At 41.4% G+C, this 57,671-nt stretch carries 32 protein-coding genes (2 of these 32 cut by a window edge); 8 read left to right on the top strand and 24 right to left on the bottom strand.

All coding sequences use genetic code 11. The features are described from left to right. From B5Y40_RS05440 to B5Y40_RS05380, 12 genes are all read right to left on the bottom strand, one after another. Positions 1-984: the beginning of a hypothetical protein gene (locus B5Y40_RS05440; protein ID WP_143785620.1), read on the bottom strand. The gene continues 3,669 nt to the left of window position 1, outside the view; the window shows 984 of its 4,653 coding nt (coding positions 1-984); it begins with the start codon at positions 982-984; the stop codon falls past the left edge of the window. Positions 985-1,042: 58 nt separating this feature from the next. Next, complete coding sequence (locus B5Y40_RS05435; RefSeq protein WP_143785619.1) at positions 1,043-1,918, bottom strand: hypothetical protein; 876 nt, start codon at positions 1,916-1,918, stop codon at positions 1,043-1,045. A gap of 64 nt (positions 1,919-1,982) precedes the next feature. Further along, the gene (locus B5Y40_RS05430) at positions 1,983-2,675 is read right to left on the bottom strand and encodes a hypothetical protein (RefSeq protein ID WP_079685667.1); all 693 of its coding nucleotides are present in this window, start codon (positions 2,673-2,675) and stop codon (positions 1,983-1,985) included. Between the two features lie 3 nt (positions 2,676-2,678). After that, entirely contained in the window at positions 2,679-8,900 is a 6,222-nt protein-coding gene (locus B5Y40_RS05425; RefSeq protein WP_079685666.1) for a fibronectin type III domain-containing protein, read from the bottom strand. A gap of 63 nt (positions 8,901-8,963) precedes the next feature. Then, positions 8,964-10,685 (bottom strand): hypothetical protein, encoded by a 1,722-nt coding sequence (locus B5Y40_RS05420; protein WP_079685665.1) that lies wholly within the window; start codon positions 10,683-10,685, stop codon positions 8,964-8,966. A 312-nt stretch (positions 10,686-10,997) separates the two neighbouring features. Further along, positions 10,998-12,326 (bottom strand): vanadium-dependent haloperoxidase, encoded by a 1,329-nt coding sequence (locus B5Y40_RS05415; protein WP_245840477.1) that lies wholly within the window; start codon positions 12,324-12,326, stop codon positions 10,998-11,000. Further along, positions 12,323-15,646, bottom strand: a complete 3,324-nt coding sequence (locus B5Y40_RS05410) for a VCBS repeat-containing protein (protein WP_079685664.1) — start codon at positions 15,644-15,646, stop codon at positions 12,323-12,325. Before B5Y40_RS05410 ends, B5Y40_RS05415 begins: the two co-directional genes overlap by 4 nt. 85 nt (positions 15,647-15,731) lie before the next feature. Then, the gene (locus B5Y40_RS05405) at positions 15,732-17,342 is read right to left on the bottom strand and encodes a SusD/RagB family nutrient-binding outer membrane lipoprotein (protein WP_079685663.1); all 1,611 of its coding nucleotides are present in this window, start codon (positions 17,340-17,342) and stop codon (positions 15,732-15,734) included. Positions 17,343-17,451: 109 nt separating this feature from the next. Next, positions 17,452-20,559 (bottom strand): SusC/RagA family TonB-linked outer membrane protein, encoded by a 3,108-nt coding sequence (locus B5Y40_RS05400; RefSeq protein WP_079685662.1) that lies wholly within the window; start codon positions 20,557-20,559, stop codon positions 17,452-17,454. A gap of 535 nt (positions 20,560-21,094) precedes the next feature. Next, positions 21,095-22,696: a SusD/RagB family nutrient-binding outer membrane lipoprotein gene (locus B5Y40_RS05390; RefSeq protein ID WP_079685660.1), complete on the bottom strand. Its 1,602-nt coding sequence runs from the start codon at positions 22,694-22,696 to the stop codon at positions 21,095-21,097. 11 nt (positions 22,697-22,707) lie between these two features. After that, positions 22,708-26,361, bottom strand: a complete 3,654-nt coding sequence (locus B5Y40_RS05385; protein ID WP_159453612.1) for a SusC/RagA family TonB-linked outer membrane protein — start codon at positions 26,359-26,361, stop codon at positions 22,708-22,710. Between the two features lie 87 nt (positions 26,362-26,448). Beyond that, positions 26,449-27,456 (bottom strand): FecR family protein, encoded by a 1,008-nt coding sequence (locus B5Y40_RS05380; RefSeq protein WP_079685658.1) that lies wholly within the window; start codon positions 27,454-27,456, stop codon positions 26,449-26,451. Between the two features lie 245 nt (positions 27,457-27,701). Between B5Y40_RS05380 and B5Y40_RS05370 the strand changes: the two genes are divergently transcribed. Next, a complete protein-coding gene (locus tag B5Y40_RS05370; protein WP_079685656.1) occupies positions 27,702-29,867 on the top strand; it encodes a glycoside hydrolase family 3 N-terminal domain-containing protein in 2,166 nt (721 codons plus the stop codon). Between the two features lie 61 nt (positions 29,868-29,928). Here B5Y40_RS05370 and B5Y40_RS05365 read toward each other — a convergent pair whose 3' ends face one another. The 10 genes from B5Y40_RS05365 to B5Y40_RS05320 form a co-directional block, all read right to left on the bottom strand. Continuing rightward, positions 29,929-31,035 (bottom strand): bile acid:sodium symporter family protein, encoded by a 1,107-nt coding sequence (locus tag B5Y40_RS05365; protein ID WP_079685655.1) that lies wholly within the window; start codon positions 31,033-31,035, stop codon positions 29,929-29,931. 42 nt (positions 31,036-31,077) lie between these two features. Beyond that, the gene (locus tag B5Y40_RS05360; RefSeq protein ID WP_079685654.1) at positions 31,078-31,998 is read right to left on the bottom strand and encodes an RraA family protein; all 921 of its coding nucleotides are present in this window, start codon (positions 31,996-31,998) and stop codon (positions 31,078-31,080) included. A 57-nt stretch (positions 31,999-32,055) separates the two neighbouring features. Beyond that, on the bottom strand, positions 32,056-33,348 hold the full coding sequence (locus B5Y40_RS05355; protein WP_079685653.1) for an amidohydrolase/deacetylase family metallohydrolase: 1,293 nt from the start codon (positions 33,346-33,348) through the stop codon (positions 32,056-32,058). Further along, positions 33,348-34,580, bottom strand: a complete 1,233-nt coding sequence (locus B5Y40_RS05350) for an aminotransferase class V-fold PLP-dependent enzyme (RefSeq protein ID WP_079685652.1) — start codon at positions 34,578-34,580, stop codon at positions 33,348-33,350. Before B5Y40_RS05350 ends, B5Y40_RS05355 begins: the two co-directional genes overlap by 1 nt. 132 nt (positions 34,581-34,712) lie before the next feature. Further along, positions 34,713-35,165: a RidA family protein gene (locus B5Y40_RS05345; protein ID WP_079685651.1), complete on the bottom strand. Its 453-nt coding sequence runs from the start codon at positions 35,163-35,165 to the stop codon at positions 34,713-34,715. 23 nt (positions 35,166-35,188) lie between these two features. Continuing rightward, the gene (locus tag B5Y40_RS05340) at positions 35,189-36,736 is read right to left on the bottom strand and encodes a SusD/RagB family nutrient-binding outer membrane lipoprotein (RefSeq protein WP_079685650.1); all 1,548 of its coding nucleotides are present in this window, start codon (positions 36,734-36,736) and stop codon (positions 35,189-35,191) included. Between the two features lie 18 nt (positions 36,737-36,754). Beyond that, on the bottom strand, positions 36,755-40,279 hold the full coding sequence (locus tag B5Y40_RS05335) for a SusC/RagA family TonB-linked outer membrane protein (protein WP_079685649.1): 3,525 nt from the start codon (positions 40,277-40,279) through the stop codon (positions 36,755-36,757). 32 nt (positions 40,280-40,311) lie between these two features. Continuing rightward, complete coding sequence (locus B5Y40_RS05330) at positions 40,312-41,355, bottom strand: FecR family protein (RefSeq protein WP_079685648.1); 1,044 nt, start codon at positions 41,353-41,355, stop codon at positions 40,312-40,314. Positions 41,356-41,532: 177 nt separating this feature from the next. Then, positions 41,533-42,207: an RNA polymerase sigma factor gene (locus tag B5Y40_RS05325; protein ID WP_079685647.1), complete on the bottom strand. Its 675-nt coding sequence runs from the start codon at positions 42,205-42,207 to the stop codon at positions 41,533-41,535. 145 nt (positions 42,208-42,352) lie between these two features. After that, a complete protein-coding gene (locus B5Y40_RS05320) occupies positions 42,353-43,354 on the bottom strand; it encodes a LacI family DNA-binding transcriptional regulator (protein ID WP_079685646.1) in 1,002 nt (333 codons plus the stop codon). A gap of 164 nt (positions 43,355-43,518) precedes the next feature. Here B5Y40_RS05320 and B5Y40_RS05315 point away from each other — a divergent pair, with 164 nt between their 5' ends. The 6 genes from B5Y40_RS05315 (at position 43,519) to B5Y40_RS05290 (ending at position 51,636) form a co-directional block, all read left to right on the top strand. Then, on the top strand, positions 43,519-44,391 hold the full coding sequence (locus tag B5Y40_RS05315; protein WP_079685645.1) for an inositol oxygenase family protein: 873 nt from the start codon (positions 43,519-43,521) through the stop codon (positions 44,389-44,391). 65 nt (positions 44,392-44,456) lie between these two features. Beyond that, on the top strand, positions 44,457-45,047 hold the full coding sequence (locus B5Y40_RS05310) for an RNA polymerase sigma-70 factor (RefSeq protein WP_079685644.1): 591 nt from the start codon (positions 44,457-44,459) through the stop codon (positions 45,045-45,047). 106 nt (positions 45,048-45,153) lie between these two features. Beyond that, positions 45,154-46,170, top strand: coding sequence for a FecR family protein (locus B5Y40_RS05305; protein WP_079685643.1), 1,017 nt, complete (start codon positions 45,154-45,156; stop codon positions 46,168-46,170). A 35-nt stretch (positions 46,171-46,205) separates the two neighbouring features. Further along, positions 46,206-49,694, top strand: coding sequence for a TonB-dependent receptor (locus tag B5Y40_RS05300; protein WP_245840476.1), 3,489 nt, complete (start codon positions 46,206-46,208; stop codon positions 49,692-49,694). Between the two features lie 31 nt (positions 49,695-49,725). Beyond that, on the top strand, positions 49,726-51,168 hold the full coding sequence (locus tag B5Y40_RS05295) for a RagB/SusD family nutrient uptake outer membrane protein (protein ID WP_079687092.1): 1,443 nt from the start codon (positions 49,726-49,728) through the stop codon (positions 51,166-51,168). Between the two features lie 69 nt (positions 51,169-51,237). Further along, positions 51,238-51,636: a hypothetical protein gene (locus B5Y40_RS05290; protein ID WP_079685641.1), complete on the top strand. Its 399-nt coding sequence runs from the start codon at positions 51,238-51,240 to the stop codon at positions 51,634-51,636. Here B5Y40_RS05290 and B5Y40_RS05285 read toward each other — a convergent pair. Beyond that, complete coding sequence (locus tag B5Y40_RS05285) at positions 51,633-53,561, bottom strand: tetratricopeptide repeat-containing sensor histidine kinase (RefSeq protein WP_079685640.1); 1,929 nt, start codon at positions 53,559-53,561, stop codon at positions 51,633-51,635. The two genes, B5Y40_RS05290 and B5Y40_RS05285, sit on opposite strands and share 4 nt — an antisense overlap. 138 nt (positions 53,562-53,699) lie before the next feature. Next, the gene (locus B5Y40_RS05280) at positions 53,700-57,257 is read right to left on the bottom strand and encodes a VCBS repeat-containing protein (protein WP_245840475.1); all 3,558 of its coding nucleotides are present in this window, start codon (positions 57,255-57,257) and stop codon (positions 53,700-53,702) included. A gap of 314 nt (positions 57,258-57,571) precedes the next feature. Between B5Y40_RS05280 and B5Y40_RS05275 the strand changes: the two genes are divergently transcribed. Then, positions 57,572-57,671: the beginning of a sensor histidine kinase gene (locus tag B5Y40_RS05275; RefSeq protein WP_079685639.1), read on the top strand. The gene runs 1,250 nt beyond the window's last position; only the first 100 of its 1,350 coding nucleotides appear in the window; the start codon lies at positions 57,572-57,574; its stop codon lies beyond the right edge, outside the window.

The raw sequence follows: 57,671 nt of genomic DNA, 5'->3' as shown, positions 1-57,671 counted from the left end.
TTGTAACTCCGGTGGAAGACTAACCGTAAGCTGACGCAGATAAAATCCGCGCCATAAGTTCGGGTTGTCCGGTAAAAATTGAGTTGACTCATAACCAGTCGGAAAAACTACAGCCGGTGCGTTGCGCAGATCGCTGAAATCGAAAACAGCATCACGTACACTAAAGCCTACACCATTTAAGCCTGTTACCTGGAAAGGCGGAAGATCGATTTGTACTACAAGGTCATTCCATCCGCTCAATACAGTTTTGAAACTTGTCTGCACATTGCCAGCGCCTATACTTCCATTCGCATTCTCCGGACGAATAAGATCGCGTGAGAATTTTACTTCTGCATCCAATGACAACTCGCGGAAGCCGTCACAGTCCATCACAGCATATGTACCCTGTCCTGTGGATGTACCTTTGAGTATAAGTTGTACTTTGTCACCATTGAAATTTATAGCGTAGTCACCAAGCAATTCAAGTTTAGCATCACCTACAATACCAGCATTCTTTGAAAACTTAATGCCACGTGCCATGAATGTAAGCACCTGGTTATTCTGTGGCACTTCGAATTGCAGGAATACATCAAGCTCTGCGTAGGCTGGCTTTAGCCTGATTGCGTTGATGGCTATATCATAGTTTACGCCGCCTACACTTTTAGATATACCAACCGGCAACTCTACTTTACTTGCCTGATCGATGTTGGTTATGAAATTTTGCGTCTCGCGGATTTTTGCAAATAATGTACGCGCCAGATCTATATACCGTTGAATGGAGTCGTTCGAAGCAGCAGCAGGTGATATACCTTCTTCAAGTATATCTGCTGGCTCATCGAATAAGTAATTATCAGCCGTTACCGGTCGGATCACGAACACTGAATCCTTTTTACTGCGTAACAAGCTATCTGCCGGGCTAGTGGTTGCCCATACAGATGTACCTGCTATCAGAATAATCAGGAGAAAAAAATACTTCTTCAAACTCTTAACTTCCATTACGTACATATCGATACTATTTACCTAACTTCATTTGATCTTGATCAATCTTCACACTATCCGGTCCTCAGTAATTGCTCTTTAGGATTGTATATTCTTTGTTCTTTTTAAACCATTCGCGCACGGTTGTCAGTGCGGCCTTATAATCTTTAGTGTTTATGTCGCCACTGGCATCAAGTGTCAATGGATAATTCGCAACGGCTATAGCCAGCATTTCCATAACCCGATAAGCACATGGAATTTTAGCATCGTATTCAGCGTTGGCAGATTCACAATTCTTTGCATCATTGTTCAACGCTTCAATCAGTAAGTCATATACTGCACGCTGGCGTGTATATACCAGGTCGGGGAATATTTCGTATACCACCTCATCGTTCACGGGTAACTTCTTCACTCGTGTCATCACACTTTCAATCGCATATGAATCATCCATACGCGCCAATGCCAGCAATGCCGACCATCGATCTTTTTTGAGAGCAGTACTTTGCTGTGATAACACACGCAGATCATTCTGCGCTTGCTTTATTTCAAGGAAACCTATCAGACGAATCAGTTCATCGTAGTGAGGTGTTTTACGTCTCAACAACGCAAGCAATGTATCTTTTGTAACTGTAGTGAAATCTTCTTTTCTAAAGCCAGTGAGATAGCCTAACGCCTGACCTGCATTACCAGAGTCGCGGTCTTTTATACCTTCGACTAATTTAACAACAGCATCCTCGCGCAAATTATCCTGTCGCACCGTACCACCGGCCAATTGTACTATAGCATACGCTTTCGCCCGTACAACTGCAGCGCTATCTTTCAGATATGGCGACAGCAACGACAATGTAGTTTTAGCATTCTCCGGCTGAAATAAATTCTTGGGTATAGATTGATATTTACCTGCACGTACTTCGGTGAAGTAGGCGGTGAGTGTTTTTTTAGTGTCTTGACTCCTTACCAAAGGAGAAAACAATAAAAAAACTAAAGTAAATAGAGTATACTTATTAAAAACTATCATGCTTACTTCATTCAAGGGAATAAACAACATATTCATCCATTTTCACATAAGGCAAATCATTGTGCGGGGATATAATAACTAGCTTATTCCATAACTTCCAATCACCCTTTAGTATTCCCACATTTGTTAATTCGTGATGCTCAAGCATGGCCTTAATAAAATATTCCGGCAATGTCAGATTTATACTTCTTGGAATTTCGTCTTTGAATAAAAGAACATCGCAGTCTACATTGCCATCTGTAATTTTAAATGTAAAAAATCCACGATCCCAGGTACTCTCATATAAAGGATCTCCATCCTCGTCCCTTGCCGTTGGTCCATTGGGAAATTCCTGTTCGTAAATAAAAGACATCATTCGTTCGTTGACCCACTGAGGGAATACCCTAGCAGAATCTAACTTATCTTTTTTATATTGCTCATCTTCCCATGCATACTTAATTGACGGCTCCTCGTTTTTACGTATATACAGTTCGACTTTATTGAAGCGTTTTGATAAATTTCCCTTAACCTCATCGAAGTATGAATTTATCTTCTTTCTGACTTCACGTGGTAATGGCGCATTTTCCCGAATTCCTCTAGTAATAATATATCCTTGAGAAGAGGAGCTACCTGCTTCAGTATAGCTTATTGTAAACCCTGCCTCATCAATCTCAACTTTACCAAACTCACCTCTAAATAAGTCTAATATATCCTGTTCCATTCTCTATGGGTTTTTGATATCGAAGTCTTTATGAAATGTTCCATCTTTTGAAACAATAACCGTAAATTCCGTTGGTCGTTGTGTTCCTGCAAACGCGGGATAAATTTCGACCTTAATTTTAGAATTAGGATTATCCAATTTTAATTTGGTAATCTCTCCTTCCATCTTATACCACTCACCATAACTATTGCTAGCAGGATCCTGAGGAAAATAATTTATCTGTTCACTAGGGCCATTCCATTCTGATTTTGCCATATGCCCTCCTGCATCTGTAGCTTTTCCATCCTTTACATTCTTGGCATGAGCTTGTGCAGTTTCATTTCGAACTCGAGGGTTTATACTTACATCTTCTATGGTAATTAGACTTACTCGTCCCAGGTTATCAGTTTCATAAATAAAATTATTATCAACTATATATTTGAAATCTTTCAGCAGTGGGGGATTTATGTTTATCAGTTTATTCCACCCATTTCCAATACCGCCAACAGCCTCAATTCTGTCAGAAAATATTTTCGCCCAAACATTCCCATCCTTATCTATAAGCTCCAATGCACCACTTGCATTTCTTTTAATTGACATGGTAGACGGCAATCTATCAATGTGTTGGATAAATTCGTTGTACCTCGCAGGAGAAAACATTCTTAAAAGATCATCGTTAACTTCCCGTGTTAATCTGTTCGACAATTTTCTAGACTTTCCAAGAACAATTGATTTGTTGCTAGTCTTCAATAAAGGGTCGTGAGTTGGTATCAAAGGATATTCATCCAATAAACCATCAGGCTTTGCCTTATACCAGCTACCAGTCTCAATAAATCCATTGTCATACAACCTCATTTCTCCCACAGAGCCGACAACATCACGACCTAATATTTTTGATAACTCCAATGCGCTTTCAGCATCATTACAACTTAGAAGTCTGATGGTTTTCCTGGCATCAACACTTTCAAGTCGATTTGCTAATTCTGCAGCTGAAATCGTTATACTCTGACCACCTTCCATTAAAATAGAGAATGTGTTTCCACTGCTGGCGTGTATAATGACATCAAAAAAGCCATCATTACTATTCTTACCCAACCACGAAGCTGCGTTTGATAAATCTTCACCAAGAGTGAGTACATCGTCTAAAATATTACTGCTACTTAGAATTCCTTTTTTACTAACTACATCTCCAAGTACATTAACAGCATTTTTTATTTTTAGTCTTTGAGCTTCATCTAAATGTCCCATCTGCGAAAGAACCTGTTGGTCCTTGTCAAGCATTGTCCTTAACCCTTCAGCTTGCCTAAGAGTTAGCTCATATAGTTTCTCAGTGCCTTTTAAATTATTAATTTCATTAGCTAGATTGACTGAATTTGAAACAATTTGCTCCGTTGTATTATTTAGTAAGTTATCCGCCTTCTTTATAGTACCTACCTTACTTGCTTGTGTGATTTCTGCTAAACTCGCGACACCGGTTGCTATACTTGCAAGATTAAATACTTTTGCTAACTCCGGGTCCTCTACCTCAAAAGCAGTACCGGCCATACTTGCCACTGAACTAATCTTATCCGCATAGTATAGCACTTTTCCAAGCTTGCTTAACTGTGCTAATTGTGCACCAGGTATCAGTAAAGTACCTACATCTATACCGGTTTGAATTAACTGGCCAGCTGTCTGATTATCCCCAACCACACTAGCATAATGTAGTGTTAAGGCAGGAACTGGGATTGCTAGTAACTTTCCATCTTTATCCTTCTGTGAATAATCCCTTAATAGATCTTGATTTGATTTATTAGTAAATATGGTCAGATCAAAAGGTGAAAGAGTCTCAGAAGCAACTGTTGCTGAAGAAACTACTCCTTTTTGTATATCTTGATTAATCTTAATCGTAGATGGGCTTCCCTTTGTATCAACATTTTGAATAGTGGTATTAATGGTGACATAATAGTCGTCAGTATCTATTATAAATGGCGATGCTCCTTGTTTTATATCTGACCAAAGTCTTCTGAAAATGCCTTGATAATCATATTGAAATGCATACTGCCTTTTATCTATCTCATCAAGTTTAAATCCTTCCAAACTGGCCTTGTACTCAGTCATTTGAGATTGAAATTTCTTAGATCGATAGTATTGCTTTAGCAATGCTAGCATTAACACATTCCTGCTGTCCCCACTAAAAAGAAATTTGCTGTCGTCTACGCTTGTAAAGAGTACTTCCCAGAGGCAAATAGTTTCCTCATAAGTTAGTTTTGAAGAACCATACTCATCGCCACTGAAAGTTCTTACCCTAACTTCACACTCCGTTTCAAGAGCTGTTATAAACTTATCAGCATCAAATGTTGAAGGGGTATATTTTATCAGCTTTACTATTGCCTCTTCCGTTTTGCCGTCAACCCAGAAGTGACTCAATAGTGATTTAATTGCAAACAACCGGTCTGCATCAGATAGTATACCTGTCTGCTGCAATTCATCCTGACTCGCTCTAATTACACAATCATAAATTTCCTGATCGCTTTTATTACTCGATAGACTTTTCAGGCATTCTATGTTCTGTTTAGCAGCATCTGCTGTAGACCTCTGAAGACCAATTAAAAAATTTCTATAAAAGGAATATAAGACAGCATTATGCTCAGAAATATTCTTACTCCATTTATTATACTCGCTACCTTCATTCGCTACAGTTTGAGTTGTGATATTTTCAATTTCCCAAGTACCCCCTACGCCAAACGCATCAGATATTTTATCAACAGCTTCGTCTGGCAAAACCACCTTAGCACCTGCCGCCAATTTCTTCGTAATTGCCAAAACATCCCACATATCAAACCACGAAGCATATTCTTTAAAGAAAACTGAATACCTGTTTTGATACTCGGCAAGTTTGACTATCAAGAATATTTCTGGTTTCTCATCATGCGGAATATTGGTTAGTCCCTGAAGAAGAGTCGTAAAACCAAGAAATTGCTTAACGTCTATATACTTTCCTCGGATCATCTCCTGTTCAAAGAGCGAGATCTGTATTTGTTCGTCACCAACAAGACCAGCGCCATCTCTATAGTTGGTGGCTTTAGCATCAGGCTGATTTTTTCCAAAAAGGCCTAAGCTTTCAAATTCGCTGGATGTGATTGATAGAATTGGTGTTGCTTGGTTATTGAAATCTTTAGGTGAGGCAACCGTAAACTTATAGATGGCGAAATTGTTACCTTCCCGCACACTTGGTAAACCTATTACTATACTATTGTCATCTTGATCAACCGCTGGCTTTTGATAAGTATAGTTTTTATATCCATTAAAAGTACCGCCGCTAAAATCTGCCCAATGTTGCTCACCACTAAAAACAGGTTCGCCCACATTCGGAGAATCTTTAAATCCAATAAGTGTACCGGGGATTACTTCGTTATATGAATCATTGGCTATACCGTGAAAGAATATAGGGTATTTATCCTTTGGAAGAATGATACGCGAACCTGCCGGTGTCAGATAAGCAAAGTATTCACCTTTGCCGTTTATAGATAGATTACTACTCAACGTAGCAATTACACTCTTCCCCTCTTCATCCTCTTCAAACAACCCTACCACTATATCAGGATAACGCATCTTATCCCACTGGTATTTATATAGTTTGTTACCATTCGGATAATCCATCAGGTTATCCGTAGCACCTCTTGTAAGCGTGAAGTTTGGCTCCTTGAATGTATGATGCAGGCTGAAGGTTCCATGGCCGAGTTCGTGGGCCATCGTGCGTACGAGTGCTACTTTATCAGAACCGTGATGGTCTACAAAAATAAATCCGACCTGTTTTCCGCGTGGCATATAGCCCAAGCCATTGCTGCTCTGGGGATTGCTAACCAGGAATAAATAGAGTGTCTCGTCCTGCAGGTTGCCGAAGGCTTTGATCACCGACTTCATGTCGGATGTATAGTTGGAGAGCAGTTCGCTGTCACCATCGTCAAACGGATCACCTAATCCTGTTACTGTGATCGGTGCGGCGATGCTTACTTTCCAATCTACTACTGCTTGCTTATATATAGCATTGAGCGAATCTTCGATTATTTGTGCTGTGAGTCCGGAAGGGAGTGTTGTATTGTTTACGGGAACGATCACAACGGAGTTTGAAATCTTATTATAGGACACCACATTAAGCTTGCCCAGCACTTGTACTTTGCCTGTATCGGATGCGCTATATACTGCCAGCAAGCCTTCTTCCGTTCCATCACTTCCACCACGGACGGAAAGTGTCGTCTGATTATTGGCAAAGGGTTGTGCCTGTAACACTATACCACTTTGTTCAAATTTAATCTTGCTATTGTCTATACCAGTGCCACTCAGTAAGGCTGTTACCACATCTGTAACACCTCCTGATGCAACCGACTTCCAGGCAACAGAGTAGTTCTTCAGCTGTTCATAATCTTTACCAATTGCGTCATGCTTACGTTCATCAAATCCATATTGCATACGTCCATTGGCAGCAAACTTGAGCGTAAGATTATACTCACGGTTTCCTGCTTTTGCAGCGACATCAGCTGTAACCTTATGTACATTCCCCTTTTTATCTACCAGATATCCTTTGCCATTATCATCTTTTATAGCAGCAGATGTACCGACAGGCAAGCGTGTTTCAGTTCCTTTACTATCAACAATGACAACGGTTCCGTCATCGTCTTTATATACAGAGCTTATACCTTCTTTTACAGTAATCGCAGTATCGGCTACAAATGAATTTGGATCAAATTGTTCTGGCAAATTTTCTTCGATGGTATTGAGCGCGGAGTCTGCAGCGTTCAACACTTCAGTAAGATCATTCATGGCATCCAGTACTCCGGAAGGAATGATATCAACCGCTGCTCCGGTAACATTCATATAGCCATTCACCATCCGGAGTTCTTTACTTACCGTGATGTCTGCAAAGGATGTTTTTACTTTCGCTTTGTTGAAGTATGGAACTTCAATCACACCTTCGCCACTGAAAATACCATTGCTACCCGTAACTTTTGTAAGTTTCACATCGAAGTCGCCAGCCTGTATGATATCGCCCGCCTTTAGCGAGCCGGTAAGTTCTTTCGGATCAATGTTGAATGTACCTATAGGAGCTCCACAGGCATACTCTGCTTCAGGTAATGGATTGGTAGTAATTTTCGATACCGCAGAATATTGACCATCATAAAATCCGCAAGTAGCGGCTACCTGGTATTCATATACTGTGCCCGGCTTGAGCGAGTATATATCCGCATTGGTTGATGTTACACTGTTCTCATACCAATTGGTTGTACCGGTTTCACGGTAGCGGACTTTATATGCTGTGTGGTTGAATAAGCCATCCCACGTAAGGCTGAACTTTGACGTTCCGATCGAGCCCGCATTTATACCGGTGGGCAGATCACAAGCGTCACCATATACAAAACTGATAACTTCGCTATAACCGTTATTCTTGAAAAGATCAAGCTCATCTACTCCTGATATACTTCTGGCGCGAACGCGAAAGGCATAACGTCTGCCCGGCTCCAGCGGTGTTTCTGCAGGACCATATACAACGGTAGTGCTACTGGTGGTGGTCTCAAATATAGGAGGTGATGTGAGGATCGCATCATTTGGATTGCGGGTCGATGGCCATACCTCCACCATCGTAACATCATAGCTGGTTGTAAATGCTGAGTTTGGAGAACCAGTATGACGTGGTGTCCATTGCAGTAATACGTTTTGCGGAGTCTGTACTTTCAGTTTCTCATTCTGCCGTGGAAGGTTTACGATAGGAGGATCATTTAATATCATCCATGCCGTACCGCACGCTGTGTTGGAAATTTTTGCTCCGCGATTATATTCAAGCACTTCAAAACAGAACTGGTATACGCCTTCCGGTAACTTTCCACGCTGGTCATACTCCCTCCGTGAAATACCCTGAAAGTTGAGGTTGTTTGAATTAAAATAGTCTGCAAGATCGGTGCTGATCAGACGTTGCGAAACACCACCTTGTATACTGATTGGTGCAGGTCTGTACTCAGGCTTTGTCTCTATAGTAACACCCTGCCCCACGATGCGTAGTCTGAAGCGCACATCCAATTGAGGGCGCGCTATATCTGCCAGAAAAATATTTAATGCCAACCGCTCGGTCCCTGACTCAACATAGTCAGATAGGTATAGTGAGTATGGTGGCGTCAATTGGACTGTAGCCTGAACAGGATATACTTGAGCAAATGAAATCTTGCCTACAAACAGGAATAAAAAAAATAAAATCGATTTGAGTGATTTCAAGTTAACGTGTCGATTAAAGGTCCAATCAAATTCAAACAAAGTATTCAAACTATATATAAAAAATTACCGGAGTCCAAATGAATAACTATATCCCAGTGTCCCTGTAAATTCTGTGAATTCCTGAGCGCTTCCTTCTCTATTGCTACTCCTGTTTACAACCACCAGGCTCAGATTAAGATTATGTTTCTTTTGGACAGATATACTTCCATTTACACGTCCGTTCAAAACTGTACTTACACGTTCTGAATTTGTATAGGTATTGTTATAGGAAGACGATAATGTTGTTCTCAGCTTCTTCTCAAAAAAAGTTTTACTTACTGCAACGGTCGGCCCCAGTGTTTTCGAGCTTACATCAGCGCCCTTGTTTAGCGCTGCATTTAAAGAAACAGATACCATCATATTTTGAGGTACAATACTCAAAGCATAGGCGGTATTTACGTTATAGAATTGGGTGCCGGAGTTTTGTGTTACTTCTCCCTGTTTGTCAGCTGCATCCTGAAATGTAAGATTGCAGTTCAATGTCTGGCGTTTGTTTTCATTCTTGCCAAACATATACATAGCTGTTACGGTAGCGTTTTGTGAGATCTGTGTATAGTTCAGTGTATCGAGGTTATCGTAAGGTGTTAACTGATTTACATCTATAAATTGGGAACGGATGTTGGTATAGGTTTGGAAATTTGAATATGAAACACCAAGGTTTACTTTTTGTGTGGGAGTATATCCTATATTAATCGAACCAACCGCCCTGCGCATCGTGCTGATTTTAGTCTTATCAAGGTTATCACGCTGCGTACCTGCGCTTACGGCTACATTCATCTTTCCTTGCAAAATGGCGACTGCACCATTAGCCGTTATGCTTTCAAGGTCATTATTGAAATAATAAGAACCCAACGTGCGATACTGCGGATCAATGCGTTCATAGGCAACACCCAGCGCATAGCCGTCCTGTTGGTAATTAAGAGATGTTTTAAATGCCTTATAGTAGGAAGACGAAATTCGTGGTGTATATATAAACTTTGCTTTGGCAAGCGGATGGTCTTGGTCAGCCTCGGCCGCTCGTGTATCGCGTGAAAGCGCACTGGCGGAGATTTCCGCCTTTACAAGAAAGTGTTCAAACAACGATTTTCCTGCAGCTATACTCATCACGAGATTTTCCTCCGGAAGTATGCCTTGATCTTCCGGTACAAACTGGATGGAATTAACTTCGTCCTGTGCATGAAAGGTGATTACATCTACAAAATTACTCCCGTCACCGTAGCTGGCTTTAAACCCATAGCCCATCCGTTTGAATGCGGGGGTTGCTACATTTTGTAATGTTGTATCACTATTGGGTTCTACAGCCTTCAAAAAACGGCCGTATAGCGCACTAAATTTAAACTTGCCTTCTGGAGCGAGATCTATACCTCCACCCAGAAATATATGTCCATTAACAGTATATGGCGAAAACGTCATGCTGGTATATCCTGCATGAGCCGTAATCCATTTATAGGTTGGATGAAGACTATATTGATTGAAAGGTTGTTGAAAGGATGTATTTTGATTGGAGATTGAAAAGCTCAGAGGACAACTCCAGCCATACAAGGAGAAGTTAATGTTACCAGATGCATAGTAAGAATAGGGGTCACGCCGAGATTCTATACCACGTACTCCATATACTATTTGGTTTAGAGAGATACCACCAGTAATAGATAATGGTTTTTCCTTTCCGATCGATTCCAGGTTCTGGGCATTTAGGATCGAATAGGCTATAATGCAAAACACAGTCAACAGTAGAGATTTCACCAACAGGGCAGAATTAGGTATAACGTACTAACTACACGTAAATTAAAAGCATAGAAATAGAATATAATGAGCAATTAGTATGATATTCTTACACATCACAACAAACTACCGTGTGCGCACCACTGCCCTAAAAGATTGGTTATATCAACCCCTGCAAGTTCAATTTATTACATACTTCTATAAACCTTACGTGGCAATTACTCCGGTATATAGCTTGGTATAAATGGGGGTCTGTACAAGGCTATGTCATACCAGGAGGCATAACAGCCTTTTATCTTTCCGTAAAGATATATACTACCGTTGAATATCAGCGAGTTACTGACCCTTTGTGATGCCTGAGTCAAGGCGGATGATAATATACTTTCCTATAGCACGCCCTTGCTCCTGGCCTGCTTCAATAGCATCTCGGAAATGTATACCTCCGTATAGGCGGGAAATTGCCGCTTCACTCGCAGCCTGACGAAATGACACAAATGTACGTGCAGGCAATCCAAAATATTCCTCGGAAGTATCGGTAAACCCAAAATTGTCGCCGAAAAGATGCGTTAGCACTTCTGCACTTGCAGTGGATATAACACTGTGGCCACTGGTATATTCCGGAAATGGTGGCGTTTGTAGCAACGGGCGCCATGAAGGATCCATATATTTATTGATAGCGGCTTCAGGACGAATGCGATCACTGGTGTACTTCTCATTCCAACAACTAATAAATCCATCACACAACGTAAGGGCTACCAGTACATGAGCAAATACAGTTTTATCCAGCGGAGCTTTTGCCTTTCGGCACGCAATACCTGTAATACCAATCCAGTGTCCTCCTGGTGATATTTTTTTTATGCCCATAGCCATATGCCCGGAATAGGTAACAGCAAACGGATTACAGTCCCAAAATGCGGCTATAGATCTTTGCTCGGTTGTCAAGGTATTCGATGTCACATGCACTTCCTGCATAAGCTTATAAAAACCGGACTCTTTTCCCTTATCAAAGGGAACTGGTGGCCGTGGAGGGAATTGAGAAGCTGAATCTAAAAAGAAAGGGCGTATCGTTTTCCATTGCGGCTCTACTGCCGACATATACTCCGGAGGAGTCGGATACCAATGACCTTCTTCCCTGGTATTCGGATTATAGCGCTGCCAGGTGCTTAACTTTAGATAGCCATCCATTTTGGCGAAGGCGGTGACCTGATCCGCTACGTTCTTCGCGAACGCTATATTTTCTTCAATATCAGTTTCTGAAAGTTTATGCTTTTTCCTATAAAGTTTTACCAGTTCAAGTTCTCTTTCCTCAAGGCTATATCCCGAAGGAATCATCTGCCTGCCAACATCCAGCATCGCATATATAGCACAGAAACTCCTGGAGTAATGAGCAGGCAATACATTGAAACGAAATCCTGGATTTATCCTGAAATTTTTAGCAATGTCAACTTGCAAATTATCGGCGGCATAAATTGCTTCGTAGGCGCCCAACATCGCGTATGCGTAAAATCGACTGGCCGCTGGTGGATTCACGACATCATGTAACATCACCTCTGACAAGTAAAAAGTATATTGCGTAAACTCCTCAACATACTGTTTGTCCTGCGCTGCCGTAAACCCATTCATACACGTCAGCACTATAACTATAGCAAGTAGTCTTAACATCATTTGTTATTCACCTTATAGGCCGCTACACCAATATTATTCACTCCTGCCAGTAAGTAATCGTCATTTCCGATCTTTACTATTCGCAATGATTTCACATCACCAATAACAGAAAGCCCCGATACGTTTTGTGGTATATATTGAAAATTACCTTTACCATCACCTTTAAATAATTGTCCATAATTTGCATCCATCATTCCAAGGCGAACACGAATAGCACTTTGGTTCCCTGCCATTAACAAATCTGGATTTCCATCTTTATTATAATCCAATACCTGGATGTCGAAAATAGGAGCATATTGTGCTTCCGTGGGAAGTATCTGTTTTTGAAAACTGTCCCCTTTGTTCAAAAATAAAACGGTCCGCAATTCCGTAAGTCTAAGCGTCTGCGCTGCTTTCAACTCTGTTTCACTAAATATACCCGTGAGTGTGGCATCTGCATAGGACGCATAGTTTGTGAATTTCTTTCGCATCGGGTATATCTGATCCAATAATTCATCACGACTTGGAAAAGGGTAAGATTTATGCTGAATATAGTATGACATGATCGGATCTACAGATCCGTTCTTGTCGAAATCTCCATAGACCATTGTAACAGGTTCATCACGTGAAGCCTTGAGTTGAGAATTAAGACCAAAATTACCAACAATCAGATCAGGACGTCCGTCCTTGTTAACATCTGCTATAGAAAGCCGATTCCATAGTCCTTCTTCAGGGGTATAAAAATACGATGCGGTTGATTCCTTAAATTCTTTTCCTTGCTTATTTATAAAAATCCGAACGGGCATAAACTCTCCAATAACAATCAAATCCAGAAACGAATCATCATTTATATCGACCCAGGCTGCGTCTGTTACCATTCCCGCCTTTGCAATTGAAGGAATGATTCCCTCTGTGGCATCTGTAAATTTGCCTTTGCCATCATTTAATAATAGATAACTTCTCGGTGATACAGGATACAGACCGGGAACTATACGTCCGCCCAGGAAAATATCAAGATCGCCATCCTGATCTACATCAGCAACACGTGCGCACGATTTTGATGTTCGCAACACAGGAAGTGCATCCGTTGTACGGGTAAACTTACCATTACCATTATTAATATAGAATCGATCCTGCAGCACTTTATCATTCTCTGCATAATCCAGATATCCACCACTGACAATGTATAAATCCTGATCACCATCACGATCAGCATCAAAGTATATAGCATCCGCATCTGTGCATGAAAAATCTTCCTTGTAATTCCAGTCCAAAGATTCCTGAAAATCACCATGGCTCGTCTGGATAAATTGCTTTCCAGGGCTCTCCTTGGTTCCTCCTATAAATATATCTGTAAGGCCGTCACCGTTCACGTCTGCAGTTGCCATAACAGGACCGCATACAGACGGCATCGTATTCATCAAAGGTTGCCGTTTAAAATCATTCAATCCATATTCTGCATGACGATACTGTATTGGTGACGTTACCTCTGTAAAAAAAGGCGCTTCCTTTTTTTCACCTCTGGCAACGCGCTCTGCAGAAGCCTGACCTATCTCAATACGCTGATTTGCTTTCACATTGAAAAGCGTTGAAGTCGTTCCGTTCAGCCAATATACTTTGATTGAATCAATGGCTGCGTTATTTCCTAAGCCAAAATGCAAAACCGGACTTACAGAAGATTGATATCCGCGCGTTGGAATTTGCTCAACGTATTGAGCCTGTGCCCCCGCATATATATATACCTTACTTCCTATTGCCCTTGTATTTTTACCAATGCCGTTAAGCTTGATCGCGATATAATTTTTATCGGGGAATTGATCACGTACACCATTCCGGTATATTGAAGCATCTTCATTCTGATTATTAACAATTAAATCAAGATCACCGTCATTATCCAGGTCTGCATATGCCGCTCCGTTCGAAAATCCTTTTTTATCAAAACCCCAGGCAAGACTTTTGTCACTAAACGTTACGCCGTGGTCATTGCTGAATATATAGTTATGAAGCGGTGTAGAGGTCATTGAACTAACCAACTGAAGTGTGTCCGGTTTTTCACCGTCTATGGCTTTCTTAAAATAGTAATCACCTTTATACTTCAAAAAATCACGGTTCGTATAATCGCGAAAGTACCCATTGGTTACAAAAAGATCTTTCCAGCCGTCATTGTCGTAATCAGCAAACAGTGGAGCCCAGCTCCAGTCAGTATTAGATATACCGGCAAGCTGTCCCACTTCGCTAAACGTTCCATCGCCATTGTTAACATGCAACATGTTCCGCATATTTTGATGGTAGAAACCATTTAAAACCATCAGCGCGTATTGCTCATAGTTCTCCGGACCATATAATAATTTCTGTCTCTTGTTATCTTCCGGAAGCATGTCTGTTGTAAAAATATCCGGCCAGGTATCATTGTTGATATCATTTATATCACATCCCATTGAGAAATGAGATATATGCTGAATATACTGCTGCAGTCGATCTGTAAAGGTGCCATTTCCATTATTAATATATAGATAATCAGGTTCAACGTAGTCATTAGACACATAGATATCCTGCCAGCCGTCTTTATTCACATCTGCTACAGCAACGCCCAATCCAAAACCAAGGGCATTTGAAAGTATACCTGCTTCCGTGGTTACTTCGGTAAAATGGCCGTCATCATTTCTGAACAGCTTATCACCTGCATACGGATGTTTCACCGTACGAGCCTGTGCATATTCAAGTTCGCGAATTACCTTTACGTTAGTTGCCAACAAAAAAACGTCCAGGTCACCATCACGATCATAGTCAAAGAAAGTGGCTTGCGTTGAATACGAAGGGTCGTCCAAACCATACTCCTTCGCTTTATCCTCGAATGTGAGGTCACCTTTATTTATAAAAAATTGATTTCTTCTTTTTTCAACATCGGTTTTACCCGAATAACATACATATATATCAAGAAGATTATCTCCATTAATGTCTACCATCGATACTCCTGACTTCCACCCTTCACGGCCTTTTACACCTGCCAGTTTTGTTATTTCCTTAAACTTAAAATTACCAAGATTAAGATAGAGCTTATTATACTTCATATTTGAGACGAAGTATATATCCTCTAATCCATCGTTATTTATATCCCCCACTGCTACACCACCACCGTTATATAGATTCTCGTACGTAAGTGCATTGTTGCTTGCATCCTCGACAATAACATTTTTAAAATCCACTCCTGTCTGAGAAGAGGATATAACTTGAAACAACTTTTTATCCTGTGCAAAGCCATCTAAACATAGCCAGTACTGAATTACCAAGTATACAAAGCCTGTGCAAAGCCACGTTAATAACTTTTTACCTTTTTTCATTTGAGTCGGAATTTTGCGTTGTATCAAATGAAATAAGAGGCTGAGTTGCATACTCAGCCTCTTATCAAATTTATTTGCTAGAGATCTATTGATCCCACCATACTTTTGAACTCCATGTATCACCACCTGTCAACGCGCCAACTGCAATTTTATAGTTTACTCCGTTGAGAGTAGCTTCTGTTGTTGGATATGGTTGTCTGCGGGGAATCACACCGCCTGAAAAATTACTGGTATATACTACGGGGGTCAATACCGGGTAGCCAGATCTTTTCCAATTGTTCCACGCATCGGTGAAGTTCAATTGTGAACCAGCGGTAGCCCAATATTGCTCGTTAATCATTTTCAATGAATTATCAGTTGTAGATACATCCAATGGGCTTGCCGCAGCGAAAGCAGTAGCCGTTGCAGAACTAATTGTAGCATCTGCACCAAATGGTGCCAGCGATAACAAAGCTCCAGCCACTCCGTTGCTATAGTGTGTTGCAGCCGTAGCGCCAACGCTAAAGTCTCTTACAGCAGCTTCAGCAAGTAATAATTCTGTCTGTGCATACGTGAGGATAAATACAGGTCCATTCAGGTTTCCATAGATCGTTGTCTTCGGCCTTGAATATTTACCTATAGGAGTAAAATTATCGCCTGCGCCTGTACCTCCGGGATAACCTGGAGAAGTTGATATATCTGTACTACCGCCATTAAGATCATAACCGTTCGGCAAACCCAGTTGTATATCAGGATCTGAATCGCCTGCAAGGCCTACAGTTTGATTCGCAGTTAATCCAGCTTGCGACACCTCGGCTATAACACCCAGGCGAGGGTCTTCATTGACAGCTAAGTAATCAATGAATGTCTTGCTCCATCTTAACTGATAAAAATCAGCAGCTGTCGTGATATCACGCGCATAATCATTTCTATATCCATTGGCGTTATCGCAAATTATATAGGCATCATCGGCTGCACTTGCAAATGTACCACCAGCAGATGCTTTTTCTGCGTAGGTTTTAGCAGTTGCCAAGTCTGCCTTTGTAAGACGCATAGCCATACGAAGCATTAATGAATAACCAAACTTCTTCCACTTTGCGATATTACCAGCATATATAAGGTCAGCAGAAGGTATAGCTTTAGTCTCATCCAAGCTACTGATGGCAGCATCCAGATCAGTCAAAAGTGCTGTGTAAAGTTCCTGTTGAGTGTCATACACCGGAAGTGTTGTACCTGATTTCGCCAACAACGCTTCGGAGTAAGGACAATCGCCATACATATCTGTTATATACTGGATATTGAGCACGATCATTATTCTGCCAATAGCATTAACGTTTATCAAGTTTGCATCTTCATTGGTAAGATTTACCATTTCCTTCGCGAGACTTGCTGATCTATAGCAGCTATTCCAGCTTCTTCCCATATAGTCATTTGTACTACCCGATGATACATATTTGTCCATGTTCGTATAGTAATTAGCTCCACCGGAAGAAGTAGATGCCCAGATCTGAACCCATCCACTTTGAAAAAGTGTAGGCCCGTTGTACCCCATGGTACCATCGAGGTAATTCCACTCACTCGTTGACAAAAAGTAATTTGCATCAAAATTAGCGGGCGAAGATTTTGTAGGATCTGTATTCAGTTCGTCAAAATCTTTGGTACAACTCGCCAGGCTTATGACAAGTGTAAACCCTAAGTATATATAAAGTTTTTTCATCTGTTTATTTTTTTTACTCCGAGTTTCCTACGAATAGAAGCAAACATCAAAGTCTATTATTTAAATTATTTCATTGCAGGTAGCGAATATATACTCGCCTTTCTGTTGATTATTTAAACTTAAAATTCAGGTTTACACCATACGAACGAGTTGATGGTAAACTTGTACCCTCGATTCCATAATATTTAACGTTGGAACCAAAGCTAGCCTCTGGGTCAATGTTGTCTGCCTTTCTCATCAAGAAGGCAAGGTTACGCGCAACAAATGATACCTGAACGGAACGTAAAACAGGAACACGTTCAAATACAGATGCAGGAACTGTATAGCCAAGAGTAACCTGACGCAGCTTGATGAAATCACCATCTACAACACTGGAGGACGTGATCCGTTGAGCCACTGCTTTATAATAATCCTGAGGAGTTGCTGTTGTTGTATTTGCAGCTCCGCCTTCCAATACTCCGGTTGTTATACCTTCTTCTCTTCCGGTAAGGGTCATCTTATTTAGTCCTCTCAGGATAGAGTAATATTCAGTAGCAGAAAGAACTTTGTTACCAAAATTATAGTCAATCAGGAAAGAGAAACTTACAGATTTATAGCTGAACTCGTTGGTAACACCGCCATACACTTTTGGCAAAACGCTTCCCATCTTTACCAAATCTCCTTGTACGGGAAGTCCTGAAGCGTCAACAATAATATCACCGTTAGCACTTCGCTTATAATCATAAGCAAGTATCTGCGGACCTGCAAAACCTTTAATATAGGCAGTTACCGCATTACCAAGCGTTCCACGGTTGCTGCCCAAGGTTTGATTTTTACCTTCTGAATCTGTTTCAAGTATTGTGTTTTTTACAGTCGTAACGTTTGCTGTAATATTCCAGGTAAGTGAATTGGTTTTAATAGGCGTACCCGTCAATTGAATTTCGAGTCCGGTATTTTTTGTTGAACCTGTTCCCACAAAACCACTGGTATACCCTGAAGCCGAACTAAATGTAGCCGGCATGATTTCGTTCTTTGTTTGACGAGTATACCATGACACATCTAACCCTAACCTGTTTTGAAAGAACTTGATGTCCGTACCAAACTCGACTTCCGTTACTGTGAATGGTTTTAAAGAAACGTTAGGAAGATCTGTACTAAAAGAACCGGTAGGTATACCGTTGAATGCGCTTCCCAATGAATAATATACTGCTGTCTTATAAGCCTCTCCTAAATCACCGCTGGTTTTTGCCCACGATGCGCGCAGTTTTCCAAAACTAATGCTTGGTATATTAGCCAGTTCAGAGAAAATAAAGCCAGCAGAAACTGAAGGTGTAAATATTTCTCTATTATCTGTCGGCAACGTAGAGTATTTATCATATCTGCCAGTAGTGGTTAATGTAAGAAAGTTCTTATACTCCAGATCTGCTGAGTAGTATGCAGAGTGTACTTCTGTTTGCCAGAATTTATAATTATCTCCTGGGTTCGTGTTAACATTCAAAACATTGCTTAGCGTATATAAATACGGGAGCACAAAATTACTACCTGCTACACGTTCATATTCATACCTATTTTTACGAAGATTGGCTCCCACCAAAGCGTCTAACTTCAGATCGGTCGTCAGATTTTTTGAGACACCTAACAAACCATCAACGTTTAACTCGTAAGTTAACGCAGAAGACAACTCTTGTAAGTTACCATGCTGACTTGTAGTATATGCTGTTCCCCAAGGCTCTACTTTAAATACACGATCATTTTGTTGATCATATCCAACGCGACCTTGCGCATATAGCCAATCGGTAAAATCGTAACGTGTTGTTATCGAAGAGATCAAGCGCTTTCTTCCTACATTGTTTACATACTGATTTACTACAAACCATGGATTGGTCGCATATTCATCATCTCCATAACGAGTTTCAAATCCGGTAGTAGAATTATAGCCTGGTGCCAGTATTCTCTCATCTATATTGTTTGCAAGGAACAATCCATTATTAGCATTCATAGGGCCATCACTTAACTGAGGCCGGTTTTTAGATTGCTCATCTACATAGTTTGCTGTCAAGTTAACGCTCAGCTTATTTGTAATCTTTTGTTCCAAATTCAAATTTATAGTCTTTCTGTCGAGACCACTATTACGAACAATAGAACTGTTATCTAAATTAGAAAGTGACAAACGAAATGAACCGCTTTCACTTCCTTTTGACACTGACACCGTATTCGTAAAGGATGATCCTGTTCTATAAAAATTCTTGATGTTATTTTTAGAAGCAGAGTACGCATACTGATTACCATCGAACTGAATCACCTGACTCCCGTCTAACTTCGCTCCCCAACTCATACGAGATGTAGCCTGAGCTTCTGTGGCATTAGCAGGCTTAGCGCCGTTTAAGCCTTGTCCATATACATACTGGAAATCAGTATAGTCTATAGCTTTATCGGCCATGTAGTTCATGTTATACTCAACCGAGAAATCACCCTTCTTTCCTTTTTTTGTAGTTATGATAATAACACCATTTGAAGCTCTCGCACCATATAGCGCAGAAGCCGACTGACCTTTTAAAACCGTCATCGTCTCGATATCATCAGGGTTCAGGTTTCCTATACCATCGCCGTTGTCAGATCCGCCCCACTCACCTGCATTCCCTCTTTGAGTGTTATCCATTGGCACACCATTGATTACAAATAATGGAGAACCACCGCTGTTCATACTAGGCATACCACGAAGAAGTATCTTTGCAGTACCGCCTGGTCCACTGCTTGTGCCCTTAACATTTAAACCAGCCACGCGTCCTTCTAGTGATAGGGCTACGTTGGTTTCCCTGGCCTTGTTAAGTTGCTCACCATTTACTGTAGATATAGAGTATCCTACTTTGGCAGCTTCCTTTGTAATTCCAAGTGCCGTAACCACAATTTCCCCGAGCTGAGTAGCATCTTCAACGAGAACGACATCCACGGTAGTTTGATTACCGGTTGGTACTTCCTGGCTTGTATATCCGATGAACGAAAATATTACCACTGCATTTTCACCCGCATTAATAGTATACTTACCATCTGCATCGGTAGAAGTTCCAATGGATGTTCCCTTCACTATAACATTGACTCCCGGCAATGGAGAACCATCGCCTTTCGAAGTAACTGTACCACTTATCGTTCCACTCTGACTTCGCGCTGCATACGCAAAACAGAAACATAAGGCAAAAGCCAACACGGTCTTTACCCTTTTTCGTAGATGTTTCATCATAGATTATTGTATAGTTAAAAATTAAGGTTGTTTCTCAGGTAGTATATATTGTATAGCAATTGAAATGAGTTGCCTGATTGACCCGGTGCGACTTGATTGTGTGTTTTAAATTCAGAATTAACCCAAACCAAATCATTAAAAACGTTTTCATAAGCCTTATGAGCAGATAAGGCTAGTCGCACCAGGGCAATGGCTATAAAATCTTTTCTTTGAATACTGAGTGAGAGGAAATAGAGCGCAAAAAAAACACTGGCATGTCGGGTATACTCATATTGAGTACTCTCATGATGTTGCTCTGACCGGAAAAAAGTAAATGAATTATCGTAGCAATGATCCATTTTGGTGGTTTGCTACTAAACGCGGGCTTAACATGAATCTAATCCGGGTAACCAAAAAATATTTTTGATTTCACATCACAGACACATTATAAATAACACAACAACATATTTAACCCAAATAATATTTCAGATTAATCTTACTAACAAAAACCACCTAAATGGGTATTTATACTCTATTTTAAGGTATAGTTGAATGATTAATTTATATCCCAAAAGACAATACCATTCCGGGTATCTTTGGCAGCAACTGCCTGATAATTATTATTGAATGTCTTTTCATTTGTTGGGTAAGTAAGCCGGCTTGGTGGCAACTCATAGCCCGTTAACGGTGAAGAATAAAAATCTAGTTCAGGATAATTAGTCCTGCGAAGCTCCGACCAACTTTGAACGGACTGTAAAAATCCAAAGTGTACCCACTTCTGCGTCCAAATTTTAGCAAGCTTCTCTTCTTGCGTTCCTATATATTGGGCAGATATCTTGCTTGCTATAAAATTATCTTTTGCTTCTTGTGATGGCGGAGTGAGCGTTTTACCAGAGCTCTGATTTATAGTATTGAGGTAATAATAAAAATCTATAGACTTCCGTACTCCGGATGAATATGCTTCTTCGGCATTTCCACCACCCCACCGCTCATATGCCTCAGCTTTCAAAAAGTCTACTTCGGAAGAAGTCATTACCACGCCTGGAAGTTTAGCATTATATAAAAATGTGGCAGAGTCCAGGATTGCAAATTTATCCAGATTGAGTTGTTGCTCGGTGCGTGATAAGGCAACAGGCATCCCGCTATATTCAGTGTTAGCCATAAACTGACCATTTAACATTTGACCGTATTTATCAAACAATACAGGTATACGCAAATCCCCTACAGGCTTAAGCACTTCTTCCAACATATAGTATGGAGCTGGATAGTTTGTCCAATCTGTAAATGCTAAATGTAAATCATCAACATAGCTTGTGAGCGGCTGTAAAAGTACATCGTCTTCATCAGGCAAGTATTGCGCATCGGCATCACCGATTAATGGATAGGTAGCAGGATCGTTTAGCATCGTCTGCACTTCCTGCATCGAACGTGCTTCATCAACAAATGATATCCGCATGAGTAACCGCAGACGAAGTGCGTTAGCATATCGTTGCCATTGTCTCAGATCTCCACTCAAGAGTATATCTTGCTTGGCGAACAAAGCTTGCGTAACGTTCGACAACGATGCGGAAGAAAAATACATGGCTGCTTCTTCCAATCCTGCGAGCACAGTGTTATATATTTCAATGTCGCTATCAAATTTAGGGTAGACAACTTCACCGGTTTTATTGAGCATGCCGGCTTCACTGAACGGTATATCTCCCCACAGATCAACCATTTGAGCGGTTTGTTCATATAGCACTACTTTGGCAGCCTGAACAAATACCTCCATACTTTTCTGTTCATCTGAGGATAACGCTGCATACGCTTTTTCTATCTCCCGATACTGCGCCACTACACCGGCACCATTGGCACTGGGTCTGTAAAAGTCATTCCAACGATCCGTTATATAGGCTTCGTTCTGTTGATATACTGATTCACTGTTCAAGAAACCTACGGATTGGGTATATATACCAATATGCCAGTTTATGAACGTACTGACTTCCCAATACATAGGACGTACCCGATTATTGTTGAGCATCTCGGTAAAAAACTGATCAATGGAGGCGTCCGTTGTACGATCCGGATTTAAGTAACGATCATCCAATTCATCTTTACAGGAATTAAATAAACCAACTACAAAAAACACTACAAGCAATATGATCTTTCCTCTCTTCACGTTCCCTTGTTTTAAAAACTCATATTCACAGAAAAACCATAACTCCGTGTGGCTGCGTTGGACCCTTCATCTATACCCTGATTTAACCAGTTTGTACCTATGGTGGACTCCGGATCAAGATTCTCAAGCGTACGCCATATATAGAACAGATTTCTGCCCACCAATGATACTCGAATGTTTTGAAAATATAGTTTACTTACGAGGGATGTCGGAAGGTTATAGCTGATCACCGCCTCACGCATTTTTATATAGCTATTGTCATAGATTGCCCCCGCCTCATTCCAGCCATTGTTACCCCAATCATATGTACTCAGATAATAGCTTGGAGCATCAATTACGGTTTCATTTGGTACACCACTCTCCGTTACACCCTTCAACACTACACCATCCTGGTATACATCACTACCATTGGGCGCTGCAGCATCACTACTTGGCAAAAGTACTTTCGTACCACTATCATTTATATAATATGACAAACCACCTCTGGAAGCAGTCCTGTATTGCAAAGTATTCTCATACATACCTGAGCCCATTCCATACTTTAAAGGAGGAGAAATTATTTTTCCTCCCAAACTATAATCCATGGTCAGATCAAGGCTAAAATTTTTAAAACGAAATGTATTAACAAAACCGCCGGTTACTTTCGGTAGCATATTCCCAGCCTTCACGTAACGTGTTTTATCAATGATGTATGCGCCTTTATCGTTAATGATGAATTCGCCAGCATCATTCGTCTTTCGCGGATATACATATATATTTCCAATTGACTGTCCGGGCTCGGCCACTACCTGAATGGAACTGCCCTCCAAATCACGAAAAACAAGTTTACTGATACCTGACCCAAGTGAATGTACCTTTGAAGTATTCACGGCTACATTAAAGACAGAGCTCCATCCAAACAATTTTGAATCAAGAGATGCATTCAGTCCCATCTCCCATCCGTTGTTGCGTAGCTCCCCTATATTTGCCAATATCTTGCTGGCTCCTGTACTGGTGGGTAAATCTAATTTCAAGATCTGATTTTTAATTCTGCTCGCATAGTATGTGAGATCAATTCCGATTTTGTTACCCCAGAGTTTTGTTTCAAGACCAAACTCAGACTCATATTTATTTTCCGGCTTGATGCTATTATTACCATACAAATTACCCTGGGCGGTGGCCGCCACTACAGATCCATTCCTGGTCTGCAAAGAAGCTAAGTCGTATAGTATATTTGCCTCATATACAGGAGGCGCATTTCCGACGATACCATACGAAGCACGAAGCTTGGCATACGAAATAAGCTGAGGCAATCTTATAGCCTCAGAAAATACAAAGCCGCTATTCACCGAGGGATAGAAATAACGATTATTACCAGGCGCGAGTGTAGAAGAATATTCTTGTCTGGCCGTTGCCTCCAGAAACAAATAATCCTTATAGTTTACATTTACCAAGCCCAGAAAAGCATACTTCAAAATAAGCGACTGTGTTTCGGTTGCTATCTTCGCTCCATTATAGGAGTTGTTCAAACTAAACCAATTCTCTTCAGCCAACCCACCACTGGTCGCTGTTACCTGATCGCGATATTGTTCATCCCGTAATTGAAAACCTCCATTCGTTGAAAAAGATACATCAGGTGAGATCGCCTTTGTATAGGTCAATAATGCATCGGTATAAAATATAGAGTATCGACCGGCTGAAATGCTATACGACCCTGTGCTACTGTTAACATTGAAAGCTGTTGGATATTCGGTATACTCTTTTGACTTGATGGATACATTTGTAAAATCATTGCCAACCCTTCCTCTGAAATAAAAATTCCTGGCAATTTCGAAATTCAGTGTAAGACTTGAAATCAATCGGTTTTGATCTTCGTCTTCACTATTACGAAGCTGTCTCCAAAGAAAATTCATTACCTCGTATCCGCGGGGAGTTGTAAAATTCAAGGCTTCATCCGGATCACGCTGTGCCTGATCGTAAGGCACCCATTTATACCCTGCCGAAGTTTTATACTTTGAAAACAACAGTGACATATCTTCTGCGCGACTAAAAAAACCGTCCCAGCTTGAAGTGAGTCTGTTTATTTTCAAAGGACGATTGTGCACGCGGCTATTGGTATAATTCAACACAACATCTGCCGTAAGACGATCGCTGATCTTGATAAAATTATTCAGATTGAATGTATTTCGCTGAAGTTTACCGCCCACCTGTACACCTTCATAATCGTTGCGCGAATACGATAACCGATAAGCTGATCGCTCAAATTTATTGCTGATAGAGGCATTGAAGATTGAATTATACCCTTGCCTATAGAAATCTTTATAGTTATTGGGCTGAGGCGAATAGGTGCGCATTGTGCCATCCCACCACATCACTTTCTGCCCTTCCATCTTTGGCCCAAATTGCGCATACGATTCAAATAACGGTCGCTTTGTATCGGCTTCGCCATCATGGTTTAGATCTACCGGAACCCAACCCGATGCATCTGCTCCCAGCGATATATTCCTGTCGCGGTCGAATCCCGGTCCATATATATTTTGATACCGTGGCGTAAAAGCCACCTGCTCTATACTTGCCGTATAGCCTATATCTACACCTAGTCCGGTTTTCTTGTCGCCTTTTTTAGTCGTGATGACGATCACACCGTTGGCTGCATCTGATCCATACAGGGCTGTTGCACCTGCACCTTTCAATACAGAAACTGTTTCAATATCTGTAGGATTAATGTCCAGTATACCATTTCCGCGAATGCGACCATCCGTGAAGTAATCCGTGTTATTTATACCGAGCGCCCCTTTCTCGTTTCCGTCACGCATCAAGACGCCATCAATTATATATAAGGGTTGCGCATTGTAGTTGAGAGAATTCAATCCGCGCACCTGAATTGTAACGGCACTGGTCGCTCCTCCAGGTGCAGTCCTGATTCTTACACCCGGTGCTTTACCGTATAGCGCAGATACCATATTTGTATTACCTGCCTGTGTAATTTGTGAGGAGCCAATGGTGCTGACGGAATATCCTAATGATTTTTGATTCCTGCTGATGCCTAACGCAGTAACGATCACCTCTGAAAGTTGTGATAAGTTTTCTGCCAATATTACATCTATAGCTTTGCTGTCCTGATATGGAATTTCCTTTACATCATACCCTACGTGCGAGAACACCAATGTGCTTTGATCATTCTCAGCAAACTCGATGGTATAATTTCCATCGCTATCCGTTATCGTGCCTGTGCCGCTGTCTTTAAGAAATATATTCACACCGGTAATGCCTTCGCCAAACTGGTTTGTTACCTTTCCTGAAACACGGGTAACAACCAATTCTTTATTTTCGGCAGATACTTCCCGCTTAGGGTAGATTACATAGATTTTTTCATCTATACCTTCGACCCGCTTAAAGCTTAAATGATGTGGCGTTAATATTTCAGCGAGATATATTTCAAGATCTTTACTTTCGTTGGGAGTATAGAGAACGAATTTATTTTCGAGAAAATCTTTCTGATAGGCAAAGCTCACATGATCGCGCTCTTCCAGTATATGCAATACTTCTGTTAGAGGAAATGGTTTACCGATGGAACGATTGACATTGGATTTTTTTCTGCCGGGATTATTTCTGAACGCTGCATCTTGAGCAAAACTATAGCCAACCATGCAAAAGCATGCGACAAAAGCACAGCAGGCTTTCATCACGAATTGTGATTGGCAGCGCATTGGATGAGGTCTCAACTATAGGTTTGGCGGTTTGGATAGAGAAAACCTGTAAATCAAAGATAGTCAATCCTTGCGATAGGGACTTATGAAGATTTGGTTTTTATTTTGTTCAATCTGAATCTCCAAGGTCTGCGCAAGTACCTGCAAAAGAACGTTAACTTCTTTCCGGGAAACTTTCACGGTCACTCGTTTGTCATTCAAAGAAGAATCAGCGACAAGAACTTCCATCCCGAAGTTATCTTCAATATCTTCAACAATTTTAGAAAGAGGAGCATCGTTGTAAATGAAGAAATTATTCTTCCAGGCAAGTTCATTCTCAATTGTATTTTCAGCATCTGTAATGTTAATCTTCTGATGTACTCTATCAAATTCTGCAAAGTCACCAGGCTTTAATGTCATTGTTTGAGAAGCAGCGTTCAGTTCTATCTTACCGGATTGCAGATAAACAGAAAAACTATTGTTGCGCGTATTTATATTAAACTCTGTGCCCAGTACCTGAACTGCTATGTGTTCAGCGGTCTTCACTACAAATCCCTTGTCATCCTGCGTGTGAACAACGTCAAAAAAAGCTTCGCCCTCGAGTATAACTTCTCTCGCTTCGTCCCAGTCTCCTATACATGATAACTTTGAATTAGCGTTCAAGGTAACATGTGAACCATCGGCAAGTATAAATTCCTTTACCTCACCGTATGCCGTTTGATACTCTACATTTTGCTGAGGCGAAGATCTGAATAGATATACTGCAGCAAGCGCAACAGCAGCAAATGCAGCCGCCCATGCTATATACTTTCCTAGTGCTGGTTTAGATTGTTGTATTTGAACTTGCTCCTGCTCTGCATGATTCTTAACTTTCTCCCATACATCGAGAAAGGCAGCAGTAGCCTCGCGATCCGGAGACAAGCCTGCGAGCTTTACAAGTTCCCGTGCTTCGTTGATTTCTTTTATCTTATGCGGATTGTTCGCGATCCATTGATTCCAGAACTCATTCGTCTGTTCATCGGTATCCAATACCCATTTTTGAAATTCATCGTCCAATGCGAAATCCTCGGCAGAATAATTACTGTAACTCATCTACTTTCTAATCTATCGATCTATAATTTAACCAAGAAAAACGGTACGTCCATACGGCCTAACCTTCTGTCCGAAATCTGCTCTTTACCCCGGAACCTTTTAAACGACATAATGCAGGCAATCTACTCTTAAAAATCCATTTATAATCAGAGAAACATTTGAATAAAAAATTATTCCATTCGTATGACCAATTGAAATGATTTACTGCCAATATTTGAGCCTTGAAAATCATTAAACCAGTTTCCATGAGGACGCTTTATTTTATAAACACGCTTCTATTTATCTTTTTGATCCCCCTGACAGTTTCGGCTCAAACCAATACGAAACCTTATCAGGATGCCCGTCTCCCTACGGATGAACGCATAAATGATTTATTGAAACAACTTACGCTTGAAGAAAAAATTCAACTCCTCGGCTTCAATAGCAAAGGCGTTCCGCGCCTGGGTATACCAGTATATAACTGGTGGAATGAAGCATTGCACGGTGTAGCACGGGCGGGCGAAGCAACCGTTTTTCCTCAGGCTATAGCACTGGCGGCAACATTCAATGACGACTTGCAGCATAGTATAGCAGATGTGATTTCTACTGAGGCTCGTGCTAAATATAATCTTGCCGTTAAGCTCGATCGGAGAATTCAATATATGGGATTAACATTCTGGTCTCCGAACATAAATATATTCCGTGATCCACGCTGGGGCCGTGGTCAGGAAACTTACGGTGAAGATCCATATCTGACTGCAAGAATGGGAAAGGCTTTTGTAAGAGGATTACAAGGCAACGATCCACACTATCTTAAGACTTCTGCATGTGCTAAACATTTTGCTGCACACAGCGGGCCGGAAGCGAATCGTCATACATTTAATGCTGTTGTGGATGAAAAAGATCTTCGCGAAACATACCTATATGCTTTTCATGAACTGGTAAATATAGGGGTCGAGTCTGTTATGTGCGGGTATAACCGCTTGAATGATGAACCCTGCTGCACGGGCAATACATTGCTTCGCACGATACTTCGCGATGAATGGAAATTCAAAGGACATGTAGTAACAGATTGCTGGGCATTGGAAGATATATGGCTTCGCCACAAAGTAATGCCGGATGCTGTTCATGTAGCAGCTGCTGCAATAAAAGCAGGTGTGAATCTGGACTGCTCTAATATGCTACAGGATGATTTAATGGGAGCGATAAATCAAAAATTGATTACTGAGAAAGATATCGATAACGCATTGATCCCGTCTATGCGAACACAATTCAAACTTGGCTTCTATGACGATCAGAAACTAGTTCCCTATACTTCCCTTGGAAAAGAAAATATTCATAGTCAAAATAATATAGAACAAGCTCGTAAGGCAGCGCAACAAAGTATGGTGCTGCTTAAAAATGACAAGGGCATTCTCCCTCTGAAACCTGAGCTATATGGCAGCATTCTGGTAGCCGGTGCAAATGCCGCATCGCTCGATGCACTCTTGGGAAACTATCATGGTGTATCTTCAGATGTAGTCACTTTCGTGGAAGGCATTACAAAAGCTGCAGGCCCCGCTACGGTTGTACAGTATGACCTGGGTTGTAACGATGTGGACTCGGTACACTTTGGTGGTTTATGGGCTTCTGAAAACAGTGATGTTACAATCGCAGTGGTAGGCTTAACACCTGTATTGGAAGGTGAAGAAGGAGATGCATTTCTGGCTGCAAATGGTGGAGATAAAGTGGATCTAAATATACCCGCGAGTCACATTGCATATTTAAAAGCACTTCGTAAAAAACATAAGAAACCTATTATCGCTGTAGTCACTGCGGGAAGTGCTGTAAACATCGCGGCTATAGAGCCCTATGCAGATGCCATTGTATTAGCATGGTACCCGGGAGAGCAAGGCGGAAACGCACTGGCAGATATACTCTTCGGAAAAGTATCTCCTTCCGGAAGACTACCGGTAACGTTCTACAAATCGTTCAACGATCTCCCTTCGTATGACGACTATGCTACCAAAGGACGTACCTACCGATACTTTAATGGCAGCGTACAATACCCGTTTGGATTTGGATTGAGCTATACCCAATTTGCATATACATGGAAACAAAAACCTCTTCAATCCTATAAATCAAAAGATACTATAGATTTTACGATCGCTGTTAAAAATATAGGTGACGCTGATGGCGATGAAGTGGTACAGGCCTATATCCGCTATCCTTCCGGTGACCGGGTGCCTTTAAAAGAAATGAAGCAATTCAAAAGAGTACATGTCTTAAAAGGCGAACAGCAAGAGGTCACGCTTCATATACCGGTATCCGATCTTCAGAAGTGGAATCTCAAAAAGAGTGCATGGGAAATTGTACCTGGAAAATATACTGTATTTGCCGGGGGAAACTCACAGGATGAGAAAATAACCTATAGCTTCACTATTAAAAAATAAAGTAATAAATTTAGTATACAGATCACGCAACATACCGCGGCATTCGCGTGATCTGTATACATTAAACGTTGTCTTTATCTTGCGTTATTGCACGACCTCGCCACCATGTAGCCAACATTGATCCGGTGATATTCATCAACGGACCAAATATAGCAGGCGCCAGTCCTACGGTTGCGATCTTTCCCATCTCCTTTGCTATACCGGAAGCAAGCCCTCCATTTTGCATGCCTACTTCAATGGCAATCGTGCGACAATCCTGCTCTTCCATTCTGAATAATCGCGCTGACCAGTACCCTAAAAAATATCCACACGTATTGTGAATAGGGGATGCTGCTATCAATGCAAGTCCGATCTCAAGTAAACTATCGCGGCCAGCAGCGGTAATGATCAAAATAATAAATCCGATTCCAGCCATAGAGAGCAATGGCATGGCGTTATCAAGCCATTTCGCTTTACCCTTCAGTACGTGATTGAAAATCAATCCTGCTCCAACAGGAAGTATTACTATTTTCGTAATGTCCCAAACCATCTTCAAGACATTAATCTCAATGAATTGACCCGCGAGTAATTTCATTAACAACGGAGTCAGTACTGGCGCCAGAAATGTAGAGACCGTTGTGAGTGTGATAGAAAGCGCGAGGTTAGCCCGCGCCAGGTATGAGATAACATTAGAAGCCATGCCGCATGGCGAACACCCGATCAAAATTACACCCGCGGCAATCTCCGGAGGAAAATGAAATATATTTGCCAACGCGAATCCCAGCAATGGCATAATCGTAAAGTGATTTAGCGTACCCACGATTACACCTTTTGGCATTTTAATTACACCTACAAAATCGCTGGCACTCATGGCAGTACCCATCCCGAACATGATGATCTGCAGCAATGGAGTGATCAGCCGATCAAGCTTAAAACTACCTATGGTAATGAAGTACTGAGGAGAGTACATAGCAGCCATCACGGCAGCTATAATCATCATGGTATAGGTATAACCTCTCAATACAGCATAGCCCCGAAAACCGAGGGCAAGCATGACAATAGCAGCAACGAATAAGATACCTGAATCCTGATCCATGTCAACCAGCAGCATTACCGTTGCCAGTAGAAAACAAAGTATAGAGATTGCAAACAGGATTTTATACCTATATACCTTTAAGAGTGTCAGCATTCCACGAAAGTTTAATATTTACAACATAAAATATATAGCATCTTACCACGTTCTGTTTTTCATGAATTCATCAAGCTCTGTGCGCTTCATGGGAAGTGTACCTGGATTTTTATCAATCCATTGCAGAAATGATTCCTTGATTTTATCAGTCCATTGGTTATCAATTTCCCCGGGGGTAAAGCGTCCTTCCCGAAGCATCGCAAAGGCAAACTTGTCGCGTAAAGACAAAAACTCCGCAGTTATAATTACCTTCTGTGCCAGGTGTGCTGGAATAAAAATCACACCTTCTTCTTTTGCCAAAACGAGATCCCCCGGTAACACTACAGCTTTGCCTATACGGATCGGTGTATTTAGTCCAATCAATACTACATTTTCAAGATAGGAAGGATCCCATTCACGCACCCAGGCATTGAAACCTGTTATAGCAGATATACCTTCAAGGTCGCGTGCAGCACTATTGAATATAACTCCGTTTCCTGATTTCGCATAAATGGAACTTGCCAGATTATCACCAATGAGTGTACCGCCTTCTGTTTTTCCAAAACAATCTGCTACATATATATCGCCCTTAACCAACTTATCAATCGGCCATGCATTTGTGTTGCCAATGCGACCTTCTTTTTTACCACGTTCTTTTATATTCTTCTCTACATCCGGGCGACTGGGTATATACATAGCCGTCAATGCACGTCCTGCCATAACAGCTCCATGCCGAACAACTTTCCAGTCTCCTTCAAACTGGCAGTGATACCCTTCATTTCTCAGAACGAGCCATACTTCCTCAATCGTGATGTTCCTGGCTCGCTCTATAAGTTCGTCCGGAATCCTGGGTCTACCATCCGCGAAGCGTTCACCTTTCCATTCAGAAGTCAGGAACAACAGATCGTCCTTTGGCATAGTTTGCGCGGACAGATTGTTGAAGTACGATACGATTAGTGCAAGGAATAGAATTCCTTTTCTCATGATTATAGCTCTATACATGGGCAATGATTGAAGAGTGATTAATATAGCGGGCTACTATTAATTTTTAAATGCTGACTGTTGATCCGTTGCAGCTGGTCTTGAAATTCCATTTAAATCATAGACGATTTTTCCGTCACGTAATGTCAATTCACACTCAAGTTTCTTAGTGCCCGTCATTTTATTTCCACCGGAGTCTACAAAGCCAAATTTCCCTTCACGAATCGTAAATACGGCTATATCTGCTACAGCACCCACCGATAAATTACCCAGTTGTTCTTGTCGAATAGCCTGCGCAGGATTCCATGTGGTATTTTGAATAACCTGGTATATATTCATGCCCATCGTTAAAAACTTGGACATTACATTTAGCAGATCTTTCATTCCACCATTCATACTTCCGGTATGAATATCTGTGCTGATGGTATTCGGAAAGAAACCGTTCTTAATGGCCGGCACTGCTTGTGAAAAAAGAAAGCTACCGCCACCATGACCAACATCGAAAATGATTCCGCGTTGCTGCGCTTCTTTTACAAAGGGAAATACTTTATCCTGTGCATCTATAATTGGAATTCTTCCGGCTACACGTGCAAATGCGTGCGTAAAAATATCGCCTGGCCGCAGATGCTTCATTAAAAGTTCTTCCAGTGAAAGTGGTGGAATATGTCCTCCGAAATCTACCATCACGGGTATATGTGCTATTTTCCCTGCAGCTACTGCACGATCTATAGGCTCCCATTCATTACCGGAGTAATGCGCGACTTTGACGCCAACAATCTCTCGATGCTGCTGCGCCACCAGGGCCGTCATGCGTGCATCCATATCATTGATATTCTGTTCATACGGACCACCCCGCATTCCCTCACCGACAATGTTGATAAAGGAAAGCACGCGTGTCTTCGATTGTCGTATCGTCTGATTTTTAAAAACAGAAAAGTTCTTCCACCCTGCTCCTCCGGCATCTACTACCGTTGTTATACCACACCGGAATGTAAAACCATCGGGAGGAAGCGCCTCAAAGCCATCACTCAGATAATGATCGGGTTGTGTGCCATAAAAGTTATGGGAATGAAGATCAATTAATCCCGGAGTTATATACATGCCCGAAACGTCAATAACTTGCTTCGCGCGTGATCCATCCAGATTCTTTCCTATAGCTGCAATCGTATCACCCCGTATTGCTATATCTGCTTTCGCATTTATAGCATTCTTGGGATCAATTACATGGCCACCCTTCAGTATCACGCTATAGTCCTGCGCAAACAGAGTACTGGTAAAGATTGTCGTCAGGAGTAGCAAGAAGGTATAGTTAATCTTCACAGCAATTCTCCGCCATATATACTCAAAGTACATCAGACAGAAGCTTTTAACAACGCTTCACGAACACGTGACGCTACAATCCGTTCTTGCCCGGGTACCAACATCCAGGTGGTGATACTAACAGAATTTGCTCCACCGCCTGCGACTTCAATTGACGGATGTCCGTTACGGAGCTTTTCCTTTAGTTCATCTCCGGAAAGTTTTACCTGCTTGATATTCCAGGATACGTTTAATGTAGGTATATGATTTGCAATGGGGGGTACATCTATCTTTGTTTGCACACCTTGAACAGACTTTATCGCATCATTGATAAAACTAACCTGACCTTCCCATAACTTCCAGTCCTGATCATGATCTTTCGCAAGATATGATTCGAGGGCTATAAGCATACCGAGAATTTCTTCCTTACTAACTTTCATGCAACGCCCCACGGTGTTACCTCGTGGTGGTGCGCTCAGGCGTGCCGCTGCGATCATATCTTTTCGTCCTAACAGAAGACCTGCACTTTGTGGGCCACGTATACCTTTTCCTCCAGAGAAGCAAACCAAGTCAAATCCCATGCGGGTATATTTCCAAAGGTTTTCAACAGGAGGTACATCGGCAGCACAATCATTCAACGTTGGAATGCTATATTTCTTTGCAACCTCTACAAATTCCTCAGCCTTTATTTTTCCTTCCAGATTGTTTGCGTTTACAAAGAACAGGAGCGCTGTCTTTTCATTAATAGCCTTCTCCAGTTCAGCGCGTGTCTCGACAAAGATTACTTTCACACCACAATTTCGTAAGGCATGCGCATATACTATATCGTGCGCTTTTTGCATAATCACTTCACTCTTCATGCCACTGCCTTCAAGGTGTGGAATCATAGCCGCTTTCTTCTCGTCCATTCCGCTTAATATACCAGCCGTTGCAAGTGTAATAGCAGAGGCTGCTCCGGAAGTAATTGTGGCGGCTTCGCAATGTACCAATGCTGCAATACGTTCTCCTACCCTGTCTTGTAGTTCGTCCAATAGCACATATTCCTTGGATGCATATTGTATAGCTTCCACTACCTCTTCTGCCATTAATGATCCGGTCATAGAAGTATAGGTACCCGCTGCGTTAATGAAAGTTCGAATACCGAGCTCTTTGAAATAGTCCCTATATTTTAATGGATTCGACTTCATTGCTCCTGCCAATGATTGAATCGGAGATGCGCTCAAGGCAAGTCCACCCAGTAGCGGCAATGAAGAAAGCCGTTTAATTATATCTCTGCGTTTAGGCATGTATAGGTATCAGTTATAGTTATTCGTTAAAAGGCATGAGGCTTCCATGGCTCCTGCCCAAACCAAGCAAGAGCGCATGAAAAGCATCACAATAATTAAACACATTACTTTCCCGTGAGAGGAGAAAGATCTTTACACGATGGCAATGCAATCCATTTCTACCAGGGAATTTCCAGGTACACCACCGCCTACCCCAACCGTTGTACGGACCGGTGGCTTGCTACCGAATTTTCCCCGGTATACTTCATTCATTCCCTGGTAGTCCTTTATATCATTCAGGTATACATTTACCTTTACTACTTTTTCCATCGAAGAACCTGCGTTCTTCAATTCCTTCTCGAGTTCTTTCAAAACATGTTCGGTGTGTGCCTTTATATCACCTTCAAAATGCGCACCTTTTCCGGCAATGAATACAAAACCACCATGCTTCGTTGCTCCGGAGAATAAGGGTATCTCCTGATCATCGGTAACATTGAATACCGCCTTTTCTTCCTTCGTCTCCGCCTGTGTGGTATATCCCAATCCGAATATTCCGGCAAGCGATATCGTTAACTTTTTCAACATGCTTCTTCGTTGCTCTTTCATGTGTTTATTATTTGAATTCGATACTATTCTTTATCCCACCAGATCCGTGTTAAAAAATCGTCAGGACCTTGCTGACCAATAGCCTCACTATAGGAATCAGTATTTAATGTTGCTTCATTCACGGGATATAGGAATCTTCTGAAAATCTTACCGCCTGTTGCATTGCCCGGGTAATTGTTTGGTACAAGTGCAGGATACCCTGTGCGGCGATAGTTTGCGAAAACCTCCTGTGCATCTGGAAAGATGCTCATCCAGAATTGAGTATATATCTGAGCCATTTGTGCATCAACGGTCCCTCCTGTGTTCAGCGCGTGTGATGCTACATACGTGTCAATGTCACCGCTGGATATAGTGCCTGCAGTACCACTGATCAGGTCCCACTGTTGCATGGCAGCACGAATACCTTTTTCATATAGGGCACTTGCAGATTCTGCTGTATACCAATTCTTCAATGCAGCTTCGGAGAGTAAAAAATAAGTTTCTGCTGCTGTAAAAAGTAGCATTGGTGCCGCCAGACGCAATACTGTTTTTTGATTCGGCTCCGAATAGGTGACAAAATCTGCAGGCTTAACACCATTTATAGTGGCCGGCATACCTTTCTGGATATCAGCCGTTACATCTGCCACACCATTTACATATACCACCGCGAGCACGCCTAAACGAGGATCGTTATTCTCCTTCAGAGAGTCTATAAATACCTGCTGGTATTTTCCGCCTTCCGTGTTGCTTACACCATCGGCTTTAATATAGTCATCGGTCAATAATGCCAATGCCAGTGGGTTCTTATTTATATCCTGGCCAGAACCCAGGTACGTAAGCTTGGCTATATCATTGTACTGCGTAATAACGCCACCCGCTATAGCCTTTGTAACCCAGATTTGCGCATTCCCTGCATCTACTTTTGTGAGACGCATGCCCAGTCGTAACATTAATGAATAGGCTAACTTTTTCCATTGTGTGGGATCGCCTCCATAGATCAAATCTGAAGTCCCAAACGTTGTGGCATTGCCAGCATCCAGGCTTTGTGCCGCTTCATCAAGCTCTTTCAATATATCTGCATATATAGCTTGCTGTGGATCATAAGCAGGTTGAAAGATCGATTCATTATATCCCTGGCCAGCTTCCGAATATGGTATATCTCCATATAAATCGGTTAAGCGGCTAAAACAATATGCTCGCCAGATCCGCGCTACTGCATATAGGTTTACTTGTGCCGGGTCGTCCTTTACAGCCTTTATTACTTCTCCTATTTCGTTAATCTGATTGGGATAAGCATTATTAAATACCGAACTGGATTGTGCGCTTTGAGAAGCCACATATTTAGAACCAAAGCCTGCCACGTCATTATAGCTGGTGGTATATTGCATAGTGCCCAATAGCAATGAAGCCGTGTTACCACTATACCGCGCTCCATCATACTGAGCCTTACTAAAGATATATTGTGGTGTAGCTTCCGATACTGCATCTGGATTTGTATTGATCTCTTCAAAGCCATTATCGCAGGCTTGCGTAAAGAGAAGGCTTGGCGCCAGCAGTAAAACGCGTGTATATTTCTTAATTGTTAGTTTCATGATCTTCGTTTTTAAAGATTAGAATTTAAGCATCAGGTTTACACCATACGACCGGGTGCGTGGCAGGCCAATTGATTCAATACCTTGTGCAGGTCCATTGCTAAGACTTTGCTCCGGATCAAAATTGTCTGTCTTCTTATAAAACGTAAGGAGGTTGCGGCCAACAAATGCTATACTGGCAGATTGTATCTTCAGGAATTTGAGCTTGGATACCGGTATCTGATAGGACAGTATAACTTGTCGCAGTTTTACAAAGCTGGCATCATGCACAAATAATTCGGTATATCTGTTCAGGTTGTTATAGTAACCGCTGCGAAGTTCTGTTACTGGTATAGTTCGTGAAAAGCTGTCGCCTGTCCTCGTTACACCGCTTAACACCAAGCCATCTTCTCTGCCTGCGAGCGTTGACTTAAGCAAGCCTAATCGGGTGGCATATACTTCCATTACCGAAAATACTTTGTTGCCAAACTTTGCATCCACCAGGAAGCTTAACGAAATACTTTTATATCTGAAATCACTGCTAAAGCCCATGGTAATAGGTGGAACTCCTTTGCCTAACTCCTGGTTAATATCGGTCTGCACCGGCAGGCCTGAGTTCGTATCATATATAGTATTCCCGTTTTCGTCCTTGAGCATGCGATATCCGTAAATAGCACCGTAGGTATGCCCCACCCTGTTATTAATATAGGCATTACCATTAGCAGAGTTACCCAGTGAAAATGTACTTATACCATCCGCCAGTTTAAGCACTTCGCTTTTATTATAGGCAAAATTATAACTCGCATTCCAGCTGAAGTTTGTGGTCTTCACAGGTGTAGCTGTTAACAATACCTCGATACCTTTATTGCTCAATTGACCCGAATTCAAAATTGCTGAGCTATAGCCGGACGTATTGGATATAGGTACCTTCACTATATCATCGGTTGTTTTACGATTATATAGTGCAAGGTCTAATCCCAGCCGATTATCAATCAACTGCAAGTTCAGCCCTACCTCCGTTGTTGTAGAGGTAAATGGTTTCAGATTTATATTCGTTATAGAGGTAGCACCGTCTACTGTAGTAACGTTTTGCAACGGCACTGAGCTTGCACTCGCTACACTGCTATAGGTAAGGTTGATGGCATACGGATCCGGCCCTCCTCCTCCCACCTGTGCCCACGAAGCCCTGACGCGCGCAAGGTTAAACACACGCGGTAATGTTACGGCATCCGAGAGCACAAAGCTTGCTCCTATACTTGGATAAAATATATGATTGTTGGTAGGGCTTAATGTTGAGAACCAATCCTGCCGACCTGTTGCCGTAAGGAAGAGCATACTCTTATAGTCTAGATCCACAGAACCAAATACAGAGTTTGTCGTAACACGGCCTCTGTACGGTGTGGTGGTAGAGGTTGCTAAATTCGAGAAGCTATAGAAGTATGGCTGTATATAGTTCTTTCCGGATAAGTTTAATTGCTTGTTCTCAAACTTGCGACCGTTTATACCGGCCAATACTGAAATCCCGAATTTCTCCGCTACAAGAGTTTTATAGGTAGCCGTGATCATACCGTTGGTTTCCGATACATCTGACTTTATACCGGCATACTCACCGAGCGGTGTATACAATGTACCCGTTGGCAAAATGTTCGTATAATTATAGTTATAGAAGTCTCGCGTAACGGTTCCTTTTAGCGTCAGGTTTTTAAATAAATCATATGCTACAGAAGCCTGACCGATGAAACGGTTTTTATCATCCGACTCCTTGAATTTATTCACCACGAAGTAACTGTTGTTAGCGATAGCCGCATCATTCCAGGTGATCTCGTTTCCCTTTGCGTCATAGCCCGGCTTCAGCCAGCGGATGTCAACCGTGTTGGCAACTTCATAGGGTGTCCAATTCGGATTACCCAAAGCATCGCCCGCACTGGCGCGATTATTCGCAGACTCCAGAGAGTACTGTATTACGGATTCAATGCGTAAGCGATCGCTTAACTTCGCGCTAAGGTTCAGGTTAGCAGTCTTACGATTATACTTGCTGTTGGGCAATATACTTTTACTATCCAGATCAGCGAGCGACAACCGGTATAGCAGTACATCATTACCACCGGAAAATGCAAGTGTATTGGTAAATGTAGACCCCGTGCGGTAAAAATTTTTCAAATTATCTTTCTGTGCAGTATAGGGATGATTAAGTCCATCGGCTGCTACATAATTTGAAGAGCCATCAATCTTGGCACCGAAAGATCTGCGTCCTGTAGCCTGAGCTTGTGCCAGCGTAGTAGGCATTACACCACCATCACCCTGCCCATATTCGTATTGGAAATCAGGAAAGACAGAAACTTTTTCCGCTGTGAACGTGGAATTATACTCTACACCAATTCCTTTTTGTGCCTTACCTTTTTTAGTTGTGATCAGAATAACACCATTTGCACCGCGCGAACCATACAACGCTGCAGCAGTCCCACCTTTCAATACGGTTATAGACTCAATGTCGTCCGGATTTATAGCGGCTATACCATCGCCACGATCAACGTTGCTCGTTATACCATTTGGCGTTGCACTTCCACCGGGTACAGAATTGTCGATTGGCATACCATTGATTACATATAGCGGTTGACTATTTCCTGTAACGGATCCGTTACCCCGTATAACAACACGACTGGATCCCCCTGGCCCTGTAGATATACCGGTTGCGTTAACACCTGCAATCTTACCCGTTAAAGCATTCGCTACATTGTTCTCACGTGCTTGTGTAAATTCTTCACCTTTCACTTCGGTTACTGAGTAGGCCACGGAGCTTTTATCTTTCTCTATACCCAAGGCTGTAACAACAATCTCGTTGAGGGATTGTGCTTCCTGTATCATCACGACATTTACCGTTGTTTGTGTACTAACCGGAATTTCCTGAATACCATAGCCAATAAAAGAGAATACCAGTATACCACCACCATCGGGAAGTGTAAGTGTATATTTACCATTAGCATCTGTCGTTGTGCCAATCGCGGAGCCTTTTAAAACTACATTGACTCCAGGCATAGGTTCTCCATCATCCTGTGACGTGATAACACCACTTACCTGCAATGCCGATTCTCCGTTCCAGGATGTAACGATTCGTTCGACTGAGTCACGTATATTTACCGGTTGGCTACCCGATGCATTAGTATATCTACCATCGTTTCGGGAAAGTGAAAAAATAGTAAACTGTTTTTTATTGATGCGCTTATAATTCAGCATCGAACCAGTCAGTAGTTTCTCAAGTAACTCTTCCAATGTATAGGCAGTATTATTCAGCAATGCCTGCGATACTTGCTTATCCTCCAGTAAGCCTTCTTTATAGGCAAACTTTACATGGTAACGGGTTTTAATTTGATCAAGTGCCTCTTTCAGGCTAATGCTTCCATCTTCCTTTCCATAGGGAACGATGACCGCACCATTGTTTTGCGACACGGACGTTCGCGCTGTATAGGCGCTGGCGTATTGCTGTCCAAAACATTGTGGCGACAAATTGAGTGCGATCACCAGCAGGAAGAAACCACAAAGTGAAATCGAGTCGAATTTTTTCATAGTATATGGGTTAGGTATTGGGTATATATAGGTTATTTTCGAGTTATGATTATTTCTTTGCCCGACTCTTCGATTTTAATTCCCAAGGTTGAAGACGCAAGCGCTAGTAATTCCTGTACACTGGTCACACTGATTTCCCCTTCTATTTTCAGATTCAACAATTCCTGATCCTCTACGTTTACCGAGTATCCATAATTGTCCTGCAGATTTTCCATGATATCATTCAGTGTGGGATCGATGAATGCAATTTCGCGTACGGTCCATGTGGCAACTTTGTGCGGACGGACAAGTTTCTTTTTCGATAGAAGCTTCTGTCCTGCATACTCAACATAGTCTCCTGGTGTAAGTACAAGGCCTCCTGATGCTATAGCAGATGAACCCGTATAGCTTACTTCTATCTTTCCGCTAAGCAGTGCGATGTTGGTTTTGTTTCTTCGACTCTTCACATTAAAAGAAGTGCCGAGTACCTGGATATCGATGCCATTGCCATGTACTATAAATCTATGGGCAGGTAAAATATGTGCAGTGTCTATATTTATATGCTTTATATCAAAGTATGCTTCACCCTTAATCCATACTTCGCGCTGTGCATCATCATTCCATGAATCTTTATAGGTGAGCTCTGAATTGCCATTCAGCATGACTATAGATTGATCCGGCAGAGTAATAGCTTTTACTTCGCCGAAAGCCGTTTTAACGGTATGTGTTCCCTTTGTGAGTACTGACCAAAGTATAAAGGTACAGGCTATAAAAAAGGCAATAGAAGCTGCTACTTTATATATAGGGAAGCGAATAACTTTCGTCTGTGAAGTTGATTGCTTGTGTATCGTTGCGTTGATGCGCTTCCATACTTCATCACGATGCTCTTCATTTGTGAAAGAGGACTGGTTCCGGTATATCTTTATAATGGATGCCGCTTCACGAAGTACTTTTTCCTTATCAGGGTATTGAACGAGAAAAGTTTGCCAGAAAGCATTGCTCCTGGAATCTGCTCCGATTACCCATTGAACAAAGGAATCGTCTTCTAAAAAGTCTGATAGTTTATACTGAGCGTAATCATGGTAAGTCATGTGCATGAACTCTGTTATTCATACCTATTAGACATCGACCCACAGAATTATCCCTCCCAAATCAAATAATTTTAAGAATATTATTTCAACTAGACACACGCACACAACACAAACGACTGCATAGTCGGTTTTTGCAAGTTTGATGTATGCTATATAGAGTACTGAAATTCGGTATTGAAAAGTCTACGCCTGATCGGCTAAAGACGATATAGGAATCTGAATAAAAGCGTGAGCCTGAGTATATCTTTCGGAGGATGTGGATGAACTGAATACAGTTCTCATGATTATTTCAACGGTTGCAATGCTTAATAAACTCAAGGATTGCTGTACGCTCTCCAATGCTTTATAGAGTAATTTATAGGCGGAATTTACATGTATTGCCATGATGTCGGCAATTTCTTCGTATGACAGTCCATCGTAAAATCGCAGGTATATAATTTCCTGTTGTCTGGCTGGCAGCTTGTGTAGCACTTTCTTAATCGTATCCTGCAACATTTGCTCCTCTTCATTTAAGATCAACTGATTGTCATACGATACTTCAAACGGTATAGATTCTTCATCTTCCTGTATAGTAAAGAAACGCGATTGTGTGCGCAGCTTTCTGAATAAAATGTTCCGAAGTGATTTATATAGGTAATTCTTTACAGAAAGTGGCTCGCCGAGATTGTTGCGATTTGTCCACAGCCTTACGAACAGATCATGAATAGCGTCTTCAATCAGATTAACATCTCTGGTAAATTTATAACCGTAATTATTCAGTAACCGGTAGTATAAGTGATACAGGCTTGTATAGGCTTCCCAATCACCTTTCTTAAAGGTATTCCAAAGTATGTTGTGCGAATCCTGGTGGGAGCTCATGAATATCTATACACTTCTTCTATAAAGAAAGGGAATAAATATGAAAGTGCAACAGATTTTATCGATTACTATATATACAAGTCCGATATAGTCCTTTAATATAGTGATAACCCAGGCTATGTTATATATAGTAAATTAAGAGTAATTAGTCTGTGTGTGTTGACGCACGCATCATTAATACGGATGGTATCACAATTTTCTCATCCTTTAAGTCATACTTCTTTGCTAACGTTTTAAACAGAATGGTAGCTGCTGCTTTCCCCATTTCAAATGCGGGTTGTGCGATGGTGGTGAGCGGTGGATTTAAAAGCGCAGCAATCTGTAAATGCGAGAACGCGATGATCTTTATAGCAGACGGTATGGGTATATTTCGCGAGTGACACACTGTATAGACCGGAATCGTGATCTTTTCGATGGATCCTATAATACCATCTGGTTTGTTCTCACCAGTCAGGAGTTTGTCAAGTATGGCTATATTCTCATCCTCGCTGTCTGTACAATATATAATGCATGGTTGCATGCCATGATCTTGCAGCGCTTGCTGGTAACCATTTTGCCGATGTTTGATAATGGCAAGTTCTCCTGGCATCGACAGAAAAACAATGTATTTGCATCCTTTCTCAATCAGGTGCTGTGCTGCTATATATCCTGACTCAAAGTCGTTTGTGATAACGCTTGCGGTAGGAATCTCTTCACACACACGGTCAAAAAATACCAGCGGCACATCGCTCGCACACAGTTCACGCAGGTGTTCATACTTCGCATTGTTCGCTACAATTGACATCAGCACACCGTCCACACGACCGTTTCTGAATTCGCGCACAATGGATTGTTCGCGCTGTATATCTTCGTGTGTCAGATATACCATGGTATGATATCCTTTTTCATGCGCAACCGAATCTATACCATTAATCGCTGCCGAAAAAAAACTATCTGCCACTTCGGGCAGCACCACGGCAATATTTCCGCTCCGTCCTTTCTTTAAACTGCTGGCATAGGGGTTGGGTATATAATCTAATTTTGCTGCGTGCTCAAACACACGCGCCTTAGTCTCTGCACTTATCTCATGACTATCGCGTAAAGCTTTTGATACCGTTGAAACAGCCAGGTCGAGATCTTTCGCTATTTTCTTGATCGTAACACTCATTCACATTTTATTAAAGGAAGCAAAATCACTGTTAACACGAAAACGGTTTCGTAAATAACCATTCGTAAAACATTGATGGTGCAGATATTATTTACCAAGTTCGGTACGTGTATCCTACCAGGATGCAATAATTAGCTTTCCTATAAATTTAAACAAATCAATTTATGAAGCCGCAAACTGAAACCAATCCGTTGACAAATCTGGATGAATGGGAAGATGATTTGTTGCGCAGATATCCTGATCCCGAGTCTATTGCTGATCAGAAAGCTGTTACCGAATATCGCAATTATGAAACACCTCAACGTGATACGGTACGGGAATTTTACAAACTGAATCACACGTATCAGACCTACGATTTTGTTTTAGAGAAACGAAATAATTTTCTCCGCTTCGATAAGAAGGAAATGCCGATATGGGCAGCTTTCGATTTTCTCAATCAACTTGTAGATGATTCTGATCCCGATACTGATCTCGACCAGATGCAGCATTTACTTCAAACTTCGGAAGCTATCCGCAGAGATGGGCATCCAGACTGGATGGTACTTGTTGGACTGATTCACGATATGGGTAAAGTGCTTTGCCTCTTTGGCGAACCACAGTGGGCAGTAGTCGGGGATACGTTCCCAGTAGGTTGCGCACATTCAGATAAGATTGTATTCCCTGAATTCTTTGATGCAAATCCGGATCATCACAACGAGAGGTATAATACAAAGTATGGTATATATGAGCCAAACTGTGGCTTGCGGAATGTGCACATGTCGTGGGGACACGATGAATATGTATACCACATGATGAAAGATCATCTCCCTGAATCGGGGCTATATATGTTGCGTTATCACTCCTTCTACGCACAACATCGCGAACATGCATACGAACATTTAATGGATGAGCATGACGCCAAGATGTTCGAATGGGTAAAGCTTTTTAATCCGTATGATCTGTACTCAAAAAATCCTACCCCTCCGGATTGGAAAGAATTGCGTCCTTACTATGAAAGTTTAGTAACTAAATATTTACCCGCTACACTCAAGTTTTAAAAGTCTTTTGAATTTTACCCGATAGGTGCATCTGAAGTTTTAATATACCAAACAACTGCCCTGTGATGCCCGAGGTAGAAGATTTTGAATTGATAAAAAACATTAAACGTGGCGACCCGCGTAGTCTTGAATTACTTTTCAGAAGACTATATCCACGTTTATATGCATATGCACAAAAGTTCCTGCACGACTCTGATGATTCAGAAGAAATTGTGCAGGAACTCTTTTATACTATATGGAAGCATCGCGACCGGCTGGATGAACGTCAATCCCTAAGTGCATACTTATTCACATCGGTTAAAAATCGCTGTCTCAATTTACTGGAAGCTAAAAAGAATCGCACCAAGCATGCAGAGCTGCTGTGTTATCTGTATGTGCAGGAGCAAACGGATAATATAAATTCATATCATGCACTTCTCGCCAAAGACCTTGAAAAAGATTTCAACCGGGCACTGGAATACTTGCCCCAGGAGTGTCGAAAGATTTTTGAGCTCAGTCGTTTTGAAGGATTAAAATACCAGGAGATCGCTTCACGTCTCAACATCTCCATTAAAACTGTAGAAACACAAATGTCGCGGGCCCTCTCTAAATTAAGGCTGCAGCTAAAAGAGCATCTCATTTCACTACTCCTAGTGTGTGTGTGCCTGTTTAACTAAGCCTGGCGATTTGCATTTACTGATCATGTTGGTTTACTAAATCTCCGTTTCAACTTTTATTTCTTCTTTCTGTAAGGGTGGCGTTGCGAGTGTCTGTATTATATACATGACGTCACCCGATAATATTCCGCAGAACATACAGGAAATCATTCTTCGCTTCCTGGAGGGGAATGCTTCCGAAGATGAAGCGGCAACCTTGCTAACATGGTTAAAAGAGAATAAAACAAACCGTGAGTATTTTGACGAACTGAATACCGCTTTTCAAAGCTCCGTAACGGTTAACCGCGTTAATCACCAAAAGACAGATGACGCCTGGAAAAAACTTTCTGAATCTACAGAAATTAACAAAACCTTAACACACGCACTTTCTTCCAATAGAAGCCGCACTATATATACTACACTTAAAATTGCAGCATCAGTTTGTCTATTGATTGTATCGGGTTTTCTGGTGGTATATAATCTTCCAACCGAAAATATACTTCATCCGGGCACACGGGTATATACTGCGATTGGGAATAACACGCGCGTTCTTTTACCCGACAGCTCTATCGTTTGGCTGAATGTAAACAGCACATTAGAATATCCCTCAGAGTTTGGAAGCGCTTCACGCGATGTGGTATTAAAAGGCGAAGCATTTTTCGATGTAAAAAAAGGGAGTAAACCCTTTACCGTCAGAACCGATAACTTCTTTATAAAAGTAAAAGGTACGCGCTTTAATGTTGAAGCATTCAACAACGTACCCACCGTTAAAACAACATTAGAAGAAGGTAAGGTAGAGTTACAGGTAGAAGGTAAAAACAATATATATACCATGACTCCCGGTGACCAGGTTATTCTGGATACGGAACAAAAAGCTGTTACACTCAAAAGAGTAGATCCCTCAAACTTCTCAGCCTGGAAGGAAGAGAAACTTGTATTCGACAACACTCCTCTGGAGGATATTATATCTAAACTGGAAAACAGGTTCCGGGTAAAAATTACAATCGACAGCAGACTTGCCAAACGCGAACGGATCAGTATGACGATTGAGCAGGAGAATATAGATGAAGTATTAGACTTCATTCAGCTTTCATCGAGACTGAAAATCAAAAAGGAAAAGAATGAGATCATCATGTTCGAATGATCGCAGTATACAATCACTAAACTAACCCTTATACAATGAGAATTATTTACTGCTTACACACATTCCTCCCGAAAGGCAGGCGATGGATTTCGCCAGGGCCTTTGTGGCTTATGTGTTTGTTGCTACTCTTTCTCCCGAAAGACATGCAGGCAAACGATGCGCATCAATCAACAACGTTGATTGAACTGAATCTGAAAGATGCTTCTCTAAAGATGGCTCTTCGGGAAATTGAACGTCAGACAGACTATCACTTTGTTGTAAATGACAGCCGTTTGAAAACGATCAACAAGACGGTAACGATCACTATAAAAAGTGAGCATATAGAAGAGATCCTGAACCAGATATTGGAGGGTACAAATCTCACCTATAAAATCAGGAAAAAACAAATTACTTTGATTCCACCTGTTAGTGAATTACATGTCAGTCCGATCACAACCTCATCCGGTGGAGCTTCTGCCATGTTGGTACAACCTTCGAAGGACTTTATATATACCGGCATTCTTCAACAGGAAATCATAGTTAAAGGAACGGTAAAAGAAGACACCGGCACTCCGTTGCCCGGAGTAAATATAATTGTAAAAGGATCCACCGAAGGTACAGTAACAGACGGCAACGGTGAATTCACATTAGCTGTTCCTTCGAATGAATCTATACTTGTATTCAGTTTCATCGGGTTTATAACACAGGAGGTTCCCGTAAACAGTCGGACTTCATTGGAAATAACGTTAATATCTGATTCTCAAACATTGAGTGAAGTTGTTGTGGTTGGTTATGGAACGCAAGAGAAAAAAGATGTTACGGGTGCTGTGTCTGCTATTAAAGGTTCAGATATCGAAAATATACCTTCCGGCGGTGCACAACAAGCATTGCAAGGACGTGCTGCAGGGGTAAACATTGTACGGAACGGTGGAGCTCCCGGCAACGCAGGTTCTATACGCATTCGCGGATTGGGAACCGTTGGGAATGCAGATCCATTAATTGTTATTGACGGTGTACCTGCTGGTAGCATGAATGATGTAAATCCAAATGATATACAATCGATCGATGTTTTGAAAGATGCATCGGCTTCTGCTATATATGGTACACGTGCCGCGAATGGTGTTGTGCTGGTAACAACGAAGCGTGGTAAACTAGACGAGAAATTAAAACTTACCGTTAATGCATATAGCGGTGTTTCCAAACGCATTAAAACAATTGATGTGCTCGATGCACCTACTTTAACAACATTGAAACAAGAGGCATATACCAATGATGGGCTAGATATACCTGGCATATGGCTTGATACTCTGTACCATACTCAAAAAACAGACTGGCAGAAAGAACTGCTAAAAGATGGTACAACTAATAACATTGATGTATCCATTCGAGGTGGTGGCAAATATTCTTCATTCGCAATGTCCGGTGGATACTATAATGAGAAAGGTATGATAGGCCAATCATACTATAAACGCTATACTTTTCGTATCAACTCCGATCATCAGCTAAGTGAAAAATTTAAAATCGGACAAAGTCTTCAATTCACCAATGCAAATGATAATGCTCCTAATACAACGTCTGCACAGGATGGTTTACTATGGAGTGCGATTCGTTTTCACCCAGGATTACCGGTTAAAAATGCAGATGGTTCATATAGCACGAGTCAAGTACCTGGTGGCGCATTCGGTGATATCAACAACCCGATCTATACAGTAGACACACAAGATAAAAACAACAGCCGAAATCGTGTCTTAGGAAGCATTACAGGAGAGTACGAAATACTCAAAGGTCTAAAGGCAAAAGCCAATCTTGCTATAGATGCTACCTATACCAGTACGAGAAATTTTGAAGTTAAAATAACGGATCAGTACCGCACGACAAATAATAACTTCCTCACCCTCAGCAATGACAAGAACTGGGCCTTCCTACAGGAATATTTCTTATCATACGATAAACAGTTTGGGAGCCATTCAATAGGTCTGGTTACCGGCTATACATCGCAAACATTTAACGATATATACTCTGCGCAACGCGGTATGGATTTCTCCAGTGAAGATCCTGATTTGCGCTATATGCGCTATGCAGGAACTGTGACTGCTATTGGAGGAACGACCGGAGAAGATGGAAGACGTAGTTATGACGCACTCCAATCCTGGTTTGGAAGAGCTAACTATACATTTAAAGATCGCTACCTGTTAACTGTCACTTTCCGCGCAGATGGTTCTTCTAAATTTGCAGAAGGTAATAAGTGGGGTTACTTCCCCGCCTTTTCAGCTGGCTGGAGAATTTCTGAAGAAAATTTCTTTCAAAGCGCATTACCAATATTCAGCAATCTGAAACTCACCGGGGGATGGGGACACCTTGGTAATCAAAATGTGGATCGCCTCCAATACCTTGCTTTGCTCAATTCATCGTATCGTTATTCATTTGGTGAAAATGAAGTTACAGGCGTAGCACAATCCTCTATTCCTAACGTGAATATAGGCTGGGAAACTGCTGAAATGACAAACTTTGGATTGGATGCAGGCATCCTTGAAAACTCAATTTTACTCTCTGCTAATTACTTTATTAAGGATACTAAAAAGATGCTTCTTACACCGCCTACTCTCGGTACGTTGGGAAGTGCAACGATCCCTGATCAAAATGCAGGACAGCTACGAAATCAAGGTCTGGAACTTGAACTTTCGTATCGTAAAGCCATCAATGGTATAACTTTTACAGTAAGTGGTAACGCCACCTTTATCAAAAACAAGATAATGAAAGTATTAACTCCTGGAAGTTTTCTTGGTGGACAAACGTATGGCCGCAGCGAACAAGAGATCACTAGAACATATGTAGGAGATCCTTTTGTAAGCTTCTATGGATGGGAGACCAACGGACTATACCAGAATCAATCAGAGATTGACAGCGACCCGAACGTTACAAATGATAGCAGGCGTACAAACATTAAACCTGGAGATGTCCGTTTTCTTGATCTCACTGGAGATGGTATAGTAAACAATAACGACCGAACAAATATTGGGAACTCTCAGCCGAAAGTAACCTATGGCTTAAACGCTAACATTGCATATAAAGGCTTTGATCTTACTATTTTCTTTCTTGGTGTTGGTGGTGTATATATATACAACGGTGATCGCATGCAGGGGTTAAATGCCTTTTATAACTTCAATTTATACAAGGAGGCTACGGGACGTTGGACAGAGGCAGGAACCAGTAACTCAATTCCAAGACTTAGCTTCGAAGATAAAAACAACAACTACAGAACATCGGATATGTTTGTTGAAAGTGGCGACTTTTTACGATTAAAAAATGTAACACTTGGATATACACTTCCTAAAAGGGTTATAGATTTCCTACGCATGTCGCAGTTCAGAGTATATGTAACCGGACAGAATATATTTACAATAACAGGTTACTCAGGAATGGATCCCGAACTTGGATATGCAGGGGGCAACCGCTCGCAGGTACAATATGCACAACAAAATATTGACTATGCGCAGTATCCACAGTCCCGTACAGTTACTATAGGTGCCACTATTTCTTTCTAACCCATAACGCATTTTAGAAATGACATTATTTATGAAAAAAATAATTGGAGTCGTTGGATTAAGCATCTTAACTATAATAACAAGCTGCGATAGCGATTTATTGGAATCAACTCCTTATGGGCAAAACACTTCAGATGATTTCTGGCGCAATGGAGAGGATGTGATCTCTGCTGTGAATGCTATCTATGCTCCCTTGTTAAATGAAGATGGATTTGCACATACTGAATATGTTTTTGACAATTGCTCGGATGATATGCACCCCGCTGGCGATCACGCCCAGGAACTTCCACTTGAGGATTTTCAATTCGATCCATTTAACAACCATATATTCAATACATGGTCTACCAAATATGAAGTTATCTCACGTGCCAATGCATTACTTATTAATGCACCTAAAGTTGAAATGGCTGACTCACTTCGCAAACGTAGTCTCGGTGAAGCTTACTTCCTGAGAGGCTTTGTATACTGGAGGCTTTCTCTCATCTATGGTGAAGTACCTATCATCGTGGAAGAGGATGTGATAGCGAATACATTTAACAAACCGAAATCAACATTAGAAGAAGTTCGGGCACAGGCCGAATCTGATTTTATTAAAGCAGCTGAAAATTTACCGGTTTCCCATACAGGAGAAAATGTGGGAAGAGTAACGCAAGGTGCGGCCTATGGTTTTCTTGCAAAACTATATGTATATGAAGAACAGTGGGACAAAGCGATTGAGGCTGGCATGAAAGTAATAACAAATGAAGCGTACAAGCTTGCTGACAGTTTTGATGAAAACTTTATGGTTGCTACAGAAAATAATCCGGAAGTACTTTATGGACTTCAATACGTGGCCAACTGGACAACAGATAATTCTCCGGCATGGTATCACACACCTGGCGGGCTTGGTGGCTGGGGCTTTCATGAGCCCGTACAGGATTTGGTTGATGAATTTGAAGTAGATGACCCTAGACTCGTTTATTCTATTTTCAGGCCAGGTGATAAAGTTGATCTTGGTTCTAAGGGAATTGTAACATTCGCTGCATCGGATACTCGCGTGACGGGTTATGCTTTTAAAAAATATTCCAACTTCACAGATGTAGGAGATATGGATCAAAGCCTTAATGCTCCTATGCTACGCTCTGCGGATGTATATTTGTTAGTGGCAGAAGCTAAAATTCGCTCTGGACAAAATGGTGATGAAGAGTTGAATGCTGTTCGTACCAGGGCAGGTTTAACGAAAAAAACAAATGCTACCATAACCAACATTATACACGAGAGACGTGTAGAACTTGCAGGAGAAAACGAACGCCATCAAGACCTCATGCGATGGGATAAAGCAGGCATTATTGATATAGTAGCACATTACGGCATTGACCGTGGCGTACATAAACCAAAAAGAACTTTTGTGCGACCCAAACATTATTACTTCCCACTTCCACAAAAAGAAGTCGATCTTAGTGAAGGTGTATTAATTCAGAATAGTAATTATTGATCCTCGATAATCTGGTTAGCGCAGTGAATAGCTGCGCTAACTTTTTTTATAGTATATATATTCAGCTGTATGCGCGCTTTACCACTACTTGGCTTTCTGTTATTATTCGCTTGCGCAGAGAAGGACCTTACTGATCTGCAGGCTGCATGGAAAATCGATTCTGTATACAATTACTATAATGGCTATGGTTTGATGACCTACGGAAGTGATCCTGAAATTATATATCACTTTCAACCGGATGGGCGTTTACGAATGACATTAGATAAAGAATTCAGATATCTTTTTTATGAACTAAAACAAGATACCTTAACGTATACTGATAATAAGAGCAGGATCGTTGAAAAATTTACTGTATTATCTATATCGGATGAGCAGCTTGCATTGCAAAAGAAGAAGACACCACTGTTTAATGAGAAGAGGCAAGATCGTTACGAGATCCGGTATCTTTCAAAAGTGCATGAAGACTAAGATTCCACCCGATCGCGCGGAATTGTAAACATAAAGGAACTACCTTTCCCAGGTTCGCTTTCAACCCAGATTCTCCCTCCATTTTTTTCAACAAGTTCTTTGCAAAGCGTTAACCCGAGGCCGGTGCCTTTTTCATTGGATGTACCAGGTGTACTAAATCCAGTTACACCACTAAAAAGTTTAGCCTGTCGATCTATAGGTATACCTTGACCAGTATCTTTCACAGTGACTTTTACAAATTTTTCCTGATCAACTACGGACAGTGAAAGCTGGTCACCAGCGCGTGAAAATTTAATCGCGTTGTTCATCAGGTTCCGGATAACGATATCAACGGTCGCCTTATCAGCAAACGCCATAGCAGGTGTTGTTACCTTGGAGAACATCTTCACCTGTTTTGTTTCCGCTTGTCCTTTTGCTAACCGAACATTCTCCTCTACTACTTCTTTCAGATCAAAATGTTCTGAGTATAATACCATTCCATCCATTTGGTTCTTTGCCCAATGAAGCATGTTTTCAACAAGCTGAACGGTTACTGTCAATTTTTCACTCATCAGCAAACTTATTTGCTTGATGTCCTCGTTGGTAAGTGTACCATCGCGCATCAACTCCACCATGCTCTGCAAAGAGTTTAGCGGGCTTCTAAAATCATGACTGATTATGGAGAGCAACCTGTTCTTTACGGTGTTGAGTCTTTCGAGGTGAGCATTCTGCTCATTTATTTTTTCCTTCTGAAGTACAATGGCATTGTTGCGTTCTATGAGAAGCTCATTGAATTTCCTTTTACGTTTATTAGAAACAATAAGGTAGGCGCTTATCAGTGCAAATAAGACTAGGCCTATCACATATGTTTTTCGCTTGAATGTAGCGCGTACAATTTCTTTTTGCTGCAGTTCCCGATCGCGTGTCAGCAATTCAATTTCATGCTGTTTCTTCTGGAGATCATATTCTGCCTGTAGATTGTTTGCTTCTCTTTCTTTCTCAATGCTGAACATTTTTTCCTTCAACGAAATCTCCTGGTTGCGATAATATAGAGATTGTTTAAAATTCTTTTGCTCGTTATATGCGGTATATAAAATATGATAGGCGTCCAATATTAAATCCTGGGTACCACCTGACTCCAGGTTTTCCAGACTCTTCTTCCCATAATATATAGTTTTATCGAATTGATGCTTGTCGAAAAATACTTTAGCCATGGAGTTATAGGCAAAGGAGACACCGTCTATATCACGAATACGAATAGAGATATCGAGTGCTTCCTGTAAATACTTGAGTGCCGCCTTATGTTCACCCATCCGCTGGTATATATCACCAATATTAAAGAGAACGATGTGCTTGTACGTAGAATCTTTTATCTGTTCGATAATCTTCAATGCACGCGAGTTATACTCTAAAGCTTTGCTGTATTGACGGTCGTTGACAAGTGCATCCCCTATATTGATCAATTGTGATAGCATGGGACCATCACCATACACCTTCATTATTTCCAATGATTTTTCATAGTACTCGGCGGCTTTGGCATGGTTGCCCATATTGGAGTATACTATTCCAATATTGTTGTAACAGTTTCCGGTGAGTCCCGGTAACTTTAATGAATCGCTAAGCTTGAGAGCTTCGAGCTGACATTTCAATGCTTCGGGATATTTGCCTTTCCCAATCAGTGCTACCCCTTTTGTAACATAACTTACCGCAACACCTTTTCTAAAGCCGATTTTCTTGGCCAATTGCAAGGCGTGGTCTGCCGCAATTACAGAACTATCCGGATTTCTATTCCAGTAAAACTTCGAAAGTGAAATGTATACATTGACTTTCGTAGTATCATGAACAGAATTTTTAATTTCCTCGGTAAGCGTAACATACTCCGATTGTGCCCGCGCAAAGGGTATACTCAAAAACAAGAACATTAATATAGCAGACAGTTTGCGCATGTTTCTTTAGTACCGGGTTCGAAATCTCCATCAAACTTAGGTACATAACCGCGTATTTATCGCAGAGAAAAATTGCATTTCATTACATCAGCAGGCATTTATGCTTTTTATGGAAAAACTCTTATACCCTAACTCATTTTACGGTAACAATTCACGTGATTGTCCCCGAGCATTTATTATTTGAACGCGCTTTGCATTTTCAGGAATACTGAATTTCCGTGATGACTGCGATAAATACCCTGAACCATAGTAGAATTCAATCTTCATTTTTTTCCCTTGCTTGCTTGTTACCAGCGCATATATATCATCGTAGCGTAAGGATATTACATTGCGAACATTTGATTTTCCTTCAAATACGCGAAGTGAGTCATTGTTTTGGGTAGCCAGGAGTAACATTTTGGCATCCGCGGTAATCAATTTTGCCAAACTTTTACCAGCACCATCAATCAATACCCCACTTTGATGTATCTTTAAAGAGGTAAGGTTCCCTTTAACGTTACCTTCACCTTGCATCACGATTCCTTTCATAGCATCATACCTTCCAGTAAGTACATCAGGAGCATACGAATTACCACTTAAGATGGCATCGGCATGTCCGTCATTATTGTAATCACCGGTAACTATGCCATACACCGGGGCAACTTGTGCTTGTGCCGGGAGTGGTTTTAACTGCCATTCAGCCTTTCCTCGGTTTTCAAGGTAGCTGGTATAAAATGTCTGCGCTTCGTTGACGACAGGTTTATGCTTGCTCTTTACAAGTACACTGTCCATAGTTTGCTCAGCATATTTCTGATAGCTGGGATAATATTTTTTGAATGACGCGACCTGGAGAAAAAGATCATCGCGCGGATGTGCCGGTCGGTTTACATCTTCTATATAGTACGACAACAGAGCTTCCTCCACGCCATCATCATTAAAATCGCTGGTATAAACACGTGCAGGCTGTGCAGATGAAGTTTTATACCGTGAATTCAATCCGAGGTTACCCAATATATAGTCTGTATCTCCGTCTTCATCGAAATCTCCACCTTCGATGCTGTTCCACCATCCTGTTGAACTAGCAAGTATAGTCGATTTAAAAAATCCATTTGTGTTTTTGAATATCGTAACGGGCATCCACTCCCCCACTACAATTAAATCCATCGCTTGATCATTATCTATATCTGTCCACAAGGCAGACGTTACCATGCCTATATTTTTCAATCCTGGTGCTACCTGATCCGTGACATCGGTAAAATGCCCTTTATCATTTCTCAAGATATAGCTCTGCCCAGGCTTGGGATATTGATGAGGCGTAAGCCGTCCTCCCACAAAAAGATCGAGGTCACCATCTTTATCATAATCAGACGATAAAACACATGAACCACTCGCCTGCATAGAGGGCAGAGCTGTTGCGTCAAGTTTAAAATTACCCTTGCCATCATTCAGATATAGCCTGTCCTGATAGTACGGAGAGCCAGCAGCAAACTCATTGCCACCACTCACGATGTATAGATCTGCATCAGCATCATTGTCTGCATCGAAAAACAAAGTCCCCATATCTTCTTCAAGTTTTACACCTGACGTCAATGGATTGGAAATAAACTTACCATCTTTAGTTTGTACCGATAGCTGTCCCCATTGTTTATAGGCACCACCTACAAAAAAATCATCCAGTCCATCGCCATTGACATCCGCCACTGCTATACCCGGACCGTCCTCGGAATATTTATGAGGAAGCAACGGCTCTATTTTAAAATCTGCATACTCGGTCTCTTTGTGTCTATAGGCAATATTTCGTTTTTCAGCAGCAGAATTAAAAAGGCTTTGCATAGTATCAGCGTCAGCGCTATACATTTTTGCCAGCGGCAACTTCAATTCGCCTGCATCGGTATATTGTACAACGAGAACCTGATCCGCAGGTATACTCTTTATGAGTTGCCGCTTTCCGTCAGGCCACAGTACCAATAATGAATCAACACGACTCGTCTTGCCGAGTCCGAAGTGTATTTCCTGTTCTACTGTAGATTGATACCCCCTATATGGATAATGTTCGTGATACTGAATGGAATCCTTTTTAGAAAATAAAATTAGTTTTGTTCCGTAGCCGTGATTATTCCCAGGAGGCCCTTGAAGGTCGATGCGCAGGAAGTGATTTTTGAAATATGAATCCGCGTGACTCTCAAATACAAATGCAGGTCCATCTATATTGTTTGTTATATAGTCAAGATCACCATCATTGTCCAGGTCTGCGTATGCAGCTCCGGTAGAATAGCACGGCATGGTAAATCCCCATGCAATTGACTGATTTGAAAAAGTAAGATCTCTCTTATTCTTAAAAGCAAAAACCGGAAGGTGGGCTCCTTCTATACTATTTATAGCTTTCAATAATTTCTTCTTTACGGATTGATCATATCCTGCTTGCATAAACTCCTGCATCCTATAGCTCACAAAGTCGCGGTTCGTGATATCACGCGGATAGCCATTGGTAATCAATAGATCTTTCCATCCGTCATTATCTATATCTACGAATAAAGGGCTCCAACTCCAGTCTGTCGCTTCAATGCCGGCAAGCTGCGCGATCTCACTGAAAGCCGGTTGCCCCGAAGGATCTTTACCAACATTAAGCTGCAGTGTATTTCGCATATACTGCGGTGTATATCCATACGCAATCTCCGAACGATAACGATCATAGTTCGTTGCCCCGAACATCAGCTTCTGTCGCTTGTTGTCGTGTGGCAACATATCAACTTCTATAAAATCGGGTAATCCATCGTTGTTATAGTCGGCAACATCATTACCCATTGCAGAATAACTCGTGTGTTTGAAATACTCCCCGGCACGATCTGTAAAAGTCCCGTCCTGATTATTGATATATAGCAGGTCGTTGGATAGGTAATCATTGGACACCACTATATCCGGCCATTCGTCTTGGTTAATATCGGCAATTGATACACCAAGTCCGTATCCTTCTTTGGTAATTCCTGCGGCCGCAGAAATATTCGTAAATGTATTATTGCCATTATTCCTGTAAAGACGATCTGTATTCATCATCTCTCCATGTATCCGTTTTGGGCGAATTACATTGGGTCCTGTTTCATCCGTTGTATTGGTGAGGATATATACATCGAGGTCGCCATCACGATCATAGTCAAAGAATGCCGCTTGTACGGAATGCCTGGCATCGTCCAAACCAAATGCATGCGCACTCTCGGTAAAGGTATTATCGTGATTATTAATATATAGCTCGTTGGCGAGAAGTTCAGGTTTCTGAAAGGGGCCGGCATAGCACACATATATATCAAGCCATCCATCCTGGTTAATATCAATAATAGAAACCCCCGTAGCCCACTTATTCAACTTACCGAGATTTGCCTGCTGTGTAATGTCTTCAAACTTTAGTTCTCCTTTGTTCAGGTATAAACGGTTGGTAGACATATTGGCTGCAAAGAAAATATCTTTCAACCCATCGTTGTTAATGTCTGCAATACCAATGCCGGCACCGTTGTAAAAATATTCGAAGGTGATGATGTTCAGATTTTCATCTTCATATAGCTGGTTCACAAAATCGATCCCTGTATATTCCGGAGGGAGCAATTCCATCAGAGGTTTCTCTTCCTCCGAAGTACAACTCACCAGCACTCCCGCCAGGAAAGCAACCAGGAAATTGCAGCGCTTAAAATTCTTTGCTATATACGAGGATAAAAGGATAGTCATGCGAAAAAAATACATAGTAAGTTACACCTATAAACGAGCGATGCCACCACACTATAACATTTTCTATTCGACTAATTTACTGATATCAAAATAAAGTAGAGACTTGTCAGGGTATGTACTATAGAAACTGTATTAAAACGCCAGCCAACATCACGTATATGAATACAGTGTACGCAGCGTACACTGTTGTACCATTTCCGTACATAGTACATCTTACCCCTAATTTTGCCAACTTGTATCCGAATCTTTGCGTTAGTACTGCTCAGGACGCTTACTTGCGTGTATGATATATTGCTCTTTACAATTGAATATTTATGGATTTTAACTGGCGATCACCAGTAGTACCACGGGTGGCTGCATTGGCAGCATCAATCTTTTTATTCTGCTTCTTTGCCTTCTCAAAAGGCGACTGGG

The sequence above is a fragment of the Ohtaekwangia koreensis genome (assembly GCF_900167975.1).
GTDB classification, from domain to species: domain Bacteria; phylum Bacteroidota; class Bacteroidia; order Cytophagales; family Cyclobacteriaceae; genus Ohtaekwangia; species Ohtaekwangia koreensis.
This window is presented reverse-complemented; position numbering and strand designations above follow the sequence as displayed.

What these genes read in the sequence shown, in the direction of transcription:
- B5Y40_RS05295 (WP_079687092.1), top strand. Translation starts at nt 49,726, where the DNA reads ATGAAAAAAATAATTGGAGTCGTTGGATTAAGCATCTTAACTATAATA.
- B5Y40_RS05285 (WP_079685640.1), bottom strand. Translation starts at nt 53,561, where the DNA reads ATGCGCAAACTGTCTGCTATATTAATGTTCTTGTTTTTGAGTATACCC.
- B5Y40_RS05350 (WP_079685652.1), bottom strand. Translation starts at nt 34,580, where the DNA reads ATGCCTAAACGCAGAGATATAATTAAACGGCTTTCTTCATTGCCGCTA.
- B5Y40_RS05355 (WP_079685653.1), bottom strand. Translation starts at nt 33,348, where the DNA reads ATGTACTTTGAGTATATATGGCGGAGAATTGCTGTGAAGATTAACTAT.
- B5Y40_RS05330 (WP_079685648.1), bottom strand. Translation starts at nt 41,355, where the DNA reads ATGCACATGACTTACCATGATTACGCTCAGTATAAACTATCAGACTTT.
- B5Y40_RS05430 (WP_079685667.1), bottom strand. Translation starts at nt 2,675, where the DNA reads ATGGAACAGGATATATTAGACTTATTTAGAGGTGAGTTTGGTAAAGTT.
- B5Y40_RS05310 (WP_079685644.1), top strand. Translation starts at nt 44,457, where the DNA reads ATGCCCGAGGTAGAAGATTTTGAATTGATAAAAAACATTAAACGTGGC.
- B5Y40_RS05320 (WP_079685646.1), bottom strand. Translation starts at nt 43,354, where the DNA reads ATGAGTGTTACGATCAAGAAAATAGCGAAAGATCTCGACCTGGCTGTT.
- B5Y40_RS05345 (WP_079685651.1), bottom strand. Translation starts at nt 35,165, where the DNA reads ATGAAAGAGCAACGAAGAAGCATGTTGAAAAAGTTAACGATATCGCTT.
- B5Y40_RS05410 (WP_079685664.1), bottom strand. Translation starts at nt 15,646, where the DNA reads ATGAAAAAAGGTAAAAAGTTATTAACGTGGCTTTGCACAGGCTTTGTA.
- B5Y40_RS05305 (WP_079685643.1), top strand. Translation starts at nt 45,154, where the DNA reads ATGACGTCACCCGATAATATTCCGCAGAACATACAGGAAATCATTCTT.
- B5Y40_RS05400 (WP_079685662.1), bottom strand. Translation starts at nt 20,559, where the DNA reads ATGATGAAACATCTACGAAAAAGGGTAAAGACCGTGTTGGCTTTTGCC.
- B5Y40_RS05340 (WP_079685650.1), bottom strand. Translation starts at nt 36,736, where the DNA reads ATGAAACTAACAATTAAGAAATATACACGCGTTTTACTGCTGGCGCCA.
- B5Y40_RS05415 (WP_245840477.1), bottom strand. Translation starts at nt 12,326, where the DNA reads ATGATGTTAAGACTACTTGCTATAGTTATAGTGCTGACGTGTATGAAT.
- B5Y40_RS05370 (WP_079685656.1), top strand. Translation starts at nt 27,702, where the DNA reads ATGAGGACGCTTTATTTTATAAACACGCTTCTATTTATCTTTTTGATC.
- B5Y40_RS05380 (WP_079685658.1), bottom strand. Translation starts at nt 27,456, where the DNA reads ATGAGTTACAGTAATTATTCTGCCGAGGATTTCGCATTGGACGATGAA.
- B5Y40_RS05315 (WP_079685645.1), top strand. Translation starts at nt 43,519, where the DNA reads ATGAAGCCGCAAACTGAAACCAATCCGTTGACAAATCTGGATGAATGG.
- B5Y40_RS05290 (WP_079685641.1), top strand. Translation starts at nt 51,238, where the DNA reads ATGCGCGCTTTACCACTACTTGGCTTTCTGTTATTATTCGCTTGCGCA.
- B5Y40_RS05365 (WP_079685655.1), bottom strand. Translation starts at nt 31,035, where the DNA reads ATGCTGACACTCTTAAAGGTATATAGGTATAAAATCCTGTTTGCAATC.
- B5Y40_RS05360 (WP_079685654.1), bottom strand. Translation starts at nt 31,998, where the DNA reads ATGAGAAAAGGAATTCTATTCCTTGCACTAATCGTATCGTACTTCAAC.
- B5Y40_RS05385 (WP_159453612.1), bottom strand. Translation starts at nt 26,361, where the DNA reads ATGAAAGCCTGCTGTGCTTTTGTCGCATGCTTTTGCATGGTTGGCTAT.
- B5Y40_RS05280 (WP_245840475.1), bottom strand. Translation starts at nt 57,257, where the DNA reads ATGACTATCCTTTTATCCTCGTATATAGCAAAGAATTTTAAGCGCTGC.
- B5Y40_RS05405 (WP_079685663.1), bottom strand. Translation starts at nt 17,342, where the DNA reads ATGAAAAAACTTTATATATACTTAGGGTTTACACTTGTCATAAGCCTG.
- B5Y40_RS05325 (WP_079685647.1), bottom strand. Translation starts at nt 42,207, where the DNA reads ATGAGCTCCCACCAGGATTCGCACAACATACTTTGGAATACCTTTAAG.
- B5Y40_RS05300 (WP_245840476.1), top strand. Translation starts at nt 46,206, where the DNA reads ATGAGAATTATTTACTGCTTACACACATTCCTCCCGAAAGGCAGGCGA.
- B5Y40_RS05335 (WP_079685649.1), bottom strand. Translation starts at nt 40,279, where the DNA reads ATGAAAAAATTCGACTCGATTTCACTTTGTGGTTTCTTCCTGCTGGTG.